This window comes from Providencia sp. PROV116 (assembly GCF_028482485.1).
Lineage (GTDB): Bacteria > Pseudomonadota > Gammaproteobacteria > Enterobacterales > Enterobacteriaceae > Providencia > Providencia rettgeri.
Genome location: NZ_JAMPQO010000006.1, coordinates 1 through 57,671, shown reverse-complemented (window position 1 = coordinate 57,671; position 57,671 = coordinate 1). Strand labels below are relative to the sequence as shown.

Annotated in this window: 37 protein-coding genes (1 of these 37 running past the window's edge); 12 read left to right on the top strand and 25 right to left on the bottom strand. The window is 39.3% G+C overall.

Annotated features, from left to right (window positions below; genetic code table 11):
* Nucleotides 1–1,538 carry the 3' portion of a YccS family putative transporter gene (gene yccS, locus PSE72_RS05790; RefSeq protein WP_147281948.1) on the top strand. Its footprint begins 613 nt before the window's first position, so only the last 1,538 of its 2,151 coding nucleotides appear in the window; its start codon lies off the left edge, out of view; it ends in the stop codon at nucleotides 1,536–1,538.
* 103 nt (nucleotides 1,539–1,641) lie between these two features.
* Here yccS and PSE72_RS05785 read toward each other — a convergent pair whose 3' ends face one another.
* On the bottom strand, nucleotides 1,642–2,256 hold the full coding sequence (locus PSE72_RS05785) for a TfoX/Sxy family DNA transformation protein (protein ID WP_115167622.1): 615 nt from the start codon (nucleotides 2,254–2,256) through the stop codon (nucleotides 1,642–1,644).
* A gap of 231 nt (nucleotides 2,257–2,487) precedes the next feature.
* Between PSE72_RS05785 and sulA the strand changes: the two genes are divergently transcribed.
* Together sulA and ompA are read left to right on the top strand one after the other, a co-directional pair.
* Nucleotides 2,488–3,009, top strand: coding sequence for an SOS-induced cell division inhibitor SulA (gene sulA, locus PSE72_RS05780; RefSeq protein ID WP_115167623.1), 522 nt, complete (start codon nucleotides 2,488–2,490; stop codon nucleotides 3,007–3,009).
* Nucleotides 3,010–3,364: 355 nt separating this feature from the next.
* Entirely contained in the window at nucleotides 3,365–4,453 is a 1,089-nt protein-coding gene (ompA, locus tag PSE72_RS05775) for a porin OmpA (protein WP_109911065.1), read from the top strand.
* Nucleotides 4,454–4,730: 277 nt separating this feature from the next.
* On the opposite strand, the gene matP is transcribed toward ompA, so the two are convergent.
* Nucleotides 4,731–5,198, bottom strand: coding sequence for a macrodomain Ter protein MatP (gene matP, locus PSE72_RS05770; RefSeq protein WP_004909648.1), 468 nt, complete (start codon nucleotides 5,196–5,198; stop codon nucleotides 4,731–4,733).
* A 173-nt stretch (nucleotides 5,199–5,371) separates the two neighbouring features.
* Between matP and PSE72_RS05765 the strand changes: the two genes are divergently transcribed.
* The 3 genes from PSE72_RS05765 to fabA all read left to right on the top strand — a co-directional run bounded on the left by PSE72_RS05765 (nucleotide 5,372) and on the right by fabA (nucleotide 8,108).
* On the top strand, nucleotides 5,372–5,548 hold the full coding sequence (locus PSE72_RS05765) for a GhoT/OrtT family toxin (protein ID WP_004909646.1): 177 nt from the start codon (nucleotides 5,372–5,374) through the stop codon (nucleotides 5,546–5,548).
* Between the two features lie 208 nt (nucleotides 5,549–5,756).
* Nucleotides 5,757–7,493, top strand: coding sequence for an AAA family ATPase (locus tag PSE72_RS05760; RefSeq protein ID WP_115167624.1), 1,737 nt, complete (start codon nucleotides 5,757–5,759; stop codon nucleotides 7,491–7,493).
* A 96-nt stretch (nucleotides 7,494–7,589) separates the two neighbouring features.
* Nucleotides 7,590–8,108 carry a bifunctional 3-hydroxydecanoyl-ACP dehydratase/trans-2-decenoyl-ACP isomerase gene (gene fabA / locus PSE72_RS05755; RefSeq protein ID WP_115167625.1) on the top strand — a complete coding sequence of 173 codons (519 nt, stop codon included), beginning with the start codon at nucleotides 7,590–7,592 and terminating at the stop codon, nucleotides 8,106–8,108.
* A 129-nt stretch (nucleotides 8,109–8,237) separates the two neighbouring features.
* Here the strand turns inward: fabA and rmf are convergent, their stop codons facing one another.
* The 6 genes from rmf to rlmKL form a co-directional block, all read right to left on the bottom strand.
* The gene (rmf, locus tag PSE72_RS05750) at nucleotides 8,238–8,408 is read right to left on the bottom strand and encodes a ribosome modulation factor (RefSeq protein WP_109911062.1); all 171 of its coding nucleotides are present in this window, start codon (nucleotides 8,406–8,408) and stop codon (nucleotides 8,238–8,240) included.
* A 358-nt stretch (nucleotides 8,409–8,766) separates the two neighbouring features.
* The gene (gene pqiC, locus PSE72_RS05745; protein WP_109911061.1) at nucleotides 8,767–9,321 is read right to left on the bottom strand and encodes a membrane integrity-associated transporter subunit PqiC; all 555 of its coding nucleotides are present in this window, start codon (nucleotides 9,319–9,321) and stop codon (nucleotides 8,767–8,769) included.
* Nucleotides 9,321–10,970, bottom strand: coding sequence for an intermembrane transport protein PqiB (gene pqiB, locus PSE72_RS05740; RefSeq protein ID WP_115167626.1), 1,650 nt, complete (start codon nucleotides 10,968–10,970; stop codon nucleotides 9,321–9,323). Before pqiB ends, pqiC begins: the two co-directional genes overlap by 1 nt.
* The gene (gene pqiA, locus PSE72_RS05735; RefSeq protein ID WP_004909631.1) at nucleotides 10,967–12,241 is read right to left on the bottom strand and encodes a membrane integrity-associated transporter subunit PqiA; all 1,275 of its coding nucleotides are present in this window, start codon (nucleotides 12,239–12,241) and stop codon (nucleotides 10,967–10,969) included. Before pqiA ends, pqiB begins: the two co-directional genes overlap by 4 nt.
* A 30-nt stretch (nucleotides 12,242–12,271) precedes the next feature.
* Nucleotides 12,272–14,179 carry an ABC transporter ATP-binding protein gene (locus PSE72_RS05730; RefSeq protein WP_115167627.1) on the bottom strand — a complete coding sequence of 636 codons (1,908 nt, stop codon included), beginning with the start codon at nucleotides 14,177–14,179 and terminating at the stop codon, nucleotides 12,272–12,274.
* 11 nt (nucleotides 14,180–14,190) lie between these two features.
* Nucleotides 14,191–16,299 (bottom strand): bifunctional 23S rRNA (guanine(2069)-N(7))-methyltransferase RlmK/23S rRNA (guanine(2445)-N(2))-methyltransferase RlmL, encoded by a 2,109-nt coding sequence (gene rlmKL, locus PSE72_RS05725; protein WP_109911057.1) that lies wholly within the window; start codon nucleotides 16,297–16,299, stop codon nucleotides 14,191–14,193.
* A 98-nt stretch (nucleotides 16,300–16,397) separates the two neighbouring features.
* Here rlmKL and PSE72_RS05720 point away from each other — a divergent pair, with 98 nt between their 5' ends.
* Entirely contained in the window at nucleotides 16,398–17,513 is a 1,116-nt protein-coding gene (locus PSE72_RS05720) for a YcbX family protein (RefSeq protein ID WP_004909625.1), read from the top strand.
* A 131-nt stretch (nucleotides 17,514–17,644) separates the two neighbouring features.
* Here the strand turns inward: PSE72_RS05720 and PSE72_RS05715 are convergent, their stop codons facing one another.
* The 3 genes from PSE72_RS05715 to pepN form a co-directional block, all read right to left on the bottom strand.
* Nucleotides 17,645–18,190 carry a cell division protein ZapC gene (locus PSE72_RS05715; protein ID WP_004909622.1) on the bottom strand — a complete coding sequence of 182 codons (546 nt, stop codon included), beginning with the start codon at nucleotides 18,188–18,190 and terminating at the stop codon, nucleotides 17,645–17,647.
* A 269-nt stretch (nucleotides 18,191–18,459) separates the two neighbouring features.
* Nucleotides 18,460–19,470: a quinone-dependent dihydroorotate dehydrogenase gene (gene pyrD, locus PSE72_RS05710; RefSeq protein WP_115167628.1), complete on the bottom strand. Its 1,011-nt coding sequence runs from the start codon at nucleotides 19,468–19,470 to the stop codon at nucleotides 18,460–18,462.
* Nucleotides 19,471–19,798: 328 nt separating this feature from the next.
* Entirely contained in the window at nucleotides 19,799–22,417 is a 2,619-nt protein-coding gene (pepN, locus tag PSE72_RS05705) for an aminopeptidase N (protein ID WP_217007770.1), read from the bottom strand.
* A gap of 521 nt (nucleotides 22,418–22,938) precedes the next feature.
* Here pepN and pncB point away from each other — a divergent pair.
* The 4 genes from pncB to PSE72_RS05685 all read left to right on the top strand — a co-directional run bounded on the left by pncB (nucleotide 22,939) and on the right by PSE72_RS05685 (nucleotide 29,327).
* Nucleotides 22,939–24,153, top strand: coding sequence for a nicotinate phosphoribosyltransferase (gene pncB, locus PSE72_RS05700; protein WP_004909615.1), 1,215 nt, complete (start codon nucleotides 22,939–22,941; stop codon nucleotides 24,151–24,153).
* A 488-nt stretch (nucleotides 24,154–24,641) separates the two neighbouring features.
* Complete coding sequence (gene asnS / locus PSE72_RS05695) at nucleotides 24,642–26,042, top strand: asparagine--tRNA ligase (protein ID WP_115167629.1); 1,401 nt, start codon at nucleotides 24,642–24,644, stop codon at nucleotides 26,040–26,042.
* A 571-nt stretch (nucleotides 26,043–26,613) separates the two neighbouring features.
* Nucleotides 26,614–27,720: a porin gene (locus tag PSE72_RS05690; protein ID WP_115168311.1), complete on the top strand. Its 1,107-nt coding sequence runs from the start codon at nucleotides 26,614–26,616 to the stop codon at nucleotides 27,718–27,720.
* 416 nt (nucleotides 27,721–28,136) lie between these two features.
* Complete coding sequence (locus PSE72_RS05685) at nucleotides 28,137–29,327, top strand: amino acid aminotransferase (protein ID WP_115167630.1); 1,191 nt, start codon at nucleotides 28,137–28,139, stop codon at nucleotides 29,325–29,327.
* Between the two features lie 102 nt (nucleotides 29,328–29,429).
* On the opposite strand, the gene PSE72_RS05680 is transcribed toward PSE72_RS05685, so the two are convergent.
* From PSE72_RS05680 to cmoM, 8 genes are all read right to left on the bottom strand, one after another.
* Nucleotides 29,430–38,000, bottom strand: coding sequence for an anthrax toxin-like adenylyl cyclase domain-containing protein (locus PSE72_RS05680; protein WP_272690921.1), 8,571 nt, complete (start codon nucleotides 37,998–38,000; stop codon nucleotides 29,430–29,432).
* 159 nt (nucleotides 38,001–38,159) lie between these two features.
* On the bottom strand, nucleotides 38,160–38,807 hold the full coding sequence (locus PSE72_RS05675) for an MBL fold metallo-hydrolase (protein ID WP_115167635.1): 648 nt from the start codon (nucleotides 38,805–38,807) through the stop codon (nucleotides 38,160–38,162).
* 39 nt (nucleotides 38,808–38,846) lie between these two features.
* Nucleotides 38,847–39,395, bottom strand: a complete 549-nt coding sequence (locus tag PSE72_RS05670; protein ID WP_004256173.1) for a YcbK family protein — start codon at nucleotides 39,393–39,395, stop codon at nucleotides 38,847–38,849.
* Nucleotides 39,396–39,775: 380 nt separating this feature from the next.
* The gene (gene ldtD, locus PSE72_RS05665; RefSeq protein WP_115167636.1) at nucleotides 39,776–41,518 is read right to left on the bottom strand and encodes a L,D-transpeptidase; all 1,743 of its coding nucleotides are present in this window, start codon (nucleotides 41,516–41,518) and stop codon (nucleotides 39,776–39,778) included.
* A 425-nt stretch (nucleotides 41,519–41,943) separates the two neighbouring features.
* A complete protein-coding gene (gene mukB, locus PSE72_RS05660) occupies nucleotides 41,944–46,386 on the bottom strand; it encodes a chromosome partition protein MukB (protein WP_115167637.1) in 4,443 nt (1,480 codons plus the stop codon).
* On the bottom strand, nucleotides 46,386–47,111 hold the full coding sequence (mukE, locus tag PSE72_RS05655; protein ID WP_004909591.1) for a chromosome partition protein MukE: 726 nt from the start codon (nucleotides 47,109–47,111) through the stop codon (nucleotides 46,386–46,388). The genes mukB and mukE overlap by 1 nt, the downstream gene beginning before the upstream one ends.
* A complete protein-coding gene (mukF, locus tag PSE72_RS05650) occupies nucleotides 47,092–48,417 on the bottom strand; it encodes a chromosome partition protein MukF (protein ID WP_198641309.1) in 1,326 nt (441 codons plus the stop codon). The genes mukE and mukF overlap by 20 nt, the downstream gene beginning before the upstream one ends.
* Nucleotides 48,414–49,202: a tRNA uridine 5-oxyacetic acid(34) methyltransferase CmoM gene (gene cmoM / locus PSE72_RS05645; protein ID WP_004909582.1), complete on the bottom strand. Its 789-nt coding sequence runs from the start codon at nucleotides 49,200–49,202 to the stop codon at nucleotides 48,414–48,416. The genes mukF and cmoM overlap by 4 nt, the downstream gene beginning before the upstream one ends.
* Nucleotides 49,203–49,557: 355 nt before the next feature.
* Between cmoM and elyC the strand changes: the two genes are divergently transcribed.
* On the top strand, nucleotides 49,558–50,385 hold the full coding sequence (gene elyC, locus PSE72_RS05640; RefSeq protein ID WP_115167638.1) for an envelope biogenesis factor ElyC: 828 nt from the start codon (nucleotides 49,558–49,560) through the stop codon (nucleotides 50,383–50,385).
* A gap of 72 nt (nucleotides 50,386–50,457) precedes the next feature.
* Here elyC and kdsB read toward each other — a convergent pair whose 3' ends face one another.
* The 6 genes from kdsB to PSE72_RS05610 form a co-directional block, all read right to left on the bottom strand.
* Entirely contained in the window at nucleotides 50,458–51,219 is a 762-nt protein-coding gene (kdsB, locus tag PSE72_RS05635; RefSeq protein ID WP_217007771.1) for a 3-deoxy-manno-octulosonate cytidylyltransferase, read from the bottom strand.
* A 5-nt stretch (nucleotides 51,220–51,224) separates the two neighbouring features.
* On the bottom strand, nucleotides 51,225–51,404 hold the full coding sequence (locus PSE72_RS05630; protein WP_115167639.1) for a Trm112 family protein: 180 nt from the start codon (nucleotides 51,402–51,404) through the stop codon (nucleotides 51,225–51,227).
* A gap of 138 nt (nucleotides 51,405–51,542) precedes the next feature.
* The gene (locus PSE72_RS05625; protein ID WP_004909576.1) at nucleotides 51,543–51,758 is read right to left on the bottom strand and encodes a cold-shock protein; all 216 of its coding nucleotides are present in this window, start codon (nucleotides 51,756–51,758) and stop codon (nucleotides 51,543–51,545) included.
* Between the two features lie 399 nt (nucleotides 51,759–52,157).
* On the bottom strand, nucleotides 52,158–53,156 hold the full coding sequence (gene lpxK / locus PSE72_RS05620) for a tetraacyldisaccharide 4'-kinase (protein WP_198641311.1): 999 nt from the start codon (nucleotides 53,154–53,156) through the stop codon (nucleotides 52,158–52,160).
* Nucleotides 53,153–54,898 carry a lipid A ABC transporter ATP-binding protein/permease MsbA gene (gene msbA / locus PSE72_RS05615; RefSeq protein WP_115167641.1) on the bottom strand — a complete coding sequence of 582 codons (1,746 nt, stop codon included), beginning with the start codon at nucleotides 54,896–54,898 and terminating at the stop codon, nucleotides 53,153–53,155. The genes lpxK and msbA overlap by 4 nt, the downstream gene beginning before the upstream one ends.
* A 36-nt stretch (nucleotides 54,899–54,934) precedes the next feature.
* Entirely contained in the window at nucleotides 54,935–57,337 is a 2,403-nt protein-coding gene (locus tag PSE72_RS05610) for a DNA internalization-related competence protein ComEC/Rec2 (RefSeq protein ID WP_272690920.1), read from the bottom strand.
* Nucleotides 57,338–57,671 lie beyond the last annotated feature (334 nt).

The window sequence follows — 57,671 nt, the reverse complement described above, 5'->3', positions numbered from 1 at the left end:
ATTTAGCATTAGTAAACAGCCACTTGGTTAGCACCATGAACCAAGCAAAAATTGCATTATTGAGTCGATTAAAAGGGGATCGGGGACAAAAAGGTACACGAAATTCGCTACAATATTATTTTGTTGCTCAAGACATTCACGAACGAGCAAGTTCATCCCACATACAATATCAACAGCTTAGCCGCACTTTACGTCACTGTGATATTTTATTTCGTTTTCAACGCCTATTAACCATGCAAGCGAGAGCCTGCCAACAAGTTGCTCAATCTGTTTTATGGCGTAAACAATACCAACATAATCCTCGTTTTGAACGTACCTTCGCTTACATTGAAAAATCGCTACAGCTACTAAAACAGCAATCGCCTGAACTTCATGAAATTAAAGCCCTGTATAACCTACTTAAAAACTTAAAAGGAATTGATGTTCAGCTTAAAGGCTTGAGCCTTGAGCAAAGTGCATGGCAGCAAAATAATAAACAGATAGAGCAGTTATCTGATGAATCGTTATCAGGTATTAGTGATATTATTTCGCGGGTTAAGCACCATTTAACGCCAAAATCATCTTTATTTCGTCATGCAGTAAGAATGTCAATTCTCCTTTGTACTGGCTATATTATTATCCAACTATTTGATATGGAAAGAGGATATTGGATATTACTCACTAGCTTATTTGTATGCCAACCTAACTACAGCGCCACTAAACGCCGCTTAGCCCTTCGCATAATAGGAACTATTGTTGGTATTCTCATTGGTTTACCTTTGCTGAATTTAATCCCCTCAATGGAAGGGCAACTTACGCTAATCGTTATTTCTGGCTTACTGTTTTTTATGTTTCGCAGTAGCCAATATGCCCAAGCAACATTATTTATCACACTTCTTGTTTTGTTTTGTTTTAATCTATTGGGCGAAGGGTTTGATGTTGCACTTCCACGGATCATTGACACATTAATAGGTTGTTTTATCGCATTACTTGCCGTCAGCTTTATTTGGCCAGATTGGAAATTCCGCCAACTCCCCCAAATCATTCAAAAAACCATGGATAGCAACTGCCGTTATTTAGATGCTATTTTACAGCAATACTACCAAGGTAAAGACAACCGCCTTGAGTATCGAGTTGCTCGTAGAGATGCACACAATAATGATGCAGAGTTTGCATCGATTGTTTCCAATATGGCTTCTGACCCTAAGTCTTATCGAATCACCCAAGAACAAGCATTTCGCCTTCTTTGCTTAAACCATACTTTACTCAGTTATATTTCAGCATTAGGTGCACATCGTGAAAAAATGCAAAATGAAAGTAATCTTTCATTACTCAACGACGCTATTTGCTATGTTGAATCGTCCTTGCAAATCACAACCATTGACCCATTAGTTATTGATGAAAAGTCAGATAAACTTCGCCATAGTCTATTACACCGCATAGATGATATTTCAACAAGTGATGACGAAAAAACGTTGCTTATCATGGAGCAAACTAAGTTATTACTTGAACTAATCCCTGAGATACAGCAAATCATTCGTACTATCAGTGCGACATAAATATACCGATGAGCGGGTATTAAAATTCTCAATACCCACTCATCTTCATATAGCGTATATGTAATATTGATTATATTAATAGTAAAAGTCGTTTTCAGTGAGTTTAGGCTGACGTCAACTCAAAGCTATTATACCAAGCAATTAGCTCTTGTTTGATATCCTTAGGCAAAACAGCACTATGACACCCTTCTATTGCAGCTGCTAAGCCAATTAGTAGCTTGATACTGGGGTTATTCCTACCATGTTTTTTTAGCTTCATAAAACAAGCCTTTGCGCCCATCATGCGCAAATCATCAACATGAGCCACACCAATTTTCCCTAGAGCACGCTCAACTGACATATTCATATTGGGTAAATCCTTTATACGCATGGTCATTGATTGCTTTTGTTTTAATTCCTCGATAGCTGAACGGTACGCCAACGCAATATATTGGAGAAACAAAACTTCGTCATACCAAACTTGTTCCGAAAGTTGATAGTACCGCATTTCCAATGGAATCCCTTTTTTACTATAAACTAACCGATTAAACCCTAACGCTTCAAAGTGGCTCCTCGCCACTAAACAACCACGCAAATAAAAACAACCATCAAGTACCAGCCCCACAATTGCATCATCGACTAGTAAACAAAATCCACCAAAATGATTTTTACGTTTTAATGCGCCAAATTGACTTAACAAACCGGATAAATAAAAAATTTTTTCTTCTTCTAACAACATTACCAAACTCCTTTTTGGGTATGCTCAATTTTCATCCTTTAGAAAATTAATTTTATAATTTCTTTTTTTACAGATAATTACGCGTAACCAATTTTGAGAGTTTCCATAAAAAATGCCAAGAAGAATGCGGAGAAAAACAACAAAGTTGCGAAGCGCTTTGAAAAAATAGTCTTGATATTGGATGGATATACAGTTACTGTATGTTCATACAGCATTGTAACGAGGTAAATTATGAGCATCTATTCTTGGAACAACTCAACAGAACATTCTCTTAATAATTACGCACAATCAATCCCTGCTACAGGGCTTACCAATAGCTCTATGCAACAAGGTATGGTGAGCGAACTTGTTTACGATGAAAAACACCCTATTATGGATTATATTTTATTACCAATGCTTCGTCAGTTTGGGGTTCAATCGCGCTGGTTACTTTGGCTAAGTCCAAATAAAAGGCTAAGTAAACACTGGTTAGAACAATCAGGTATACCTACTCATAAAGTTATGCAATTAAATCATATGGAAGATATCACTACGATTGATGCCATGGAAAAAGCACTAAGAAGTGGTAATTATAGTGTGGTTCTAGGGTGGCTACCGGAAATAAGCGAGCAAGATTTTGTTCGCTTACAATGTGCAGCTCAAGAAGGTCGTTCTATCGGTTTAATTATGCGTCCACAGGGAACATATAATATTGTTAGTACACATGCAGGACAGCCAAACCACTTAAAAATTCACTCAAATCATTATCACTAGCTAAGATTAAGAATTTTCTTACTAAATTTAACCTTTAGAAATATTTATCTCTAAAGTTAAATTAAAAGTATTGTAGATCAATCAGATAGATAAAAAATAATCATTACGAAAAATATACATATCTCTCTGATTTATACACTAAAAAAATACTTTTTTTAACGATTATTGCTCACTCTACTTGTATCTTTTTAAGTTCGTTGTAGACTTTAGCTTGTTCGGCTTATGGCATTATTTTTTTACTTTTATTATTTTTTTGTAGATAATGTCTGCGAAACCTAGCAAGTAAATTAAACCAATGGCATATAATAAGGCTCAGCGAAGCCAAGCCAATATTGGATGATAACGAGGCGTAAAAATGAAAAAAACAGCTATCGCAGTAGCAGTGGCAGTAGCAGCTTTTGCAACCGTTGCACAAGCAGCTCCAAAAGATAACACTTGGTATACCGGTGCTAAATTAGGTTGGTCTCACTATGAAGATACTAGCCTGAACCCAGCAAAAACTGGTACAGACTATGCAGGTTGGGGCACTGTTGGTAACAGCACTGACCGTGACACAATCGGTGCAGGTGCCTACGCTGGTTACCAATATAACCAATACTTAGGCTTTGAGCTAGGCTACGATTGGTTCGGTAAAATGAAATACAAAGGCGCTGGTAACAGCGGTGACCTGAAATCTATGGGTGTTTCATTAACTACCAAATTAAGCTATCCAATCATTGATGACTTAGACGTTTACACTCGTTTAGGTGGTATGGTTTACCGTACTGAAGCTAAAGCTCACCAAAATGGCGAACGTTTCAAAGAAACTGACACTGGCGTTGCACCTGTATACGCATTGGGTCTTGAGTACGCAATCACTCCAGAGTGGGCGACTCGTTTAGACTACCAATGGGTTAGCAACTTAGGTGACAAAGACAATATCGGTACTCGTCCAGACAACGGTATGTTGAGTGTTGGTGTTGCTTACCGTTTCGGTCAAGCTGATGCTCCAGTTGTTGCTCCAGCTCCAGTTGTAGCTCCAGCTCCAGTTGTTGAAAACAAACGTTTTACACTGCGTTCAGACGTTCTGTTTAATTTCAACAAAGCAAGCCTGAAACCAGAAGGTCAAGAAGCTCTGAATGAGCTGTACAACGAACTTAGCAGCATCGACCCAACTCAAGGTCGCGTACTGGTAGTTGGTTTCACTGACCGTATCGGTTCACAAAACTACAACCTGCCACTGTCACAAAAACGTGCTCAGTCTGTAGTTGACTACTTAGTTGCTAAAGGCGTTCCAGCTAGCGCAATCGCTGCAGAAGGTCGTGGTAAAGAAGATCCAGTAACTGGTAACAAATGTGACGATGTTAAAGGCCGTGCTGCTCTGATCGAGTGTTTAGCGCCAGACCGTCGCGTTGAAATCGAAATCCAAGGTACAACTGAAGTTGTAACTCAACCAGGTGCTTAATTCTTAGCCCTAGTTTGAATTTCGAACTGAACATAAAAACCCCAATTAATATTGGGGTTTTTTTTTACTATTAGAATAATAGGAACGATATAACGATATAACGATATAACGATATAACGATATAACGATATAACGATATAACGATATAACGATATAACGATATAACGATATAACGATATAACGATATAACGATATAAAAATTCACTTTAAAATAAATATCTCGTAATAAAAGCATACTACTTGAATACATACAACAGTAATGAGCCGCGGACCTTTGTTAATTATCCTTTTCCTTTGACGTCCCGAGGATCGCTTGCAAATCTTGCTTTAATGAGCTCATCTGACTCTCATATTTATCTTTATGTTCCGCATCTTCAATCAACTGAATAATAGTTTCAGACAACGTTTTATTACGCTTCACTGCAAGATTAGACAAACGCTGCCACACCGAAAAATTTAAATCTATTGATTTCTTACGTGTATGGGGATGCTCTGCATTAAAATGACGTTTACGCCTCGCTCGAATACTCTGTTTCATTCGATTATCAAGCTCAGGATTCATATGCAAAGTGATCCACTTTAGTACATCAATCGGTCTATTTTCCATTTTTAGCAGCAAGTCTATCGCTTCTTTTTCTGCGCTTCTTTCTATATAACGGGTAATAGCTTCACCACCTCTTGCTTTATTGACGAGGTATTCCCATTTCCAGCCACATTCAAGATTTTCAAGCTGCTGATATTTCATAATTTTTCCTGAAGAAAATTGAACCTATCTTTATATTAGCAAGATTATAAACAAAATACTCAAGCAGATATTCGATTTAGTAGAATATTCACTTTTTCAGTAAAGAAGACAACCTACCCTTGTGAAAATAGTGTACAATCTGCCCCTATCTGTTAACAAATTAATAAAACTGCATGTCCACATTTGAATACATACTCGTCATCTATGGGATTGGCGGAGTATGCGCAATGCTATTTACCTTACTCGTTACAAAAGACCCGAACTGTTTTATGCGTTTATTGAGCGCCATACTTATTGGCTTAACTTGGCCAATGACACTACCTATTGTGTTTATGTTTTCGTTATTCTAGTCGATAATTCAACAATTATTGCTGCAAGATTGCCTATCAAAGGCTAATATATCAGGCTTGCCCATTGGGTAATGAATTAGCCTGAATTTTGTTTATAAAACAAACAATATTATTTAGCAAATTTATTAAATAAACCTTGTTCAGGCATATACGCCCAGCTTATTGGCAGGCATTTTATTTATAACCCTATTAATAGCAGATAATTATAGTGATCAGTCAAGAACTAACATGGCAAGGCCTAATTCCTAACTTATCGTCATTTCAGACGAAATTTGTATCTTCAGAAACGTTGACTCCTGCAATTTTATCAGACATTCAGCCTAGGCTGTCTGATGGCATACAACATTTTGTTGATGAATTTGCCCAAACACGCTTTATGTTTATCAAGTCTGATGAAAGTGAGGCATATCTTAGCCTTTATGCTAATGCAATTACCCCCTTGCTAGCAGAGATCAACACCATTGATGGTGATTATCAGTTATCTGAAGATAACCGACTTTTTCAGTGGAAAAATGGTGTTAAAAGCCGCTTTTCTTCTCGTGAAAAAATCGCGTACCGTAATTGGATAGAACCTGAACAATTATTCGGCTATGTCACCCCGTCCTTGAATTTAGTACCTGGCTTACTTCATCAAATCAATGGCGGTGTATTAGTTATCGCAGCTAGTGCATTAATTAACCAACCTTTAATGTGGGCTCGCTTAAAAAATATGGTTAACCGTCAACAATTTGAATGGTTGCCTTATTCTGAAAATCAACCTTTACCAATTGAAATTGAGCCACAGCCCTTAGAACTTAAAGTTATTATTGTTGGTGATCGACTCGCTTTAGAAGAATTTGAATTTACAGCACCGGAGTTATTTAGCTGCGCTATTTATGGCGAATATGAGCCTGTTATGTTCTTCGAGGATGAAGAGCAATTGGCCTTATGGATGCGTTACATAAAATCCATTATTGATTCGAATAAATTACCGAATATTTCGCCTGATGGTTGGCTTCCCTTTATCCAACAAGCTGTACGTTACTGTGAAGATAAATTTAATCTTCCTCTTGATATTCTTTGGTTAGTTCGATCTCTTGTCGATGCCAGCCATTACCATGTTAACCATTTGCTTACTCAAGAGTCATTTAATCGAGCAAACGAAAATCGCCAATGGCGCCACAGTTTTCTTGCTGAACGTACTCAAGATGATATTTTACAAGAACAAATCTTTGTTAAAACCGAAGGCGAAGTCATCGGGCAAGTTAATGGTTTGTCTGTTTTGCAATACCCGGGGCACCCAGATGCCATTGGCGAACCTTCGCGAATCACCTGTGTTGCGCATTTAGGTGATGGTGAATTTACAGATGTAGAACGTAAAGCCGAGCTAGGCGGTAATATTCATGCCAAAGGCATGATGATTATGCAAGCCTATTTAAATTACGAGCTTAAATTAGAACAACCTCAGCCCTTCTCCGCCTCTATCGTCTTTGAGCAATCCTATGGTGAAGTTGATGGTGATAGCGCATCGCTCGCAGAGCTGTGTGCTTTAATTAGTGCATTAGCTCTACAACCTATTGATCAGCAAATTGCCATCACCGGTGCGGTTGACCAATTTGGTTATGTCCAACCTATTGGTGGGGTAAATGAGAAAATTGAAGGCTTCTTCGATATCTGTGAAAAACGAGGATTAACAGGCAACCAAGGTGTCATCATCCCAATGGCAAATGTGCGCCATTTATGCACCAAGTCTGCTGTCGTTGAAGCAGTACAAGAAGGCCAGTTCCATATTTGGCCTGTTGAACATGTTGCTCAAGCCATTACTTTACTCACTAAGCAGCCTTACTTTGAACAACAAGCTGAAGAGGAAAATGTACACCTGTTAGCTTTAATTCAAGAACGTATCAATCAGGCCAATTCACCAGATAAGACTAGACTTCCTTGGTTCTTAAAATGGATAAGTTAAGTAAAGATTGCGTAAAAAATAGCAGATCGGAGTTGTTCAGCGTACAAGTGTACGCTATCCTGTAGCCCTACACATAATAAAGGCTATCTTAAGAACATGGTTGAAAAACGCGGATCCTACACAAAAGATGATTTAATTGCTTCTGGTAAAGGCGAGTTATTTGGAGAAAATGGTCCTCCATTGCCATCAGGAAACATGTTGATGATGGATCGTATCGTCAGTATGACTGAAGATGGCGGTACATTTAATAAAGGTTATGTGGAAGCTGAACTGGATATTAATCCAGACCTTTGGTTCTTTAGCTGCCACTTTACAAATGATCCTGTCATGCCAGGCTGTTTAGGCCTAGATGCAATGTGGCAGTTAGTTGGCTTCTACCTTGGCTGGCTCGGCGGTGAAGGTAAAGGGCGTGCGTTAGGCGTTGGCGAAGTTAAATTTACTGGCCAAGTTCTCCCTACCGCGAAAAAAGTCACTTACCGTATCAGCTTTAAACGCGTGATCAACCGTAAACTGATTATGGGTTTAGCAGACGGTGAAGTATTAGTTGATGGTAAGTTAATTTATACTGCAACAGACTTAAAAGTGGGTCTTTTTAAAGACACCAGCGCATTCTAAGCTTTGAAATGCAAACCTCCGCAATGGCGGAGGTTCTTAAATTGATTGATCTCTTTAACTTAAAAACCCAAAAATACGCAAAAAAATCAGTACAGGCTATTTAACCTAAAGGATCAAAGAATATGGGGATTATACTACCGCTACGGTTCGGTCCTCCATCGCCTTTCGCCAACCACCTAGCCAATGCGACCGAGCATCTACTGCTTGATATGGGCACATCTCTTTAGAACGCCCCGCTAAACCTGCTTGATAACCTCTTGATAAAGCTCTTTCTAAACGGTCTCGCTTCTGTCTTTTCATGCCTTACTTCCCTCATCATTTAAATGGAAAAGAAAACAGCACCTACTATTTTTTAATAGGTACTCTATAGAAATAGCGCCCGTTGATAAAAAAATCAAGTAAAGATTTTCATATATTTGTCATAAATAGCATAAGTGTGACTTGTATGTGACAATTAGCATAACTCATTGATTTAAATTAAAAATAAAAACATTCTTTTATTTATCATAATATTAGCGAATAAAAGAAGTTATTGTTCACTAATATATAAATTAAAAGAATATCTATATTTGATAAAAATAATAATGCACCTGAAATATATAAAACTACATATATTCAAGGTGCATTTAATATAATTTACTTAAATAGTTGCCAATAACTAGTATTTATCTATTTCTTTCGCAATACTCTCAGCCACTTGCTGCCACCCCATCGATAACGTACGGACTAACTCTGGATAGCCATCTTCATTTTGATCTAACTGTACATCAAAATTACGGCGGATCACGTTGTTATCATGAGAGTAAGTCCAGAAACCTTGCACTAATACTTTCCCGTCATACCGCCCATTAAAGGCCGTTAAAGTGATATCAAGTGTATCCGGTGAGTTCTGTAATGGCTGCAACGATACCAATTTTTCAGGTAATGCTGCAGATAATTCACTCACCATCGACTGCCCAAGTTGTTGCTCTAATGGGCTAGCCCATAAGTGGGTACTTGCATTGGTATAACTGACATCTGTCGTTTGGTAGGTAATACCATTTGATGTCAGTACATCCGATAACATAATACGCTGCAACCATACTTGGCCTTTATCCATCACCTCGGCAGATTGTATCTGAGGAGTTTTCATTGGCAATTGGTAGTACTTTTTCTCTGGGGTACTACTACAAGCCGCCAATAACAAAACAAATATCGATAATAAATATCTCATTATTTTTTCACTCCTTTAGGCTCAACATCCTTCGTGGGTTCAGCTTCAAAAACTAGTGCATTACTCTTATTATTCAAGGTACGTAAAAGTGGCTGAACTTCTCTCAATACTTGGTCTAAACGCTGCATGTTATCCACCATTTTATTATAAGCTGGTGAACCAGGTTGGAAACCTTGCATTGCTCGGTTCATTTCTTGCAGCGTTTTTTGCAAGTCATGAGGTAAATTCTGGAACTCTTTACTCGCCATCACTTTGTTAAGCTGTGCTAACATAGCATTAGCTTCTTTAACAACTTTCTGCCCTTCTGCCAATGTTTGTGTGGTTTGATTAAGCATCGGTTCAATTGGCATATTGTTAATTTTATCTAACACTGCAATGACTTTTTGTTGAATTTGCGCTAACCCTGCACTGGTTGTTGGGATAATTTTATAGCCAGCAACCACCATTGGGCCTTTATAAGGCTCTGCATTTTGCACAAAATCCAAGTCAACAAATAATGCGCCAGTTAGTAAATTTCCTGATTTTAATGATGCTCTCAAGCCATCTTTCAATGCTAAATTTAATTCATTTTTTAAATTAAAATTCTTGCCAACATCTTTAGAGAAACGTTCTGGCTCAATATGAATCAAAACAGGAATTCTAAAGTCATTATCCAGAGATTGGTCTAAACCTTCCGTATAAAAAGGCACTTGTGCAACAGTACCTAAACGAATACCCCGGAACTCGACCGGCGCGCCTGGTTGCAAGCCTCGCACTGAGTCGGAGAAAAATAAGACAAAATCTTGATACTGTGTATACAAAGAGTTTTGAATACTGCTTTGGTTGTCAAACAGTTGGAATTCCGTATTTTCCTTCACATTCACACCTGGAACCCACCCCGTTGGAACATCAAAACTCACACCACCGGTAAGCAGTGTAGCAATTGAGCCCATTTCAACGTGAACACCTTGGGATGACATATCAAAAGCAATACCACTGTCTTTCCAGAAACGTACATTTGAACTAATCAATTTATCATACGGCGCATTGATAAATAATTGGTAGCGCATATCACGCTTATCCATATCAAAGTTGCTAGTTTCAACAGAACCGACTCGGTAACCACGGAATAATACAGGGTCACCCGGGTTTAATTGCCCTGCCTTATCACTCACCAGTACCACACGAATGCCCTTAGCATCTGGTGATGCAAGAGGAGGGGTATCTAACAGAGTGAACTCGAAATGCTCTTTTGCCGCTAACCCCGGTTGAAGCTCAATATAAGCACCTGAAAGTAATGTGCCCAGCCCAGTGACGCCATCACGCCCGATTGTTGGTTTTACAATCCAAAATGCGGAATCGGTACGTAGCAACTCTTTCATTTCATTGTTCAAGCGCGCTTTAATGATCACTCGACTAAAATTATCATCGAGTGTCACGCTTTCCACAACGCCAATATCAACGCTGCGACTTTTAATTTTCGTTTTACCCGCTTCTATTCCTTCAGCATTGTAAGTGATTAATGTCACTTCTGGGCCTTGGTTGCTAAAGTGGTAAAATAAGACCCAAGCACCAAGCAAGAGCGTCACTATTGGGATCACCCATACAGGCGACCAACTTTTTAGCTTGCTAATTTTGGCATTGGCCTGTGGTGTTTCTTTATCAGTCACCCGATGACTCCTTCTTGTTCAACAGTATTTACTGCATTTTTTCTTTCACAGCGGTCCCATGTTAATCTAGGGTCAAAGGTCATCGCTGCAAACATTGTGAGAATAACAACCACACCAAAGAAAATAATCCCCATCGCAGGGACAATATTCATCAATTGCCCCATTTGAACCAAAGAGGCTAAAATAGTGATAACAAACACATCTATCATTGACCAGCGGCCGACATATTCCACCAGCTCATAAATAAAGTGCATACGATGCGGGTCGCGATTACCGTACCCTTTAGAATCTAGGCAAAGCCACGCAATTCCTATCATTTTCAATGTAGGTACCATGATACTGGCCACAAAAATCACCATGGCAACAGGATATGACCCGTCTTCCCACAACAAAATCACACCATCAATAATCGTCGAATTTAATGCCGTTCCCAATGTATTAGTAGTCATCATTGGCAACACATTAGCAGGGATATACAACATAATTGATGTGACTAAAAGCGCCAAAGTCCATTGTAAACTTTGGTTTTTTCGTACACTACCATGGGAGTGACAACGTGGACATTTTGATTGTTCGGCAGGTAAAATCGCCGTACACACTAGGCATAAACGTACATCTTGCTTAATACCTGTCTGGCCCACGATTAACCGCCTATCTAGCTTCGGAGCCGCTTCAATTCGGTTCCACAGCCAATGGCGATCTAAGCATTGAAAAGCCCTTACTTGTAGCATGCAATACGCGCAATAAGGTAAAAAGCTTAACCCGATGCCAATATCACCGTAAGCTATCAATTTAACAAAACTGACTAAGACCCCCGCTAAAAAAATCTCAGCCATACACCACGCTTTCATTTGGAACAAAATGCGGGTTATCACCACTTTGATACTTTTAGGAATATGAACTTGTAACCCTAAAAGAATAATTGTGATCATGCAAAATGCAGGAATAATCAATGAAAAAAATAGAAAAAAGAGTGCCAGACCGCTATAACGTGTGGTTGCTATAATTTCAATTATTTGAAATAACGAAATTTCATTTTCAATCCCTGCGGCCCCCATCTTAACAAAGGGGAATAAGCAGGCAACAAACAGCATAATTAATGCACTGAAGGCATATGCTGCTGGCTGCTTATACGGATATCGCCACTTTGAGACCAATGTGGTCTCGCAGCGTGGACACGTTGCCTTGCTCCCTTGCTCCAATTCAGGGACTGCAACCAACATGTCACACTGAGGACAAAGCACATGTTCATGAGACTCATGGTTGCACAAAGTGTATTTGCTCCTTTAATTAAAACGTAATTAGCCGTTTTTCAGCAATTCAAGCTCTTGCCAACGGTCAAACGCTTGCTCTAACTCAGCTTCTTTTGCCGCTAACTGACTCAGCGTTTTTTCTGTTACATCATGTGGTTGGTTGAAAAAATCAGCATCACCAACTTGAGCTTGCAGCGCTTCAATTTCACTTTCAAGTTGTTCCAATTTTGCTGGTAATTGTTCCAATTCACGTAATAAATTGTAACTGAGCTTATTTGAACGTTTTACCGTTTCTTTCGATTTCGTCTGCTTATCTTGGCTAGCCACTTTACTCGTTTGTTCTGCTTTCAAACTCACGGTTTGTGCTTTTTGCTGTTGAGCATCGTAATACCCACCAGCAAAACGGTTAATAACCCCATTACCTTCGAAGATCCAGCACTCTGTCACGCTGTTATCGACAAATTCTCGGTCATGGCTAACCAGTAAAACCGTTCCTTGGTAACCATCAACTAATTCTTCAAGTAACTCTAAAGTTTCGACATCAAGGTCGTTAGTCGGTTCATCGAGGATCAATAAGTTACTTGGTTTTAGGAATAAACGCGCGAGCAGTAACCGGTTACGCTCACCGCCTGAAAGTGCTCGAACAGGTGTCATCGCACGTTTTGGTGGGAACATAAAATCTTGCAAATAGCCTAGAACATGGCGTGGCTTACCATTTACCATGACTTCTTGTTTGCCTTCTGCCAAGTTATCCATCACGGTTTTATCTGGGTCTAATGCCGCACGATGCTGGTCGAAATAAGCAACTTCCAACTTAGTACCACAATGCACTCGTCCGCTGTCTGCTTGTAAATCCCCTAGCATTAAGCGCAACAATGTTGTTTTACCACAACCATTTGGCCCAACTAAAGCGATTTTATCACCACGTAATACTTGAGCTGAAAAATCTTTTACCAGTACTTTATTATCAATCTGGTAATTCACATTTTCCATTTCAAATACAATTTTACCAGAACGAGCTGCTTCACCGACTTGCATTTTCGCTGTGCCCATCACTTCACGACGCTCTGAACGCTCTACGCGTAGCGCTTTCAGTGCACGAACACGCCCTTCATTACGAGTACGACGCGCTTTAATACCTTGGCGGATCCACGTCTCTTCTTGGGCTAATTTACGGTCGAATTCTGCATTTTGCATCTCTTCAACACGCAAAGCTTCTTCTTTGTTCACCAAGTAGTCATCATAATTACCCGGCCAAGAAGACAATTGCCCACGGTCTAAATCAATAATACGGGTTGCCATATTGCGGATAAATGAACGGTCATGGGAAATAAATACGATACTACCTTGGAAATCTTTTAAGAAATTTTCCAGCCAAAGAATTGTTTCAATATCTAAGTGGTTGGTTGGCTCATCTAAAAATAATACTCTCGGGTTACTCACTAACGCACGGCCCAAAGCCGCTTTACGTAACCAACCACCTGATAATGAAGACAGTTCTGCATCCGCAGGTAAACCGAGTTTTTTCAGGACATCACTGATACGAGAGTCTAATAACCATAAATTACGGCTATCCAACACCTCTTGCAATTCAGCTAATTTATTTAAATTTTTCTCGCTCGGGTCAGTTTCGACCTCTTTCGCAACATGGTGATAATCTTTGAGGTACTGAGCTTGTTCTGCAACGCCTTCAGCCACAAAATCAAAAATAGTGCCTTCAATATTACGCGGTGGATCTTGCTGTAAGCGAGCAACAATCAAGTCTTGCTCGTAAATTAATTGGCCATCATCCAACGGCTGCTCTTTCGTTAACACTCGCATTAATGTCGATTTACCCGCACCATTGCGACCAACTAAACACACACGTTCGTTATCTTCGATATGAATTTCGGTATTATCCAGTAATGGGGCATCACTAAAGGAAAGGTATGCACCCGACAAATTAATTAAAGCCATTGATTCTATCCTTACTCTGCGTGGCTAATTAACCAGCAGTTATGTATTTGACGGTTACGAGCAAAATCTTCTGACAGTGTTTTAGCTGTGATTTCTTGTGCTTGTAATCCTAATTCTTTAATTGCTTCAAGATCCATTTTGAAACCGCGTTTGTTATTAGAAAACATCACGGTTCCACCACGGCGCAATAACCGTTTTAGATGGGTAATCAATTGGATATGATCCCGTTGTACATCAAATGTACCATCCATGCGTTTTGAATTTGAAAATGTTGGCGGATCAATAAAGATCAAATCAAATTGTTCCCGGCTATTTGCCAACCAGCTCAAGCAATCCGCCTGAATTAAACGATGCTGACGACCTGTTAGCCCATTCGCTTGTAGGTTTTTTTCAGCCCACTCAAGATAAGTACGTGACATATCGACGGAAGTGGTGCTTTTCGCGCCACCAAGCCCTGCATGCACAGTGGCAGTACCGGTATAACAGAACAAGTTTAGGAAATCCGCATCTTTACTCATTTGGCCTAACATTTTACGGGCAATACGATGGTCAAGGAATAACCCCGTATCTAGATAGTCCGTCAAATTCACCAACATTTTTGCATTGTATTCTTGTACTAAAAAGAAATCGTCTTTTTGGGCTAATTTCTCATATTGCTGCTTACCTTTTTGGCGCTGGCGTGTTTTTAACACTAGCTGATTCGATGTCAGTTCTAGCACATTCATTGTTGCGGTGATCACATCAAATAAGCGTTGACGAGCTTTACGTTCATCAACGGTTTTTGGTGGTGCATATTCTTGAATCACCACTTTATCGCCATAAATATCAACCGCAACATTGTATTCCGGTAAATCCGCATCATAAACACGGTAACTATCAATACCTTGTTGTTTTGCCCATTTACTTAATTTCTTGATATTTTTACGTAAACGATTTGCAAAATCAGGTGAAATTTCCGCGATAGTTTCTGACGGTGTAGCCGCTAATTGATAATTCTTTTGAACGCAATCTAAAGGACCATTCTTGGCCTTAAATTCACGCTCTGAACGCAGTTGCAAACAGCTAAGTAACTCAGGAGAAGCACTAAAAATCGATAAACGCCACCCAGGGAAGCGGGCCTTCACGATACGCCCTAATTGGCTATGTAGCGCAATTAAAGCAGGCTCACTTTCTAAACGCTCACCATAAGGCGGGTTACTGATAATTGTTCCTATCGTATCGGTGTTAACTGGGTTTTCCAATGCTGCGGCATCACCTTGCTTAAAGGTGATTAAGTCTTGTAACCCTGCACGGCGCGCGTTCGCACGAGCCATTTCAAGTACACGCTTATCAATATCAAAACCATAAAAACGTGATGTCGTCTCTTTCAAACCTTGGCGGAAACGAACTTGCGCTTCTGTGGTTAATTCACGCCAAAGTTCCGCGTTAAATTTCGACCATGCATAAAAGCCCCAATGAGTACGGTGTAATCCCGGGGCTTTATCTGTTGCCATCATTGCAGCTTCAATTAACAGTGTTCCTGAACCGCACATCGGATCGACCAATGGTGTACCTTGTTGCCAACCAGAACGGTTAATAATTGCTGCTGCCAGTGTCTCTTTTAAGGGCGCTTGGCCTGCCAAATCACGGTAGCCACGTATATGTAGCGAGTCACCACTTAAATCGAGTGCCACACTGGCTCTTTCTTTATTAAGGTAGACGTTGATACGAATATCTGCTTGCTGGCGAGCGACATCAGGGCGCTGGTCTAGCTTGCGTACGAAGCTGTCTACGATAGCATCTTTAACTTTCAATGCACCGTATTGGCTGTTGCGAATTTCTTCGTTAGTCCCTGTAAAATGAACAACAAAGGTATCATTGACGGAGAAAATCTCACTCCAGTCGATAGCTTGTACACCAAGATACAAATCTAAGTCACTGTAGACGTCAAAATCATTCAGTGGCAATAAAATACGCGATGCCAGCCGACTCCACAGTAGGCTTTGGTACATAACACGTTCGTCGGCCTGAAAATAGACACCCCCCTGGGCCACTTTGCATTGGCTAGCGCCAAGCGATTCTAATTCCGTTTTCAGTAGTTCTTCAAGGCCGCGAGCTGTGCTGGCAAACAGAGAATTCATAGTATTTATTACCAATTTGGATGAAAAATTGTTGCGCATTATAGCTAATCTTATGCAGTTGTCATAAAGTTGCTACGCACAATTATAAGGATTAAAAAATGATAACGCTTTCGCGCCTTTATACACACCCAGTTAAATCTATGCGAGGAGTTCGTTTATCCCACGCCTTCGCTGATATTAGCGGTTTGACTTTTGATCGTAATTTTATGGTAACCACGCTGGAAGGTAAATTTATTACGGCGAGAAAATATCCACAAATGTTACTTTTTACACCGGTAATGCTCAATAATGGTCTTCACTTGCGAGCACCAAATGGCGAAAGTGCAACAGTATTGTATCAGGACTTTGATGAGAAACAGAGCCCTACTGAAGTTTGGGGCAATCATTTTCACGCACTTATTGCCCCTGAAGCGATAAATAGTTGGTTAACTAGCTTTTTTGACGAACCTGTACAACTACGCTGGCTTAGTCCTCAGCTTTCTCGCCGCGTCAAAGAATACCAAGATGTACCGATGTCTTTTGCTGACGGCTATCCCTTTTTACTGATCAACGAAGCTTCTGTCCAAGAACTGCAACGTCGCTGCCCTGCCAGTATTAAATTAGAACAGTTTCGTGGCAACTTAATTATTACTGGCGCCAAGCCGTTTGAAGAAGATACATGGAAAACTATTCAAATTGGTGATGTCGTCTTTACATTAGATAGGCCATGTAGCCGATGCATTTTAACGACTGTTAGCCCAGAAAAAGGGATTAAACATCCCCACAGTGAACCACTTGCAACACTACAAACCTTCCGTTCAGATGAAACCGGCGATGTCGATTTTGGCCAAAATGTGATTATCAAAAATACAGGTGTTATTCGTGTTGGTGATACCCTGACGGTATTAGAAACTAAACCTGCAAAACAATATTTAGTTCAAGAGCGGGAAAATGACCTAGCAGCTAATAAATTAAATACTCAAGCCAATAATGTCAGTTTAGTTTTTGAAGAAACAGAATATACAGGTGATAACCAAAATGTGATCCTTGAACAATTAGAATCCCATGGTTTAACTATCCCTTATTCGTGTCGAGCAGGTATTTGTGGTCGCTGTAAAATTAAGCTTATTTCTGGGGAAGTCACTCCATTAAAACAAAGTGCCATCAAAGAAAACGGTTACATACTCGCCTGCAGCTGTATCCCAAAAACAGCGGTTAAATTAGCGTTTAACTAAGTGTTGGTTTTGCTTTTTAACACCATCAGGGGAGTAATTCTCAGATGGTGTTAAACACTCATAACTAGATTAATTAAATTAGCAAAGAAATCCATTTATTTAACTATTTTCACTAGATCTTTGCCGATCATTTAAATAGCATTACCATATAATTGACGTTTAACTTTAGATGAATATTCAAGCATGCGATCGTTCATGATCTTAATTGGATCACAAAACCGTAAAGTTCGATCGGGTAATTCTAAGATTGGTTCTGCTAATAAACATAAACTCGCAGATGGGCCAGCTTCAGCAATAATAAATGTGAAGTACTGGTTTGTATTTTCTAAACACACTTGAATTATTTGCCCCTGCTTAGGTTCATTAATATAGTGAAATGAAGAAAAATACCAACTCTTTGGCATCTGTGGTTTTAAAAAACGAAAAGCAACTAAGCTATTTAAGACTAATTCAGCTCTTTCTTCTTGAGTAATATTTAATCTTTTAGCCTGCTCATCGAATAAATAATATTCACCTGCATCTTCGATACTAAATGGCATCTCATTACGAGCAAAGACCGTTAGCATCTTAGCAGGAAAACATGAACGAAATATCATGCCGTTGGCGAGATCTAACATCACCCTATTATGGTCATGATCAAAATACCAACGCCAATGATCATCAGGTTTAATATTCATAAACGACCCTTTAGCGATTTACCGGTAAATATAGCAGAAATGATCTCTATAATGATCCTTTCTAAATTTACTCTAGAGCTTATTTTTATATGCTAAAAATTGGATCTACTAAATAAGATACGTTAGAAATATCCGGATAATATTGTTATCTAAATAGCAAATCTACTGAAAATTGAGTTCAATTTGATACAAAAATAGCCACTATTAGCAATATAGTTTAAAAGGGGGAATAAATAAACCCCCTTGACAGGTAAATTTACAATTTATTACTAGATATGATTAACAATATCTTTAATTAATTTTGGCCCATGGTAAATAAAACCAGAATAAATTTGAATTAAAGAGGCACCCGCTTCCATTTTTTCACGTGCTGCGGTAAGGGAATCAATTCCACCCACTCCAATTATTGGCAGTTTTCCATTTAATTCACGCGAAATAAGCTTAATAACTTGTGTGCTTTTTAATTGTACAGGACGACCACTTAATCCACCCGCTTCATTGCAATGATTTATCCCTTGAACCAAAGAACGATCTAACGTGGTATTCGTTGCAATAACACCATCGATATTATGTCTAACTAGGCTATCTGAAACTTGGATAATTTCCTCTTCAGATAAATCAGGCGCAACCTTTACAGCAACAGGCACATATTTTTGGTGCTGTAATTGTAATTCCAGTTGTTTTGCTTTTATGCTACTTAATAAATCATCCAGTGCTTCGCCATATTGTAATGTACGTAACCCTGGCGTATTTGGTGAGGAGATATTAATAGCAATATAACCTGCATGAGCATAGACCTTATCCATGCAAATTAAATAATCATCTTTACCTTGTTCAACAGGCGTATCTTTATTTTTACCTATATTGATTCCAATGACCCCACCGTAATTCGATTTCTTGACGTTCTCGACAAGGTTATCGACACCTTTATTATTAAAGCCCATCCGGTTAATTAAACCTTCAGCTTCTACAAGTCGAAATAACCGCGGTTTGTCATTACCAGATTGGGGACGAGGAGTTACTGTACCAATTTCTATAAACCCAAAACCCATTGCGCCAAATGCATCAATACATTCACCATCTTTATCTAAACCCGCAGCAAGCCCTAGTGGGTTTTTGAAGGAAAGCCCCATACATTGAACGGGCTTAGTGGCAACTGATTGGCGAATAAGACATTGGAAAGGGGAATGATTCAAACGTTGAAGCTGGCGAAAAGTCAATTCATGCGCTTTTTCGGGGTCGAACTGGAATAGTGCCTTGCGGGCAAGGTGATATAGCATATCCAATAACCTATTTTTACTAGTACGTTTCAATAGAGTAGACATCATGTCGCACGCTAAAACCCCGCCAAATACAATTTGCCGAGCTTTCATTCATACATGCGATTTTTTCGTCGGATAAAACGCGCTACAGATTACCCTATCTTATTGCCCTTTTACCACGAAAAAATCAATAAAAATGCATTTGTCTGGGTTTTCGAGGGAAAAACAACCATTTTATGAGAGTTATCTCTCATTTAATATTCCACTTTTGTCATAAACAATAATAAGCCGCTAAATTAAATTTTAGCGGCTTATTAAAACCAATAATTGGCTAGCTATATATAAACTAGCTTTCTAACGCTTTGGTTATTTTTTCAAATAGATCACCAGAAAGGTTATCAAGCGCTTTTAACTGCTCAAGCACTTTGCGCATCTGTGCTTGGCGCTTTGCATCATAACGTTTTAAACGGATCAACGGCTCAATCAGCCTTGATGCTACCTGTGGATTACGCGTATTCAGATCGACTAAAATTTCATACAAGAATTGGTAACCACTGCTATCTTCTGCATGGAAATTAACTGGATTCCCTGCAGTGAAGGCACCAACAAGTGAGCGAACACGGTTAGGATTGCTCATACTAAATGAACGGTGATTCAATAATTCACGTACATTGGTAAGGGCTTCTTTCGCTGGATTTGCGCCTTGTAATGTAAACCACTTATCCATAACTAACCCGTCATGGTGCCAACGCTCATCAAAGTCTGCCATTAACTGCTCTTTACAAGCTAACTGTGATTCATTTGCTGCGGTCAATGCAGCCAGCGAATCCGTCATGTTATCGGCAGATTGGTATTGTTCCAGCACTAATTTGTTCGCCAGCTCGCTATCGTCACCCGCGGCTAAGTATTGCAGGCAAATGTTACGCAATGAGCGTTTAGCAATATCTTGGTGATCAACACGATAGCCATCAATATTAATGGAACGATAAACAGAGAGAAGTTCATCATGCATTTCTACCGCTAATTGATGATGGATAAAGTTCACCACTTCATGGATTGCGACAGGGTCGATAACCGTAAATAATTCGGCAAGCTCATTTTCGGAAGGTAATGTTAATATCAATGCGACTAACGCAGGATCAATCGAATCACTTAATAATACCCCACGGAAAGCATCAACCACCGACTCAGGCAAAACTAATGCCTCTCCGTTTTGATAATGAGCCACGTTAATTTTTACATAATTATTAATTAGTTGCTGCGCGGCATCCCAACGAGCAAATTCATTGCTTGCATGCTGCATCAAGAAAGCTAATTGCTCATCCGTGTAGTTGTAATCTAATTTTACAGGGGCTGAAAACTCACGTAATAAGGATGGAACTGGACGACTTGTCACCTCATCAAATACAAACGTTTGAGTTTCTTGCGTAATGTTTAGCACTGAATTTACAACACTACCATCACGTTTTAGCGTAATAATTCCACCTTGCTCATCATAGAGCTCAATATCCAATGGGATATGCAATGGTTTCTTTTCAGCTTGATCTGCTGTAGGTGGCGTCATTTGGCTAACATGTAGGGTATATTGCTGTTTTTCTGGTGAATATTCATCACGTACAGTTAAAACTGGTGTCCCTGATTGGCTATACCAACGACGAAATAGTGATAAATCAACATTTGATGCATCTTCCATCGCCTGCACAAAATCGTCACAGGTTGCCGCACTGCCATCATGGCGATGAACATAAAGTTGTATTCCCGCTTGGAACATTTCCTCACCGAGCAGTGTATGGATCATGCGAATAACTTCAGAACCTTTTTCATACACCGTTAAGGTATAGAAATTGTTCATTTCAATGACTTTGTCAGGACGGATCGGGTGCGCCATTGGGCTTGCATCCTCAGCAAACTGGGCTGAACGCATCACTTTGACATTGTTAATACGGTTAACTGAGCGGGAGCCTAAATCAGAGCTAAATTCTTGATCGCGAAAAACGGTTAACCCTTCTTTTAGGCTTAATTGAAACCAGTCACGACAAGTAATGCGGTTTCCTGTCCAATTATGGAAATATTCATGGCCAATCACAGATTCGATATTCAGATAATCTTTATCCGTCGCGGTTTCGCTTTTAGCTAAAACATATTTAGAGTTAAAGACATTCAGCCCTTTATTTTCCATTGCTCCCATGTTGAAGAAATCAACGGCAACAATCATATAGATATCAAGGTCATACTCTAAACCAAAGCGTTCTTCATCCCATTTCATTGCATTTTTAAGAGACTGCATTGCCCAAGGAGCACGGTCTAAATTACCTTTATCAACAAAAAGTTCTAACGCAACTTCACGGCCACTACGAGTCACAAAGGTGTCTTTTAAAACGTCAAAATCGCCTGCTACTAAGGCAAATAAATAACTTGGTTTTGGGAATGGGTCTTCCCACTTAACCCAATGGCGACCGTCTTCTAACTCACCTTCTGCGATACGGTTACCATTTGACAGTAAATAAGGATAACGTGATTTATCTGCTGTAATTGTAGTGGTATAGCGAGCCAGCACATCTGGTCGGTCTTGGTAATAGGTAATATGGCGAAAACCTTCCGCTTCACATTGTGTGCATAGCGCCTCACCTGAAACATATAGCCCTTCTAGCGCTGTATTTTTTTCAGGACTAATTTCATTCACAATCCGCAGTGTGAATGATTCAGGTAATGACTCAATAATCAATTTACCTTCAGATTCTTTATAGTTTTGCCACGCTTTGCCATCGACTTCGAGGCTGACTAACGATAAATCTTCGCCATTGAGTTCAAGCGTTGAAGATTGCGGATTAAGGCGTTTTACCTTGCTTACTGCGGTAACCACTGTCTTCACTGGGTCAAGATTAAAATCGAGGTCAATTTCTGTAATTGTGTAATCAGGTGCTTGATAATCCTGACGATATTTCGCTTGTCTTAACTGGGTCATAAGTAACCTTTTAATTCGTTATATTCAATATCGTACTTCTTTAATACTTATACAATACTATAAGCCACAATAATGTGAATGGATTTGAGAAACATTTTCATCAAAAAATGTTATCTATTTTTATGGCTATGTTAGCTTTGTATGTCTCACCCTACTTAACTTTGTTAAAAATTCGTTTGTTTGTTGGTGCTATAGCACTATTAAATATTTTATGGCGTGTTAGTATCTTTTCGTGATTAATGCTTTTGTCTGTTTCTATGGGCAGAATATACATAAAACGTATTTATTTGATTTCATAGTAATACAGAAAGGCAATACGCGAATTTAGGTTGCCGTGCTCCTTGAAAACAAGAGATAGAATAACACTTCTATCTTTTGCTAAAGTGGGTATACTTTTGCAACTTTAACGATTTAGCTAACGACTATTGCTGCTTTTATCTCATTGTGACTTTTTGGAAAACAAGAGTAAAAATGAATAGCATTAGTGGTAAAGATAAGCTCCGCGAGGATGTCTGCGTGCCATGAATTTAGACGCTACACCAATTATTACATCACTGCTTGATACCGATGCTTACAAGCTTCATATGCAGCAGGCCGTTTTCCACCGTTACCACCAGGTACCGGTTGTCGCTGAGTTCCGCTGTCGTAGCAGTGAGATCTTAGGTGCTTACGCCGATGAAATTAGGCAACAAATTCAGTTAATGGCTAAATTGTCACTTTCTGATGATGAGCTGAATTTTCTCCGCCGCTTACCTTTCTTCCAAGAAGACTATCTTATGTGGTTAAAGTCATTCCGCTTTAACCCAGAACAAGTCGTTGTCAGCACCACAAATGAAGGTCAGTTAGCGATCCGCATCAGTGGGCCTTGGCGTGAAGTGATTATGTGGGAGGTACCGCTCCTTGCATTGGTCAGTGAAATCATCCAAAAAGATAGGCACCCAAACATTCATCCTGATGATGCTGTTCAGCAACTCAAAAAGCTGCTAAATGTTTTCTATCAGCAAGCCGATGAACACCAACTTGATTTGTCTAACTTTAAGCTCATGGACTTTGGCACGCGCCGCCGTTTCTCCTACGACGTACAATCCGCCATTGTTTCAATGCTTAAACAAGAGTTTCCTTATCTTGTTGGGACGAGCAATTACAAACTTGCACACGAATTAGATTTATCCCCTGTTGGCACACAAGCCCATGAGTGGTTCCAAGCCCATCAACAAATCAGCCCTGAGTTAGCAAATAGCCAACGTGAGGCATTGCAGAGCTGGCTTGATGAATACCCTAATCACCTAGGTGTGGCATTAACTGACTGTATCACCATGGATGCCTTTTTGCGTGATTTTGATGCTAACTTTGCGAACCGCTACCAAGGGTTGCGTCATGACTCAGGGGACCCGATCGAATGGGGTGAAAAAGCCATCGCTCATTACCAAAAATTGGGTATTGACCCGATGAGCAAAACGTTAGTGTTCTCTGACAGCTTAGACTTACAAAAAGCACTTGAGTTATATCGTTATTTTCATCAGCGGATTAACCTTGTTTTTGGTATCGGTACTCGTCTAACCTGCAATATTCCACATGTAACCCCGTTGAATATTGTGATTAAGCTCGTCGAGTGCAATGGTAAGCCTGTCGCTAAGCTCTCAGATAGCCCAGGCAAAACCATTTGTGAAGATGATGAGTTCGTCAACCAACTCAGAAAAGCGTTTGACCTACCTAAAATGGAAAAAGCCAGCTAATTAAGTCGCTTTTCCCTAGCTCTGAGTAAGAATTTGCACTTTTCTTGCCCAGAGCTTCAAAACCCCCTTTTTCTTTTATTCACTTACTATTACTATAGCTTTTAAGCTCAATAACCATGCTTCGCTTCAACAGAAATGTTTTATCGCGATTTTTTACTTGTTTCCTAACAAATGGCAAGTAACATAGAGCTTTGGCCCCTGAAAAATGGGTTTAACATTGAAGAAGCCTTATTAATCTGCTTCATCCGCCATTCGCATAATAACAATGTTGTTGTGCCTTTGAACTCGGTGTTGAATATTCCTATTACGAAAGTTGGAATACACCCTAAATAATTCGAGTTGTAGGAAGGCGGCTAGCAAATTGAGCCCTAGGAGCATACATAAGTATGTGACTAGGGTCAGTTTGTGAAGCCAACACACCTACAGCTCGAAGTATGACGGGTTGCAGATGCATAAGATTAACCATTATATAGAAGAGAGTGAATTATATGATAGTAGCGCCTGTAGTCGACGTACTGCAAGGCCGAGTGGCGGTAGGCACAGAAGTCACCGTTCAAGGCTGGGTACGTACAAGGAGAGATTCAAATGCTGGTTTTTCTTTCCTCGCCGTTTATGACGGTTCTTGCTTTAATCCGTTACAGGCTATCATTAATAATAATTTACCTAATTATAATGACGAAGTCCTGCATCTCACAACGGGTTGTTCGGTTGAAGTTACGGGTACCGTAAAAGAATCCCCAGGCCAAGGTCAATCATTTGAACTTGAAGCCACAAACGTTAAAGTGGTTGGTTGGGTTGAAGACCCTGACACCTACCCAATGGCAGCAAAACGCCACAGCGTTGAGTTCTTACGTGAAGCAGCCCACTTGCGCCCGCGCACTAACTTAATTGGTGCCGTTGCGCGTGTGCGCCACACTTTAGCGCAAGCTATCCACCGTTTCTTTGATGAACAAGGCTACTTCTGGGTTTCAACTCCAGTGATCACTGCGTCAGACACCGAAGGCGCGGGTGAAATGTTCCGTGTTTCCACGTTGGATTACAACAACCTGCCACGTAATGACAAAGGTGAAGTTGACTTTAGCGAAGATTTCTTTGGCCGCGAAGCTTTCTTGACTGTTTCAGGCCAACTGAACGGTGAAGCCTACGCAACCGCAATTAGCAAAGTCTACACTTTCGGCCCAACCTTCCGTGCTGAAAACTCAAATACTAGCCGTCACTTAGCTGAATTCTGGATGGTCGAACCTGAAGTGGCTTTTGCTTCTTTAGATGATGTCGCAGGCCTTGCAGAAAAAATGCTGAAATTCGCCTTCAAAGCTGCCCTTGAAGAACGCCGTGATGACTTAGAATTCTTTGCACAACGTGTTGATAAAGACGTTATCAACCGCTTAGAAAGCTTTGTTAACTCAGACTTTGCACAAGTTGATTACACGGATGCCATTAAAATCCTAGAAACTTGTGGTCAAAAATTCGAAAACCCAGTTTATTGGGGCGTCGATATGTCGTCTGAGCATGAGCGTTACCTTGCTGAGCAACACTTTAAAGCCCCTGTGGTTGTGAAAAACTACCCGAAAGACATCAAAGCGTTCTATATGCGCCTTAATGAAGATGGCAAAACCGTTGCTGCGATGGACGTATTAGCACCGGGTATTGGCGAAATCATCGGTGGATCACAGCGTGAAGAACGTCTTGATATGCTCGATGCCCGCCTTGAAGAAATGGGCATGAATAAAGAAGATTACTGGTGGTACCGTGATCTGCGCCGTTATGGCACCGTTCCTCACTCAGGTTTCGGCCTTGGTTTTGAGCGTTTAGTGGCTTATGTCACTGGTGTGGGTAACGTACGTGAAGTGATTCCATTCCCACGTACCCCAAGAAATGCAGCGTTCTAATAACGGCTTTTCTGTATTAACACCCTAATTTACGGGCCAGCTGATGTTGGCCCGTTACTTTTCAGCCCTAATATACTTTCGCTGTACAACTATCTCATCTTGTTACATCGAATTGCAGCTACATGATAACCAGATCACAATTTTTACGTTATCACCTTATTATTCTCCGTAAACAGCCAGCAATCTGCTGGTGCTAAGAATAATCTGCTTTTTAATCTCGCTATTCTCTTTTTACTAGTGATAAATAACCGCTTTACACTCGCTAAACTGCTCAAAAAAAACTCAATTCGTCTTTTGAAAAAGTTCCCTAATTTTTGTAATATTTTTTAAACTGGTAAGATGAGTGGTTATTTATTGTTCTATTTTTTACATTTTGAAACATCTAGTTACCATTTGTTTCAGAATCTTTGATTTTGTAGCACTTTGAGGGTAGATAATTTTATTTAGCAATGGAACACTGGTCGCCGACATAGACGACACTAATCTCTCACAAATAGTTCCAATTATTTTTTGCGAATTATTTTTGGCAGTGGCAGGTGTCCGAATAACACCAATGAGGGTAATAATAATGATGAAACGCAATATTCTTGCAATGGTTATCCCAGCTCTGTTAGCTGCTGGTGCAGCAAACGCAGCTGAAGTATACAACAAAGACGGCAACAAATTAGACGTTTATGGTAAAGTTGACGTTCGTCACTACCTCGCTGACGGTAGCAGCAAAGATGCTCCAAGCCAAGACGGTGATGATTCACGCGTTCGTTTAGGTGTTAAAGGTGATACTCAAATCACTGACCAACTGACTGGTTTTGGTCGTTTCGAGTGGGAAACTAAAACTAACAAAGCTGAAAACGAAGGCGAAAACAAAAACCGTTTAGCATATGCTGGTTTACGTTTTGCTGATTTCGGTTCAATCGACTACGGCCGTAACTACGGTGTGGTTTATGACACGAACGCATGGACCGACGTATTCCCATTATGGGGTGCGGACACTATGGCTCAAGCAGACAACTTCATGACTAGCCGTAACCGTAACCTGTTAACTTACCGTAACAACAACGCGTTCGGTTATGTTGATGGCCTGAGCTTTGCTCTGCAATATCAAGGTAAAAACGGCGACAGCAACCTGTCTTCTGCTGGTATTAAGAAAGACAACGGTGACGGTTTCGGTTTCTCAACTGCTTATGACTTAGGTTGGGGCGTAACTCTGGGTGGTGGTTACTCTAACTCTTCCCGTACTCCAGAACAGCAAAAAATGGCTGACACTGGTGGTAAAAAAGCTGAAGCTTGGAACGTGGGTGGTAAATTCGACGCTAACAATGTTTACTTAGCGGCTATGTACGGTCAAACTAAAAACATGACTCGTTACGGTGCAGGCGGTGACTTTGAGTCAGGTGTTGCTAACAAAACTGAAAACGTAGAGTTAGTTGCACAGTACCTGTTCGATTTCGGTCTGAAACCATCTTTAGGTTATAACCAATCTAAAGGTAAAGACTTAGGCGCATACGGTAACAAAGATTTAGTTAAATATATCTCTGTAGGTTCTTACTACTACTTCAACAAAAACATGTCTGCAGTTGTTGATTATAAAATCAACCTGTTAGATAAAAATGAATTCACCAAAGCGTACGGTATCAGCACTGATAACGTTGTTGGTTTAGGTTTAGTTTACCAATTCTAATTATCAGTTAACTGATAAGTTAGAAAACGGTAACATGTTTTTGTAAGCAGCGCTTCGGCGCTGCTTTTTTATTTCTCTTTTTCATCTCTAGCATAAATTCCTCCTCCACGAAAACACCAGAATTATCAATAAGACAGACTGATTCACCATCTTTATAGATATTTATGGTCAGATTACATGCAATTCCTACCTAGTTCACAAGATCTCGCCAATTTTTGGTAAAACGGTTGGCAAAAAGCCTTTATCACGTTACCCTGAGAACTCGACTCGTTCGACTAAACCCGTTTTCAGCTACACCCGCGAGTTTCGTATGGTCTGGGCAGATTACAAGCAAGGATAGCCAACCGCATTCTCACTTATGCCTTCATACCTTAGGAACTGTGTGGGTACCACTACAGAGCTTTGGAATCGACAACATGTTTGAAAAAATTACTTCTGCCCCTGCTGACCCAATCTTAGGTCTTGCTGATAGTTTCCGTGCTGATCCCCGCGATAATAAAATTAACTTAGGTATTGGCGTCTATAAAGACGAATCAGGGAAAACCCCTGTGCTTGATACCGTTAAAAAAGCAGAAAAATACCTGCTGGATAACGAAAACACCAAAAACTATCTTGCGATTAGCGGAATGCCAGAATTTGGCCGTGTAACACAAGAACTGTTATTCGGTGCACAACATGAAATTGTCACCTCAAAACGTGCACGTACAGCGCAAGCACCTGGCGGTACAGGCGCACTGCGTATCGCCGCTGACTTTATTGCCAAACAAACCAATGCAAAACGTGTTTGGATCAGCAACCCAACTTGGCCTAATCACAAAAACATCTTTGAAGCTGCTGGCTTAGAAGTACTGACTTACAATTACTATGATGCCGCAAAGCATGGTATGGATTTCGATGGCATGCTAAATAGCCTATCATCCGCTGCTGCAGGTGATGTGATTGTACTGCATGGTTGCTGCCATAACCCAACGGGTATTGACCCAACCGCTGAGCAATGGACAAAACTCGCCGCATTATGTGCGGAAAAAGGCTTATTACCTGTTTTTGACTTTGCTTACCAAGGTTTTGCAAAAGGCTTAGATGAAGATGCCGAAGGCCTGCGTATTTTCACCAAAAACAACCCTGAAATGATTGTTGCGAGCTCATTCTCTAAAAACTTCGGTTTATACAATGAGCGTGTCGGCGCTTGTACCATCATTGCTAAAGACAGTGACAACGCAGAGCGCGCATTCAGCCAAGCGAAAGCGGTTATTCGCGCAAACTACTCAAACCCACCAGCACACGGCGCCGCAGTGGTAACAACCATCCTTTCTGATGACGTGTTAAAAGCTGAGTGGATCCAAGAGTTAACCGCAATGCGTGAACGTATTAAACGCATGCGCCAACTGTTAGTGAAAACATTGGAAGAAAAAGGCGCTAAACAAGACTTTAGCTTCATTATCAACCAAAATGGGATGTTCTCCTTCAGTGGCCTAACAAAAGAGCAGGTAGAGCGTCTACGTAGCGAATTTGGTATCTATGCAGTAAGCTCTGGCCGTATTAACGTGGCAGGATTAACACTGGAAAACATGGTTCCATTGTGTGACGCTATCGTGAAAGTGCTGTAATTATTCGGATGCATTAAAAATTAAGCATTGAAAATGTTAAAACAGCGTATTTAATATCATGCCAGTCAGTAACGCTACTGACTGGCATTTTTTATAAAGCAACTATTTAAGATGGCTAAGGAAGCGCTCCGTTATTTGTACCGCTCCCCAATTCTTCTGGTAATTATCATTAGTGATACTAAGGTCGAGATTTCGCTCATAATCAATTCGCTCCTCAACAAGTAGCTGAATCAAACGGTCAACGGTTTTTTCTACATTTTCTTCTGATAATTGCTTGTAACCATTGAAATGACGTACCTGCATGACATTATTCATTGAACCAGTATGGTTGTTATGAGAAAGCGTTACTAGCCTGCCACTTTTGGATCGGTATGTCGTTTCAGCAACCTTTGCTGATAATGGCTTATAGCCCACATCTTCAAGCTCAAAGTCAACTAACACGACTTTATTTTTCCCCTCCAAATCAGTGATCTTCACATCACCTTTACCATGACCGTTGACAATATAGAGGTCATCACCTTGAGTTCCCGCTAATTGGTCTTTTCCATCTAAAGAGATTAGTACATCTTGATGCATCCCTTGTGCCAATAAAATATCATCACCTTGCCCGCCATACAGTACATTTTCACCACCAAGGGTTATCAGCGTATCGTTACCACTATCACCTTTGATAATACGACCATATTGGGTCATATCCATGACGCTATCATTGCCAGCTAAAGTATCAATAAGCCAATTATTTTTAGGGTTATCCTGCTGTAATACAATGCCATCACCTCTCAACGGTAGGTTTAAAGGTCTCAATCTCCCATTGACTAATATACCATTTAATATGTCTGAAAGTTCATAAATAGGTTTCCAAATGGAAAATTCCCCTGATTGTTTGGCTTTATAGAGTTTTTCAGAGAGATAATTAACGAGTAGAGTCATCCCGTCATCCGTGGAGGAGTTAAATCTTTCGTCCAACCGTTTATAGTGGTGAATATTGAAGTTTCCCTTACCATCATCATTAGAAACCTTAATTTGGACAAGCTTGTCAGCTGATGATTTATAAAACTGGTAGTCTGTATTACTCTTTTCAGTTGGCTGATGTTTAAAATTGATTAAATGAATATGGTTATTCCCAATCTGGTCTTTAATATATACCTTACCCGGCTGGTTACCATCGATGATATAGTGGTCATCTCCTTCGCCTCCCATTAGCGTATCGTTTCCCTGACTTGATAGCAGCAAATCATCCCCAGACCCACCACTAATAGAGTTATCTCCCGTACCACCATATAAGAGATTATTTCCACCGATGACTTTAATATTATCATTGCCATCCCCCCCCAGCAGAACATAGCTTTCTGAGCCTTTATTGATAATAGTGTCATCACCACTTTGCCCATGAATGACATGCTTTTCAGATAGATACCCTATCGGCAATATAATTTCATCGTCGCTCGTGCTGCTTTCTTTAACTGGGTTTACTGGTGATAAGCGGTTTGCCTGTAAATTGACTTTAAATAAGTTGCTATGCTTATCTTGGATTAAAACAACATTAGAGATCTTATTACCTACGTTGCTAAATTTAATAGCCAATTTTTTTTGCCCAAATTTATCTACGCTGTATAGCTGCCCATCATCCATATACAGTAAATAACCATTCTCTGTAGGTAACAATAGGCACAGGCTGTCTTTATCTGTAAAACTGTCATTTACTTTAGAGAAATCAAACTCAACCTCACCATACTCCTCTTTGCCTTGCACAATTTGATAGGTATCTATTCCATGGCTAACTTCAATATGGCTACCTGATTTTATCAGGGGTAATACATTATTTTCATTATTTCCACGGTAGGTTAACTGCTCAGCATAGCCTGTTGGAATAAACCGTCCCCATGTAGGCTTTTTATAATCACGAGATTGGTTTATCGTTATGATCCCCGCAGATTCATCTATTTTGACGGATTTTCCGTTTGTAGAGGGGAGTTGATCGCTTTCTTGTACATAAGTTAAGCTGAAATACTGGTTAGGATGTTTTTCATCTATCACTGTTGTCATCACCCAACCATCAAGAGTTTGTAGCTGATATCCATGATGTGGTGCCTTCAAAGCCGCGTCTTGCACATTTTCGAGGACAATGGTGACTTCACTTTCCACATGTTGAAAAAAATGTCCATCTATACTACTTTTTGGCTGTTTGAGTGTTAAAACCAAGTTGTTGCCGTCTATTTGAACATGCTTTATTTCATCTAGAAAATATTCTAAAGTGACTCTGCTTTGTAAATAATTAAATTCTTTAATAACCACCTTTGCCTGAAACTGATGGCTACCTTCTGTATAGCTAGGGTTAAGATACTTTCGCGTTTTAACCGCTTTCTCTTTTCTATCAAAATAATGCTCTGTAAGGTATAAGTCATCAACATGTTCAAGCCACTCATAACGGCGAATATGATAGTTGTCATTTCCATCACCACCAGCTGCAATTCCTTGCGTTAAAATGAGTTTATCATCCCCTCCTTTACCCTCTAAGATATCCTTACCTAGTCCACCATCCAGTATGTTTGCAGTGTCATTCCCCTGTAAATGATCATTGCTATTCCCCCTGACCATCACACTTTCCATATTTTGCAAATGCGCAACGGGAATAAAAGGATGATCCCCTTCTCTTTGGTAATGCAGCCTATTTTCGTTTAAGTCTACAGACACTCGGTAGCCATCGGGTAGGTTATCAATAATGACGATATCCTGCCCTCCTTGGCCGTCAAGGTACTTAGTCGGCTTGTTATCTTCTCGCGATGTTAACGAGGCTAAACAGCTATCTCGGATAAAAAATAGATCGCTCTCATCTCCTCCCGCAAAGTATTTCTCACCTGATAACACCTGAAAGGCATTTTTCTGTGCTTTTTTACCAATGACAACATCATTACCATTCGCTGTATTCCAGCTGGTTCCTTCGCTATTAGTATTTTCAATATATAACGCTGTCCGCTGGCTGTTATTCACTATATGCTCACTAAAAGCACGTTCGTTTTCTCTGAGCATATGTTGCCCTAAGACGCCAAACTCCGTTTTTTTCGAATAAAAACTAATTTGTTCCGGGTTAGAATTTATTAACTGATATTGCAGGGGTAATGATAATTCATTATCTAAAATTTGATGTCGTGCTTTAAATGCCTCAAATAACGGGCTCTTATAAGCAGAATTTAAAGAGTAACGCTCGTGAGTGGCGATACTTCCGGTATTTTTAAGGTCAAATACCGCTTTCTCTTTTGATTGAAGGCGAAAATTATAGCGAATAGACCAGCCCATTTTTTCATATAAAACCTTTAAATTTTTAAACCACGCGGTGGTTCCGACAATTTTATTTTTTAAAATAAAATCAATCTCATCAGCCGTAAATGTGGGAGCCCCTTTACGTACAAACCGCACAGAAGTATCCCCCGCCCCCATATAGAGATTGCCCAGCTTACCGTAGAAATAATTACCATAATTATCAACTAAATAATATTTCGGCTCATTTTCATAAGTCGGCTTTTCAATAATACTGAGGTGATGAGCAAATCCTGCCTGTAGAATATTATTTTCAAATAAAGCTAGATCCATATGCCAATCTTGCTCTTTGAACGCATTAATATAATGCTGTATATTCATCTCTTGCTGGCTACGTAAGGTTGGGTCTAAACCTAAAGCACCGCGGATCCCTTCTTCTAATTCACGATCCCAATCAATATCAATAACTTGTTTGATGTTTTCAACCGCACGAACGCCGCTATAAATCCAGCCTCCTACCAGTAAGATCCCACCAATAACTAGCCCAGCGACTGGAATTGTAGAAGACCCCACTAAGATACCAATAACGGTGACCCCATTGATCACCGCACTCGCAATAGAGAAAGAAGCATTCACAATAAGGTCTTGGCGCTGTTTAGGGTCTGTTACACTGTCCAGTTTAGATAAGCTATCGTAAGCTTGATAGATATCAATTCCCATCCCCACCAAATTGAAAATCACCACCGTCCCCGTGGCGATCCTCGCGCGGACTAACGAAGTCGCACCCTTACCTGATGCGATATTTAATAGCATTGGTTGCACTATCATATCGCCATAATTAAATAGAGCAGACGCAGCAAGTAAATAAAACTGTTTTTCTAGCTCTTTAATTTCTTCGTCACTAAGATCTGGGTTATCTAATTTGTCCAAAATTGCATACGCGCTGATCAGGCTTTGGATAGCACCGGTTGCACCCATTAGTTGACCAGCACGATTTGCTATGCGCTGAAGTTGAGGAAGCTTATGACCTGCTTGACGAACCTTAGCTAAAGTGGAAGGCGCTATAGTCTCCTGTTGAGCATCAACATTATTCGCTAAATATTTAAACTGTCTTTTCAATACCCCCGATTCAGCAAAATTAACTTGGCGCTCGACTAGCTGATGGATATCTGCTGATTTTAATTGCTCATGGAACACTTTAATGAAAGCGAGATCTTCTTTTCCACCTTCCATCAGTGTGAAATACATCGCTAGTTTATCAGGAGAAAAACGGATTTTATTATGTAAATCAATGGATTTTAGGTCGCCTAGAGAAATCGGTTTTCCTTTAATAGTTGCACCTAATTGTTGTAATTTGGCAAAAGCAATTTTTTCACCATTGAGCGTGACCCAGCGGTTTTTTGGTAGTGTAAATTCAGCTTGGTCAATAATTGTTTGTCGTTGGTTACGCATAGAAGACAATACGGTTTTAAAACCTGTCGAATCCAAGTCAATGAACTGGAAGTCTGCTCTAAATTCGCCATCAGAAAGTTGGAGGTTTTCACTAAAATAATGCTTAATTTGCCGTTGGAATTGCTGTTGAGCTTGCTGAGAAGATCTGTTTTTTACACTTAACTGAATCCCTTGAGGATCAAATAAGCTGATTTCATAACCTCCATTACGTTGCACATGAGTGACGGTGTAAGTTACCGATTTCCCCTTTAAGAATATTATTACGTTATTCGTATCTGTAACTGCTGAAAACAGATTTCCTATCGGTTGATCCGCTATTGATATTCCATTTTTGTGAACTTCAATATTAATATATTGGCTATACTGTTCCATCTTTTTCAACAGTGATCTTTCTGCTGATGTCGATGTATTTTTCACTATAGCTTGCTCTATTTGCGATTTACGTTCAATAAAGTCTCGTGCTAAATGACCGTCTGCTAAATAAAATTCAATCGCGTATGTCCCCCCCAACGTTTGATCCATACCTCGGCTTTGAGAGCCAGAACGAATAACCCCATGGTTCAGTAACTCAACCTTATTACCATACATTAATTGTTGGTTAAATTGTGCCAATCGCTGTGCTTGGCTCTGTTCATAAAAATAAAACGCTTCTGTAAAAGAATATTTTTTGAATGGTGCATTTTCCCCAATAAAATTAGCTGAAGATAGTTCACTAAACTCATTTAACCTATTGTTAAATGAAATCAGTTTATGATTATCAGTCACTAACTCTAAAATTTTACCTTTATCTATTCTATCCCCAGCAGGAAATAGTTTCATTAATATATTCTGCGAACGCTCACTTAAGTGATTTAATATTGATAAATCATTTTTTATCGCGATCAATAATGTCTGAATATCACTCGCTTGTTGTTGATAACTACTTGATATTGAGGGTTCTAAGAGCAACTCTAGTGATAATATATTCGTTTCAGCGTTTTGACTTAGATATTCATTTAGTTTTCGGTTAACTAACGGGTCTGATACTGCAATTTTTAATTTTTTAATATCTATATTTCCATTTCCATCTGAAAAATACGTCAATAAATAAGCGTGATCTGTCTTATTGATATCTTGAATAGAAATTTCTTTTAACGATATTTTTTCTAGTAATACAGTTAGCTGGTGGTGTGGCTGCCACTCTAATTTGGCAAACGGTTTACCGAAATTATTTTCAATATTATCAATGTATCCACTTTGAGTTTCTTTACTTTCAATAAAATTTCGCACAGCGATAGGAATACTTTTCTTACGCTGTATCTCTCTACTTGCATTAATATAGCTATCCGATATTTTTCTTTTTGGATTAAAGTATTCAGCATATTCCCCTTCACGCCAGTTAGCATTGAGAGGAGCACGATATCCCTCATTGATTAATAACTGTTGAAAATTTGAAAGGCTTTCAACATCATTAATAATAACCGCACCCGATGAATTCATTTGGAAATATGTATCTATCGACTGACGTGTTCCTGATAATTTATTTTTTCCTTTTAATTTATCCGGTAAGAAAAAAGTAATCGGAAAGTTATCTTTCATCACACTTCCAGGATTGGCATCATCAGCCCCATGATGTACTAACTCTAATCCAATGGGGCGCTCTAATTTTTTATTTAACTCTTGATTAATCTCCTTGATTTTTGCATTCGTAATACCATTATCTTTCCCCTCTCTTTTATTATATTCAGCTTCATTGTGATAAAGCTTTTTCTGTTCATTTGTGAGTTCATCATAGTTAACACTCGCTTTCCACTCTTGCCATGAAGGCATTTCTGACACTTTAACGTAATGCTCTAGCTCAGAAACTGGATAGATAACACTAAAGAGATCATAATCTGCTGTCATAGCTTTCCCCGTTTTAGGGTCACCGACTACCAGGAAAGGAGCTGTTTTATGACCAGACTGATAAAAGACTTGCCATAACTTAGTTTCTCCTCGTGTTATATTATTCAGAATAAAACTATGTGGTACATTATCCACTTTGGCAGTTGTTCTTCTTATATGGTCCCCCCTGCCTATATCCTCCAATGAAGTCACAGCCCCATATTTAAGTAGCTCATTCATACGCTCATGAGTTACTTCAAGTATTACCGGCTTTGCATGCCCTTGCTCAATAGACTGCGTTATATAACCATTATATTTTTCTTGCTCATCCCGGCCTGATTTTTTAGCAAACTGCTGCAAAATAGGAATAAAGCCACTATGAGGCCCCCAATCTGAACTTTTACCTTTAATCGTGAGCCCTTTACTGCCATATAAGCCAGAAGCGATTAAACTTGTCGATTTATAATCAATAGGTCGCATACCTATAATAACATTATAGTCATTAGCAACTTGCGTAATGGCTCGTTGATGATTTTCTGGGATCCCTGTAATAGCCTTAGGTTCATTACTGGATAACGGTTTTAAATGCAAGTTGGTACGAATATAATCCCTTGCAATGTTTTGGTTATTATGGCTTTTATTGATATTTTCAAAGGTCTTGATGTCGAAATTTTTATTTATCGAATATATTTTATATCCATCTTGAGAGATAAAAACATCTTTTTTAATTTTTGCTATAGTTTCAGGATTATTAATTATCCGTGTATAAAGGTCTTGTCCATCTAAAATATCCGTATATGCTATAAACTCTGTGCTCCCTGTGACAACCTTAATTTTTAATAAACAATTTTCCGGATTAAATTCTTTATATATTATTTTACACTTACTCCCCTTCTTCTGATAAGTGATTCCCCTCTCAGCTAAAAGTACATTTTCAGTTATTTTTAAACTGGTATTATTTATTTTTTTAAAATCAATCCCACTATTTCCATTTTTTACAAACTCACTAACAGCTATATTATAATCATTCTCAAAAATAGGTATTTTGCTTTCTTTAGCAATTTTCTTAATATGACTATCTAAATAAGAAAAAAAATCGACCTGTTTGTTAATCATCGCAACACCATAATTAGGGTCAAAGAATTTATATTCCCATGATTTATTTTTATTGTTATACTTTGCGCTAACAACAACTGCGTGGTTACCTAAAATCAATTGATAATAGAGTGGTGTTTTATTTTTAGCTGTATGGCCAATAACGACGTCCTTAAACCTCTTGACTGTCGTTCCCTTTAATGTATTGAATGAATAATTCTGATGTATATTATTTCCTTGAACACCTCGTTTTTTATTTATTAATTCTAACTTTAAATAATTATCTCTATTAACACTTTCAGATATCGAATCAATAAAAAAATTTGCATCAGAGACGGAGTATTTATTTCCTAATACCTCCCCACCCCGAATAAATCTATCTTTTAATTTTAAAAATATAGGGTCAGAACTAATAATCTCTCCTTCCTTTGTATTAAAGAAATCTTCTCCTACATATAGTGCATTGATATATTCTTTAAGTTTTATTTTTTGAGATTCATAAAGATACTGATAATACACTTTATCTTTTTTATTTTCATTTACTGCTTTATTAAAATTTTTATCAATTATATCATTAAGATAATCACGAAAAACTCTATTATTAATTTCATCATAGGCTAGGCTATCAAAATAAGTTTCATTCCTTAATGAGTTATTATGAATTTCCTGAATTTTAATAAAACCATAAATATAGTCATTCAATAAAACTTGGGCGTGCATTTTCAAAGCATCATACTTTACTTTATCTATTGCAGATAAACCCTCGCTATCAAAATTAATAATATCATATAAATAATTCAATTGCTGAATGTAATCAGCACCTTTATTGTTTATTTCATAGATTAAAAACTCATTTGTCAACCCATAACAATAACCTGGTGATTGACTATGATTGATACCATACTCAGTCATCATATTGATAAAAAATGTTTTGTTTTTAGGAGCATTAATATAATTATATAAATTATATTGCATGAAATTAATAGTTTGGTCATTTTCTTTCATCTAGTAATTATCCATAATTATTATTTAAAATAGAAAAATAGCAAAACCAATACTTTCATTCCATAAGTAATATAAAATTAGGAGTAAATTTAACTACACTCATAAAAATAAAAATGCCTCAATAATGAGGCATCAATGGATAATATGAATAGTTTTTAATTACCAAACTGGTTGTTCATCTTGCAAGAAAGGGTTTGTTTTTCGTTCAAAACCGAGATTAGACATCGGCCCGTGACCTGGTATAAATTGAAAATCATCACCAAGAGGTAATACTTTATTTTTAATAGAGGAGATTAAGTCTTGGTAGTTACCGCGAGGAAAATCACTTCGCCCGACTCCCCCTTTAAACAATACATCACCCATTGAAATTAATTTATCAGCATGATTCACAAAAATAATATGGCCAGGTGTATGACCGGGGCAATGCAACACGTCAAATGTGATATTGCCACAAGTTACTTTATCCCCTTCTTCTAACCAGTAATCTGGCGTAAAATCAGGGCATTCGCCAATGTAAAACATCGCATTTTGCTCTGCAAGGTTTTCAATCCAAAAAGCGTCTTCTTTTTGTGGGCCATAAATAGGCACTGAAAAGTGCTTAGAGAGGATAGCTGATGCACCGATATGATCAGAATGGCCATGAGTTAACAGGATTTTAGTTAACTTCAACCCAAGGTTTTCAATAGTAGAAATTAGTTTTTCCGCTTCTCCGCCGGGATCAACAACAACTGCATCTAACGTATTTTCATCCCAAATAACTTGGCAGTTTTGCATAAACGGTGTTACTGGGATAATAGTATATTTCATCGAGCAATTACTCCGTAATCTATGTCACCTATGCACAGATTACCACGTTCTTGCTGGTCCTGTATCGATATGTATAAAATTGCTTCGAGGATAATAACCAACGCCACCCGCTTTCATTTTCAATGCGGCTTTACGGATATTGCTCAACTGTAAACCTTCAATATGGAAATCCATTGCCTGCCCGCGTGTGTGGTAGCTTTTTTTCGCCACACCAGAGCTTTTACTGCGTAATTTATTATTAGTCTCTAGAGAACGATAACCAGAAATAAGCTGCACAGGTTTATTTGTTCCCATCATCATTTGTAATAAATAGATTTGATCAAACAGTTTGGGGTCGATGGTTTTCACTTTGTCACAACGGTAGTCACGGAAAAAATGATTTAAACGTGCTAGTTCAGACTTATTGTAGCGGCGCCCATCAAAAAATTCAGTTTTTAACGATTCGCCTGTATTAATATTTTGAAAACGTAAAATACGTGGTCGAGGGGTCGTCATTGCAGCAAATACATGGCTTGGTAATAAACTAAGGCCAATCGTTGCGGCCCCAATACCTAACCATTTTCTGCGGGATTGATCAATTATATCCATAGGTGATAGCTCAGACTCTAATAAATTCAGTATTAATCGATAAAATTTTGGCAACCTATTGAGTCTAGCAAATCATGCCTAGCTTTAATGTATAATAATGTAAAGATATGCATACTTCACAGAAATTTTATTGCAATTTTCGTCAAAAAGAGAGTTTTGTCACTCAAACCGCTCGAAACATGCAATTTAAAACACAAATTATGCTGCCTTTTTCAAAGGTGAATAAAATGGTAATGGCTGAATAGCCATAAAACAATAGAATAAACAGGATAAAAACGGATTTTAGTGGAATTTTGCTGAATGGAAATGTACAGCAAAGAATATTCAGACAGTTAATTTAAATATCTAAGGGGAGAAAAACCCCCCTTTTAAATAAACAATTAGTGTAAAATCTTTTTCAATATTGGCAAATATTTATCTGCATTATTAATAGAATTATCATACTGATAAATATCGGCTCGATATTGTGGTTGCTGGTCTTTATCTACCCAAGCAGTTTGATAGTACAGAAAAACTGGGATCCTATCGGGTATATTCACATACCGTGTTGCGCCTTCTTTCAATGCACCATCAATTCGTTTTTGTTCCCAACCGGCATCACCTAACAAAATACTGGCTAATTCGCTTGCTTTATTCACTCGCACACATCCAGAGCTTATTGCACGTGCATTACGATTAAATAAACTATGGTTTGGTGTATCGTGTAAATAAATCGCATCTGAACTCGGCATATTAAACTTGTAGCGCCCTAATGAATTGGTAGGGCCAGGTGCTTGTCGAATGCGATATGGGAAATTCGCTGGGGTGATATTTTCCCAATCTATCGCATAAGGATCAATTTCGTACGAATCGGAGCCCCAACCTGAATACACTGTATACCCTTTACGGCTAAAATAACTTGGATCTTGCTTTCCTTTTGGTGCGATATCTTTACGAGCCATACTGGTTGGCACGCTCCAAGGCGGATTAATAACCACGTTATTTAGTGCACTACTCATGATCGGTGTTTTGCGATCAGCACGACCAACAATCACTTTAGAATCTAAAATCACTTCATCATTTAAATAGAAATCTAAAGAATAGCCAGGAATATTGACTAAAATTCCGGTACCACTACTTGCAGGAATAATACGCAAGCGCTGAATATTAAGTGCCATTAAACCCGCTTTCTGCTTAGGCTGCATATTTAGCCAAACACGCGTACCTTTTCCTACCACACCATCTGCTTCTAAACCATATTGTAATTGAAATTTTTTTACAGCCTCGACGAGTTCTTGGTCATAAACTTTCGACACAGCGCTCGCTGGTGTTTCTGTTGGTTCGACTGTTTGTTCAACCGCCTGTTCTGCGACTTGAGCCATTGTCTCAGGAGGTTCAATTTCTTCGGTTACACTTCCACCTTCAAGTAACCCTTCACGTTGTAAGATTTGACGTAACATAACCACATCATCGCTAGACTGCCCTGGCTTTAATGTTTTCGTTCCCACAATTTCCAAATTATCTTCAGGCATCGCCAATAATTTCAACATTTCCTTGCGCATTGGCACATACATTGGATGATTTGGCGCCTGTGATTTTACCCAACTACTTAGGTTATTAGACTCAACTGCATCTAGCCATGGTTTCATTTGAGCCGTCGTGGGCGCAATAATTTTATATGGCCGATTCGTGTATAACCAATACTGCCCACTCGCTTCTATCGAAGATAAATACTGTAAATAACCAAGCATGGCATCAGACAAAATAGCGTCACGGCCCAACTCATTTAATTGGTTATTTTCCAATATCGCCAACCATTCCCCGAATTGCGGCTGAACGCCAGCAAGAGATAATTCTGCCAATTGCTGTTGAAATTGGCTAATTGCTGTTTCATCTTGCCACAATAGCTGCATTTGCCTATCAGCATATAGTTTTGCTAATTGCGTAGAAAAAATGGGTTTCACATCCGCAGGAAGCGACTGTGTTATTTTGGCTAAACTTTCTGTTGGTTTAACTGAAGCTATCGTTTGAACTTCAGAAACACTTTGCTGCGTATTTTCTTCGTTTGAAAATGCAGGAAATTGTAACGCCATCAACCCGCATATTACTGAGACTTGCAGAGCTCGCACTCTTCTCTTCGCCATACATCCACCTTAATTTACTACATGGATAACAATATTTTTATTATAATTACAATTTTATTGTATTTGATTTTAGCAGTAATGTTATAGGAATAGACTAATTTTCCTTTTTTCAGATTATATGCAGTTACGTTAACAATTAGTGAGAAAAAGAATTATTTTCATCATAGATGAATTCAAACATTTATTGGTGCTTTAAACATACTTTAAACATAGATGAAATTTATTTTAATTAAAAGCTTTAACTAATGCTTTCTTCGCCACTTAATTCCATATATAAAAAGTGGTTTTTATCATGAGGAAAATATGTTTTCGAATTTTATTCAAATTAATGAGTAATTTTGTAAAATCGCTTTTATACTATTTCTTAAATATAAAAGCCGGTATTTAGTAATAAATACCGGCTTTTATTTCATTTATAAAAACTATTACTGCAATGTTGGTGCTTGTACATTCAGGTTTTCTTGCCCGAATCCCTTTAGGCCAACAACATGCACATGCTCATGTGTGCCAATCACTTTACGAACTAATTTATACGTCGTACCTTTCTCTGGGCTAATATTTTCTGGTGCTGCAATGATCAATTGCATTTCAAGCCTATCGCACAGCTCAAATAACGTCGCAATAGATTTAGCATCTAATCGCGCAGCTTCATCTAAGAATAATAAACGACAAGGAATAATATCTTTCGCACGTAAACGACGAGACTCTTCTTCCCAGCTCTGTACGACCATCACTAAGATCGACATCCCAGTACCAATCGCTTCACCCGTTGATAACGCCCCACTTTCCGCTTTTAGCCAGCCATCTGAACCTCTGTTCACCTCGACGTCTAACTCTAAGTAATTACGGTAATCAAGTAGTTCTTCACCTATCGTTTGTGGCAACCGCTGCCCAACATCCACTTGTGGGTTAAGACGTTGATACAATTTCGCCATCGCTTCAGAGAATGTTAACCGTTGGCTGGTGAACAAGTCTTGATGCATTTCACTTTCTTCAGAAAGCACACTAAGTAACAATGCATGGCTTTCACGAATATTCACATTGAGGCGAACCCCTTTAACCTGGCCAAACGCCACCGCTTGCAGCCCTTGGTTTAGCATACGAATACGATTCTGCTCGCGCTGAATGGTTTTGCGAATAATATTCGCCACACTTTTTGAACTGATCGCCAATTTTTGCTCACGCGCTGTTAGCTCTTCTGTTAAACGCGCCAGTTCAATCTCCATTTGCTCGATTGCATCAATCGGGTCATCTGTACGAATAATATCTTGGCGAATACGTTCACGTAGGTGTTGGTATACCGCGATAAAGAATTTTATCTTCCGCTCAGGGTGTTTTGGATCTTCAGATAAACGCAGTACATCACGTAAATGTTCGTTATCCGCAACTGCCAAACGCAGCGCACCCAAGGCTTTATCTGACATCGAACGTAAGCTATCACCGTCAGTATAGGCCAGCTCACGGCGATGTAGACGACGCTCAACGCCATTGTCTTTCACCAAGCGCATGACCGCACACCAACCTGCTTTTGCCGTCACGACCTGCTCACGCAGCATATAGTAGTCTTTTTCTAACTTACGAAGACGCTTCTGTAAGTTATCCATTTCAGCTTCACATAATGTCAGCTGTTTTTCTAACTGGTTAATACGACTACGATTTTCCATGACCCGCTGGTGCAATTCATCGCGTCGGATGCGAGCACGTTCTTGAGCATCAGGATCTGCTTTTACGCCAATCTCTTGCATTTCAACTTCGAGTTCTTTCAACATCTCTTGTTTGGTATCGAAAGAACTGCGTAAGGAAGCGAGAACTTGATGGAACTGTGCACTTTGTGCTTGGTGCTGACGCAATTGTTCACGAGCACGTGTACGTTCAGTTTCTGCCTGCTCTAAGCGCTGGCGTAGTTTTTCATTCAAGTCCGCATTTTCATTCACCATCCCCGTTGAATCACTGTAACTAAAGTGAGCACGGCGCTGAACGACTTCGACTAATGCAAAAGCTTGTTGTTTAGCATTTTGTTGGCTGTGTTTTGCTGCCTCATAATCTTTACGTAATTGCTCATGTTGTTCAGGGTCACTGAGCAAGACGGTCACAATCGGTTCTAATTTTTCTAACGCATGACCATGCTTATTCAGAAAATGCGCTGCTTCTTCCGCTTCCGTTAGCTCTTCGCTTATCTCTTCGACTCTATCCACCAATGTTTCATCGAGTAATAACCCCATCTGAGGTAATAAGCGATTAAGAGCCGCAAGGCTTTCTTTGCCTTGTGCAAATTGTTGACGTTGTTGCTGAGTTTGCTCTTCAAACTGTGCCAAAGCACGTTCAATTTCCGAACGTTTCTGATTAAGCGTACGAATTTCAGCTTCAGGATCCTCTTCAAAGGCCACCGAAATATGTTGACCAATAAACCGACTGAATGCTTGGTGTGAACGCTGAATTTTCTGTACGTCAAATGACAGGTTCGCGTAACGCTCAGCAAGCTCGTCACGTTCAGCAGTTAACGACTCTAAATGACTTTCACGAGCTGCACGACCAAACAAAGGCAATTCAGGATAACGAGAGTAACGCCATTGACGCTCAGACGAACGGACTAATACCGCACTTTCAAATTCTTGTGCATCAAAAACGCTGTCATCGAACGATTGAGGATCCCCTTCAATAAAATAAACATCATCAGGGCAATCTTGTAATGTTTCGAGCTGGCTACGGACCACAGATAAGTCTTGAACCACAATACCATGACGAGCAGGGCCATATAATGCAGAAAAATAAGCCGCATCTTCAATGGTAATATCATCATAAATTTCAGATAACAAAACACCATTAAAGCGCTCTGCCAACGCTAACATGCGGCCATCTTCCGCACCGCTTGGCTGGCTTAGCCGCTCAATTTGCTTTTCGAGATCTTTACGTTGCGCAGCAACTTCATCTCGTTCAACCGTTATTTCTCTTTCTTGTTCAAGGAGTTGCTGCATAAACTCAGTCACAGCAGTACTTGACTCAAACGTTTCATGGGATTGCTCATTAAGCTGTGTTAGCGCTTCTTGGGCCATAATCCATGCAGGGGCTTTAGATGAAAGTTGGCTAATACGCTGGCGAATTTGTTCCAGTTCTTGGCGCATTTGCATTCGTCTTTCGCCACTCTCATTCACACCAATACTGAGCTCTTCTTGTTGCGCTTCCAGCTCAGCCATCAGTGCATCAAGCTCATCTGGCTCATAGCTTTGGCCATGACGTTTACAGAATTCCGCCAACATACGTTCTGCATTTTGCTGGCTATTCAAACGCTGTTGTAATTCAGAGAGTTGCATACGTAACGGTTGCACTCGCTCCGCTAAATGCTGTTGAGATGACCAATCACGTAATAATGTACGCGCTTGTTGGTATGCATCACTGCGGCTAACTTCCCCTATCATATTTTTAACTAATTGATAGGCTTGTTCAAATTGGCTATGAGCAGCATCCGCCACACTCATTTTTTGCTCAAGCGCTAATAACGCTTGAGTTGCTTGTTGCTCACGCGCTTCGAAGGTATCTAACCATTCATCTGCATTATCAATGGATAATTCAGGAAGTTGACACAATTCACGAGCACGCGTTAAAGCATGCAACGCTTGTTGGTACTGAATAGCGCGTGTTTGTTGTACATCCAAAGCTTGTTGGTAATCGGCGAGTTGATTTTTTAGTTCGTCAACTTCAATTTCAGCGGCTTCAGCTCGTGCTTCATATTCTTCTTGAGTTTCAGTCGCTTCAGCAACGACTTCACTTTGTTCTTCAAGGCGATAAGTTAGCTCTTCGATATCCGCCTGATACCGGTCAATTTTCTCTTGTTGACGCAGCGCGGCTTGCACTAAATTCAAATGGTCACTGGCTGCTTGGTAGTCCGCTTCTAATTCTGTAGAAGCCCCATTCTGCTCATTCAACTCACGCGCCATTTCGACACTGCGGACTTGTTCAATTCGCAATTGTTTACGGCTAGCTAATAACTCATTGCGCGCAGCTAGTGCTGCATCAAGGTGAATGCGTCTTTCATTGGAATGGCGCATATAATCCGCAGAAACATAATCAGTCGCCTGGCTAATTAAATGTTTGAATAAGTCGCGGTCTGATTGAGTGACACGAATGGCTTCTAATGTTAAACGGTTTTCACGCAAAGCCGCTTCCATATCTTGGAATGCTTTACGTACCCCACTGTTTTCTGGCAATAAATAATCACGTAATGAGCGGGTGATTGCGCTAGAAATACCGCCATATAGTGACGCTTCAATCAGTCGATAATATTTACTTCGATCACTCGCGGAGCGTAAACGTTTAGGTAAAACCCCTAATTCAAACAGGGTCGAATGGTAATCGGTAATTGAGCTAAACTGCTTAAATAAAACGCCTTCCTGTTCCTCAAGACGTTCTTTTAGTTCATTGAGTGGAATGACTTTGGCTTGTCGCCCATCGATAACTTCCGTCAATATTTCCGTTGGAACTGTCGCCAATGGAATGCCTTGTACCATAAATGGCTTAATATCAACTTTCTTATCGCGCCCAGCGACTTGCTGTAAACGCACACCCACCATGACACGCTGATGCTTCGAGTTTAATACATCCAAAATAGCGTAGCAGACACCTGGGCGTAATTTCCCGTGTAAGCCTTTATCCCGCGAACCAGATGTCGCACCGGCTTCCGTTGTGTTACGGAAGTGAAGTAAGGTTAAATCGGGGATCATTGCGGTAATAAACGCCGCCATTGTGGTTGATTTACCCGCACCATTACCACCCGATAACGTGGTCACTAATTCATCAAGGTCAAAGGTTCGGGCAAAAAAACCGTTCCAATTCACCAGCGTCAGTGAGCGAAATTTTCCGCGTTCAATCATTATTCTTCATCCTCATCACTTTCTGCCGGTTCTTGACTCTCTTCGCCATCCTCTTCATCACCATCTTTTAGTGATAATTCACCGTCAAGAGAGATAGCTTCACCATCACGGATCATCCGTAACTGTGCATCTTGTGGGTTATCACCACTGCGTACATCGGCACCAAAACGGAATACAGATTCGCTAATAATAAATTTACTTGAATCATTTTGCAGAAAATGCACCATTCCCAAACGGCGTAAGCGATTGAGTGATGTTCTTAATTTTTCCTGCAATTTTTGTTTATCTAGGTCAGAACCTGTCGAACGTTGATTAACAAATTTAAGTAATTTGCTTTCATCCGCTAATGATAACAATTCTTCAAATAACTCTTGTGAGGTAAAAATACCTTGGTTACTCAAGCGTTCAGGGCTGAGATAGAGATAACAAAGAATTTTGCCGACCATCATATCTAATTCAGATAACACGGAGCGAGGTATTAAAGTTGTTGAGCGCGGACGTAAATAGAAGAAACCTTCAGGGGCGCGAATTAGCTCTACGTTATATCGTGCATAAAATTGTTCTAATGCTTCCTGAAAATCCATTAAAAATGCGTGATTATCAAGGTCATCAACACTAATATGGCGACCTGAACGCAATTGGCTGTCTAGCTCTGGAAAAATCGGGTTAGCTAATGCTTGAGCCAGTTTAACTGGCATAAATTGTTCAATATTTGTCGATGACATGTGCCTGTACCTTGGCTCCGTGATCATTAATAGCTTGCCATTCTGCCGGTAATCCCGCCAAATCAGCCTCTGCGATACCTAATTTAACAGCTTGGTCGATAATAATTCGAGCAACATCAAAATGACGTTTTTGTGGATATTGCAGTAAGTAGTCATGCAACACACGACCCACATCGAGCGGCCGTTGCTCTGCTTTATAAATAGCTAACTCAACCTCCATTAGCTCAGCAAGCTTGTCATTTAATTCACTAAACTCTTCAAATTCAAGCTCTGGGGGTAGTTCACCCATGACTTCTTCATCATGCAACGCAAGCTCTTCATCACGCATATCGAATAATCGATCTGCATTGGCGTAAGTGAGTGCCCAAGGGCTATCAAGGTAATGCTGAACAGATTGACGTAACCGCTGAGAAAAAATTCTATTTTTGTCCATATCGATGGCCGTACGGATAAACTTATGAACATGACGATCATAACCAATCCATAAATCGATAGATTGTTGACCCCAGCTAACGATACGGTCTAATTTATTTTGCAGGTCAAAAACCAGCCTATCCACTAAATCCGAGAATGCTGGCGCATTCATATTGGCTTCTTGAATACGTAATAAATTCGCTTGCAGTTTATCCCCTGCGGCTTCTAAGGTGTCTTGCAATTCGCGCAATGTACCTGATGTTTCTGAGAGTAATTGCTCACAGTTAGCGATAGCCGCCTGCCAGTCTTGATTTAATAATGCCGCAATATCTTCTTTTACTGAATTTTGTTGTTCATCCATAATGCGTTGTGATAAATCAATACTGTCAAAAATTTCAGCAACTGAATATTTTAGTGGAGCAAACACATAACGATGCCAATAAAATTCATCGCCCCCTTCTTCAGCGGCTTCAGCTGCACGTTGTAGTTCTCCTGCAACAATAGAAAGCTGCATGGATAGTCTCAATGTTGAGAATTCTCGCTGACGAATATAATAATCGCTGATACCAATCCCCAAAGGGGTTAGGCGGTAAATTGCATTACCTTCAACAATGTCACTAGCAAAACGGTTAAATATCTTCTGGCGAACCATATCATTGATAGCATTATTGGCTCTTACCGCCAAAGATTCAGTCGTCTGTTCAAACCCTTTGCAAACCTCACGAAAGGCATCAATCAGCTCCCCTTCACTCATTTCACCATTGACTCTTTCACTGTTTAATACCGCTACCGCCAGCAAAAATGCTAAACGTTCAGCAGGAAGTGAAATTGAAAAATCATTTTTTCGTGCCCAAGACACAAGTTCAGGGACGGTCTGGGAAAAATCACTCATAAATCGTCCTTTTGTATTTGTTTGCGTGCCATGACATGAATATAACGCCCCATGCTAATATAGGGTTCTTCACGGCAATACTGCTGTTCTAATGCCAACAATGCCGGAAAATCTTTCTGCTGTAACTGCCGACTTTGTAAATAGTCATGGAATACCCTGACACCACTTTTACCGATAATTTGCATATTACACTCACCCAACCAAGCATCAACTTGATGAGGAAAAAGCGGTTTTTGTGGTGATAACGAGCGTTTACGACGACGTTGAATATGTGGCGTTGCAAGATGAAAATTTCCCAAAATTGCGTTACGCATCACCAAGCCATTTGCATTATAGAACATGACAGAAAATACGCCTTCAGGTCTAATTATATCTACCAGTTGTTCAATTGCATATTTTTGATCGCTAATCCATTCAAGTACTGCATGAAATAAAACAAGGTCAACCGGTTCATCAATATACTGAGCTATGTCTTGCGCTGCACAATGAATAAAACGCATGTTATCGCTTATGCCTTGTTCCTTGGCGAGTTCACCGGCGCGCTCCAACATCTCTTCGGATAAATCGCAAAGTATCACTTGATGTCCCATTTCGGCTAGTTTGCGTGAAAAATGCCCTTCTCCCCCGCCTGCATCAAGTATTTTTAGGGTTTTCCCTTCAAATTGGCTGCACAATAATTGAGTTAAATCTTGCCAAACTACCGCTTCTCGTATTTTTCCTTTTGTCGTTCCGTAGATATTTTTTGCAAATTTATCGACAATATCATCAAAGTTGCGGTCTGCCATGTGCTATCCGGTTGCCTATCATCTATTATTTAAAGCGGTTTATGCGCCAATTTGTCGCGAAAAAACGTAAAATGGTTGATTACACCCTGATACTGGGAAAATTAATGCTAACCAGAAATATTCTCACATTGTATTGCACTTATCACATACAATGCGAAGCGACAGTTAAAGCAGGAATTATAACAGATAATCGCTATATTTTTGCATAGTACTTTATTGTACTCAGCAAATTTCAATTTAGTGCTATTAAACACTAATTTGTTATTTTTACGCCAATTTAGCTGCTTTATTGCGTTTTTTTTCTGTAAACACCACCACAACGATTGTTCGATAACCCTTAAGAATAGGCTTAGTTATGTTATTTCTCTTAAAAAAATATATTGGTTCGCTATTGATGCCATTACCATTATTGCTCATCGTCGGGTTTATCGGGTTACTTTTGCTTTGGTTCACGCGCTGGCAACGTTGTGGGAAAGCATTTGCTACCCTAAGTTTAGTTTTAATAACCCTATTAGGGTTACAGCCTATTTCAGATACTTTGCTTGCTCCTGCAGAAAAGCAATTTAATAAACGCTATGAACTTATCACTGAAACTCCACCTCAAGAGGTACGTTACATTGTTGTACTCGGAGGCGGTTTTACATATAACCCTGATTGGAGTCCAAGTTCTAACCTATTGAATAATAGCTTACCTAGAGTGACTGAAGGCGTCCGCCTTTATCTAAAACACCCCGGCAGTAAACTCATTTTCACTGGTGGTAAAGCAAGTAGCCCTATCAGCAGTGCCGAAGTTGCCGCACAAGTCGCTCAATCCTTGGGGGTTCCCGCACAGGATACGATCCCACTCACTGAACCCAAAGATACACAAGAAGAAGCTTATGAAGTTGAAAAAATTATTGGAAAATCATCTTTTTTATTAGTAACTTCTGCTAACCATTTACCTCGAGCGATGACTATGTTTACTCAACGGGGAATGAACCCTTTCCCAGCCCCTGCAAATCAGTTAGTTATCACGAGTGAAATCAATCCATGGGAGAAATATATCCCTTCCTCGTATTACTTCGGTCATAGTGAACGTGCTTGGTATGAATTTCTTGGTACGCTTTGGTGGCATTTAAAACCCAATAATACACAAACGTTAGAAGAGCAGCTTGCCACGCCTGAAGTTATTACCGCAGAATAGTAACAAAAAAGGTGTAATCTATTGAGATTACACCTTTCGTTTAGCTAAATCGCATGTTGGCTATTTCAGTTATTAGGGACATGCTAACGACTGAATAAATTGCTTTCTAACTAGTTCAAGATCTTCAGGGGTATCAACACCAGCACCTGGCGCAGTTTTCGCAACATCCACATGAATTTTCTCTCCATACCAAAGCACTCTAAGTTGCTCTAACATTTCGATTTTTTCTAATGGGCTTGCTTCCCACTTAATATAACGGCGAATAAACCCTGCACGATAAGCGTATATACCAATATGACGTAAAAAGGTATCAGCTATTGTGTCTTGGCTTTTCGCAAAGTTGTCTCTATCCCAAGGAATGGTTGCCCGAGAAAAATACAATGCATAACCTTCGTGATCAGTAACAACCTTCACCGCATTTGGGTTAAATGCTTCATGGGCATCATAAATAGGCACAGCTAGTGTCCCCATTTCAGCTTTGCTCCCCCGAAGGTTATGAGCAACTTGGCTAATAATCTCAGGTGGAATTAAAGGTTCATCACCTTGTACATTCACGATGATTTCATTGTCAGAGAAAGCGTAAGTATCAATAACTTCAGCCAATCTTTCAGTTCCAGATTGATGATCTGGATCCGTCATACAAGCTTCACCACCTGCTTCAATCACCGCTTTAGCAACATCAGAGTGATCTGTCGCAACTATCACTCGACTCGCCCCCGATTTAATAGCTTGCTCCATCACTCGAACAACCATCGGCTTGCCATGGATATCGGCCAAAGGTTTACCAGGTAGACGTGTTGATGCATAACGAGCAGGAATAATAACCGTAAACATGATGATTACTGGCCTTCATCTAATGAAATAGGGCGCGCTTCATTTTCTAGCAATACAGGAATGCCATCACGAATTGGATAGGCTAGATGATCAAACTTACAGATAAGTTCAAGGTTTTCTTTGTTATAACTCAATTTGCCGTGGCATACAGGACAGGCAACGATTTCAAGTAAACGGTGATCCATGTTTTCTCCCGAATGGATTTTAACTCACTTGGAGTCAGGATATCACATGCAGATATCACCGTTAACTTTAATCTTCCTGAATAAGATCTCCTGCTGGAGATGAGAGGATAAAGCAGGAGAAATTGTTCTGTTTATTATTTAATAAGCAATAACGTCAGCTGCCGTTACGCCATCCGAATTACGAGTAACAGAGAACTCAACGTTTTGACCTTCGAATAATGATTTGATTTTTTTATTAGCAATTGACTTTGTTGTCACAAATACATCATCACCACCATTGAATGGGGAAATAAAACCGTAACCTTCTTTTGCGTCAAACCATTTAACTCGACCCATATGTAATTGAAAATTCATATTAAAACTCCTTTTGTTCTGAGAACAATATTTTTATCTTTGTATCATTACTCTTTCTTGCTTCCCATTTATAAATTGCCGATCTATTAATACATCAAAGAGTAATTAAACTTTACCAATTCATGCGCACAAATCATTGTGCATATTTTATAACGCTCATAAATGTAGATTTCAGACACCGCAAATCTACTGAGAAGTTAACAGTCTATTTTGACATTATGATGACAAAACGCAGTGACAGCGACTTTACAGTATAGATTGTGCGAGGATATGAAGACTAACTAAAGAACGGAGCGTGAAATTTAAGCTAGTATGAAATCCAATTATCAATGTATTGCATCTAGATACATAATAAGTGGATCTATATCACATTGGCGATATTATTATCACAGAGGAACGTTATAGACAAGTTTTTTTGTTATTTGTAATAAGTTTTTTTATTCCACTTAAGATTTTTTCAGCGTCTGTCGGCTGTAATTGTGCTTGGACAGGCAGGAACCACCAATTCGGTTGTGCAAAAGCACGACATTTCACCGCATCCTTTTCGGTCATTAATAAGTTTTGCTCATTTTTAACTAACCGCGAAAGCTGTTTTAATTCATATGACTGATGGTCAGCAAAAGCATAAGTGTTAATGACATCTACACCTTTGTTTTCTAATGAGGTAAAAAAACGAGGTGGATGACCAATACCTGCCATTGCGATAACCGCAGGTAATTGTGTAACCGCTCGTTTTTCACCACTAACAAGGTTACAAGCAACATCACCTTCAAGGGCCATTAAGGCTTCATTTTCTTGAGCTTCACCGCCGTTAACAACGACAGCATTAACACTCTTCAAACGCCCAGCCCTTTCGCGCATAGGCCCTGCAGGCAACCACCAACCATTACCAAACCGACGTTGGCCATCAATAACGACAATTTCGTAGTCACGTTGCAATGCATAATGTTGCAGCCCATCATCAGTAATAATCACATCTAATGGAAATTTCTCTAGTAAGGCTTTAACTGCATCACTACGCTTGGGGGCAACCGCTACAGGAGATTTAGTACGATGAAAAATTAATACGGGCTCATCCCCTGCAACTTCAGTTGTCGTTGTTTCATCGAGTATCAGCGGGTACTTTTCAGATTTACCACCATAACCTCGAGAAACAACCCCTACACGGTAGCCTTCTTTAGTAAGTGATTCCACTAACCAGATAACAACAGGGGTTTTACCATTTCCCCCCGCTGTCAGGTTTCCAACGACTACTACTGGAATTGGGGCTTTCCATGAACGTTTTAGCCCGATTTTATAAACCATATCTCTAATTACCGTTACTAACCCATAAAGGAAAGATAACGGCAGTAATAAGAGATACAGACATGATTTACCAGACCAAATACGTTCTATCATTGTTTAAATTGAATACTATGTAATTGTGAATATGCACCATCTTGAGCTAATAGCGATGCATGGTTACCACGTTCAATGATTCGTCCATCTTGTACAACTAATATTTCATCCGCATTTTCTATCGTCGATAACCGGTGGGCAATGACCAAAGATGTTCTATTTTTCTGTAACTCGTCGAGAGCTGCTTGAATAGCACGTTCAGACTCTGTATCTAGTGCTGATGTCGCCTCATCAAGAATAAGAATTGGAGCGTCACGTAGAAGTGCTCGAGCAATTGCTATTCTTTGACGTTGTCCGCCAGAAAGCATAACACCATTTTCCCCAATAACAGTATCTAGACCTTTTTCAAGTTTAGCAATGAAATCCATTGCATAGGCCATTTCTGCAGCTTTCTCTATTTGCTCACGGCTGTAACTACCATCTGTTGCGTAGGCAATATTATTCGCTATTGTATCGTTAAATAGATAAACATGCTGAGAAACTAACGCGACTTGGCTACGTAATGAAGACAATGTGTATTCACGGATGTCATGGCCATCAATTTGAATAGACCCTTCGTCAATGTCATAAAAACGTGTAATCAAATTTGCAATTGTAGATTTACCTGAGCCCGATCGCCCAACTAGAGCAACTGATTTTCCTGCTGGCAAAGTAAACGAGACATCGTCTAATGCAGGATGCTCTTTGGTTGCATAGGTAAAGGTGACATGCTCAAATTTAACATCACCTTTAACTTCTTTAAGTTCTTTAGTTCCGTTATCTTTCTCTTGTTCAGAATCTAAGATAGCAAATAAAGTTTGGCAAGCCGCCATTCCACGTTGGAATTGAGAGTTAACGTTCGTTAATGATTTTAACGGACGCATCAATGCAAACATTGATGAGAATACAACAGCAATTGTACCCGATGTTAATTCATCACGAATTTCAGGAAAACTCGCAGCATATAGGACAAATGCTAATGCAAATGATGCAATTAACTGAACAATAGGGTCTGAAATTGCTGAAGCTGTTACCATTTTCATATTTTGACGGCGCATATTGTTACTGACTTTATTAAAACGTTCAGTCTCAACTTTCTGCCCACCAAAAATTAAAACTTCTTTATGGCCTTTTAACATTTGTTCAGCACTAGCCGTCACATGCCCCATACCCGTTTGCATATTTTTACTGATCTTACGAAAACGTTTGGAGACAATACGAATAGTGACGGATACAACGGGGGCGATCACGATTAAAATAAGGGAGAGTTGCCAGCTATAATAAAACATCATCGCAAACAGCCCGATGATATAAGCACTTTCCCGAATAATTGTAATTAATGCCCCAGAAGAAGAGGATGCAACTTGTTCTGAGTCATAGGTAATCCTAGATAACAGTGTTCCTGTCGATTGCTGGTCAAAAAAACTAACCGGCATTCCCATCATATGACCAAATAATTTACGGCGCATGTTCATCACGACTTTACCTGCAACCCACGAAACACAATAGGTTGAAACAAAGCTAGACCCACCACGAACAATCATTAATCCTAACACCGCGAGCGGAAGCCATTTTAAAACGTCATTATCTGCCTTATCAAAGCCTTCATCCAATAAAGGTTTTAATAAAGAAATCATAAACGCGTCACCTGCTGCGTTTATGATAAGTGCTATTGCTGCAACGATTAAACCCGCTTTAAAAGGCGCTATTATTGGCCACAAGCGACGAAAAGTTTGTTTTGTCGAAAGGTCTTTATCATTCATACTTTTAATTACCAGACTTAATGTAAGCGCACTATTCTACTCGGGAAATAGCGGTAAGCCAAACCACAGATGATACCAGCGGGGCTGAATTTCATAGCGATAACGCGAAATCTGAATTTTTTCCTTTTTAAACCATAAAGTTAACTGCCCATCTTCTGCTGTATTTAACCATTTAATGTTACTATTTTTATATCTAAAATAGACTTTTGGCGATGGAATTTTCCATGCACTATACCTTGCTGATGATACTACCACCATTGAAGGTTGAACATTTCTTAACAATAAATCTGTTGATGAAGTGCTGCTTCCATGATGTGGAGCGAAAAGAAGAGTCGAACGTAATCGATTCTTGTACATTTCAACAAGTGATTTCTCCCCTTGTTTTTCGATATCTCCTGTTAATAAAATTTTATGGTAGCCATCCGTTAATTGAATGACACAAGAATCATTGTTATGCGATATTGGCGCTAACTTTTCAGGCCATAATACTTCAAAAGTTAATATTCCCCACCGCCATTTTTGACCTTTAAAACATGGAAGGTGAGCCATATTTTTTATCTTATTAAGTTTATTATTTTTTTTCCTGTATGCCGAAGTGTTTTGTGGCCCAAAACTACTTCTTACACTTAGCCATGGATATTGCTGGATTAAATAATTAGCCCCTCCAGTGTGATCTAAATGATTATGGCTTAAAATTACTCCAATTGGGGTTATATCATGATATTTAAGGAAAGGAATAATTTGACGCTGTGCATTGCTATCCCCTTTCCATACATTACCTGTATCATAGAGTAATGCCACATTATTTTGTTCTATCACAACTGCCAAACCGTGTCCGATATCTAATACCGTCATTCTCCAGCCTTCTTTGAATTCTTTACCACTTCCCCTTTCTAAGAAAATCAAAATAACCACACAACTAACAAGCCCGAAATAACGCTTATACCACTTAAATAAAACGACAATGATACTTAGCCAACATATTAAGAATAAATAATAGGAGACATTGAAGAATTCTGACCAAAAAGTACTTAAATAAGGTAATGGTTTTAGTCCTAAGGCTATAACGCTATCTATCACATATAAAAGCGACTGCTGAACTACTTCTATTGGCACTAAAAATACGACAAAAATAGCAGGAACAACACACCAAGAAACGAGCGGGACAAACCAAAGGTTAGCCACTAAACCCATTATGTTAATACCATTAAATATGATAAGTTGCATTGGAATAAGTAATACTAGTAAGCCAATTTGTAAGTGTATTAATCCTATAATTTTTCCCTGAACACCTTTAGCTAAATGATATGGTAGTGGAAATATCGATAACCAATAAAGAATGGCTAGAACAGCGAAACTAGACAACCAAAAACTATCTGACAAAATCGCCAATGGATCAAATAATAATATTCCCGCTATACTCCAAAGAGCCCATTGCCAAACAAAATACCTTGCTGGTTTATTTTTAATATATATCCATAATAGTAAGGCAAATAATGCTCGAGTCGCAGGGATAGCAAACCCCGAGATCCACGCATAAAAAACAGCTAAGCCCAAACCTATTACTGTTGGTAGTATTTCATTGATATATTTTATTGGTAAAAAATATTGAATTCCTCGAGTAATAAAAATGCCAAACAAGTAAGCTAAGCCAATATGCAAACCTGATATGGCCATTAAATGTGTTAAGCCCGTTTTCTGTAGTAAATAGGCTTGATCTGCGGCTAATAAACTTCTATCACCAAACATTAACCCATAAATAACTCCTTTATTAGACAATGGATTAATTAGTTCCATATAGTTATAAATGATTTTTTGCCTTACAGAACACCTCATTTGTAATGGTTTTACTTTTTGGCTTTTCAAAACCCCTATAATTCTATTAGCTAAATAGTAGCGTTGTAGATTAAATCCACCTTCATTTAGTGAGCTGTGTAATGGCCTTACTTTACCATTGATTCGCCAAGATTGCCCTGCGCAAACAGATTCTTTTGTTTTCCATGTAGCATATAAAGGCGGAAAAACAATACGGTTGTTAATTTTTTCAATACGTACTTTGATTTTTTGCTCTTTGTTATTCAAGGGAATACCGACAACAACCACATCAATATCGTTATTTTTTTTAGACAGGTGATTAATATGATTAATGATGTTAATTCCATGCCAATTGCCCCATAGAAAAAATACAATAATTAGTGCTAAAAATTTGCCTAACTTGCCAAATAGAAAAAATATTATTAATAACGTAAGAAATAAAAAAACAAATAACAATTCACTCAACATTATAATTTTAGGTATAAATAAAAGCGGTAACGAACCAAAAATCAAGGCAATGGAAACCATTGTCATCGAAATAGGTAAACTTTCATTAAAGATTGAATTATATTTTTTGAGTGAATTATTTAGCCATCTTATTATGTAGATGATATTTTCTATCAACTTTTGTATCCCTACATAGCATTTATTCGCTTTAGTTTATTTATTTCTATTATTTTTTTAAAGTTTCCTTCTTTTATTTTACGTAGCGCTTTCCAATATATTTTTCACCTACAAAAAAGTACATATTCGTTTGCGAGGAGCTTCGCAAAATATGGATATACCACTCAATATGGTTTTGAATTGGTTTTAATATCTTTTATAAATATAGAGAGGTGTTGGTGTTGGTGTTGGTGTTGGTGTTGGTGTTGGTGTTGGTGTTGGTGTTGGTGTTGGTGTTGGTGTTGGTGTTGGTGTTGGTGTTGGTGTTGGTGTTGGTGTTGGTGTTGGTTAGATA

Coding starts and splice junctions, on each gene's coding strand:
- PSE72_RS05785 (WP_115167622.1), bottom strand. CDS start 2,256: ATGTTGTTAGAAGAAGAAAAAATTTTTTATTTATCCGGTTTGTTAAGT.
- sulA (WP_115167623.1), top strand. CDS start 2,488: ATGAGCATCTATTCTTGGAACAACTCAACAGAACATTCTCTTAATAAT.
- ompA (WP_109911065.1), top strand. CDS start 3,365: ATGAAAAAAACAGCTATCGCAGTAGCAGTGGCAGTAGCAGCTTTTGCA.
- matP (WP_004909648.1), bottom strand. CDS start 5,198: ATGAAATATCAGCAGCTTGAAAATCTTGAATGTGGCTGGAAATGGGAA.
- PSE72_RS05765 (WP_004909646.1), top strand. CDS start 5,372: ATGTCCACATTTGAATACATACTCGTCATCTATGGGATTGGCGGAGTA.
- fabA (WP_115167625.1), top strand. CDS start 7,590: ATGGTTGAAAAACGCGGATCCTACACAAAAGATGATTTAATTGCTTCT.
- rmf (WP_109911062.1), bottom strand. CDS start 8,408: ATGAAAAGACAGAAGCGAGACCGTTTAGAAAGAGCTTTATCAAGAGGT.
- pqiC (WP_109911061.1), bottom strand. CDS start 9,321: ATGAGATATTTATTATCGATATTTGTTTTGTTATTGGCGGCTTGTAGT.
- PSE72_RS05730 (WP_115167627.1), bottom strand. CDS start 14,179: ATGGCTTTAATTAATTTGTCGGGTGCATACCTTTCCTTTAGTGATGCC.
- rlmKL (WP_109911057.1), bottom strand. CDS start 16,299: ATGAATTCTCTGTTTGCCAGCACAGCTCGCGGCCTTGAAGAACTACTG.
- PSE72_RS05720 (WP_004909625.1), top strand. CDS start 16,398: ATGATAACGCTTTCGCGCCTTTATACACACCCAGTTAAATCTATGCGA.
- PSE72_RS05715 (WP_004909622.1), bottom strand. CDS start 18,190: ATGAATATTAAACCTGATGATCATTGGCGTTGGTATTTTGATCATGAC.
- pyrD (WP_115167628.1), bottom strand. CDS start 19,470: ATGCTATATCACCTTGCCCGCAAGGCACTATTCCAGTTCGACCCCGAA.
- pepN (WP_217007770.1), bottom strand. CDS start 22,417: ATGACCCAGTTAAGACAAGCGAAATATCGTCAGGATTATCAAGCACCT.
- pncB (WP_004909615.1), top strand. CDS start 22,939: ATGAATTTAGACGCTACACCAATTATTACATCACTGCTTGATACCGAT.
- asnS (WP_115167629.1), top strand. CDS start 24,642: ATGATAGTAGCGCCTGTAGTCGACGTACTGCAAGGCCGAGTGGCGGTA.
- PSE72_RS05690 (WP_115168311.1), top strand. CDS start 26,614: ATGAAACGCAATATTCTTGCAATGGTTATCCCAGCTCTGTTAGCTGCT.
- PSE72_RS05685 (WP_115167630.1), top strand. CDS start 28,137: ATGTTTGAAAAAATTACTTCTGCCCCTGCTGACCCAATCTTAGGTCTT.
- PSE72_RS05680 (WP_272690921.1), bottom strand. CDS start 38,000: ATGAAAGAAAATGACCAAACTATTAATTTCATGCAATATAATTTATAT.
- PSE72_RS05675 (WP_115167635.1), bottom strand. CDS start 38,807: ATGAAATATACTATTATCCCAGTAACACCGTTTATGCAAAACTGCCAA.
- PSE72_RS05670 (WP_004256173.1), bottom strand. CDS start 39,395: ATGGATATAATTGATCAATCCCGCAGAAAATGGTTAGGTATTGGGGCC.
- ldtD (WP_115167636.1), bottom strand. CDS start 41,518: ATGGCGAAGAGAAGAGTGCGAGCTCTGCAAGTCTCAGTAATATGCGGG.
- mukB (WP_115167637.1), bottom strand. CDS start 46,386: ATGATTGAACGCGGAAAATTTCGCTCACTGACGCTGGTGAATTGGAAC.
- mukE (WP_004909591.1), bottom strand. CDS start 47,111: ATGTCATCGACAAATATTGAACAATTTATGCCAGTTAAACTGGCTCAA.
- mukF (WP_198641309.1), bottom strand. CDS start 48,417: ATGAGTGATTTTTCCCAGACCGTCCCTGAACTTGTGTCTTGGGCACGA.
- cmoM (WP_004909582.1), bottom strand. CDS start 49,202: ATGGCAGACCGCAACTTTGATGATATTGTCGATAAATTTGCAAAAAAT.
- elyC (WP_115167638.1), top strand. CDS start 49,558: ATGTTATTTCTCTTAAAAAAATATATTGGTTCGCTATTGATGCCATTA.
- kdsB (WP_217007771.1), bottom strand. CDS start 51,219: ATGTTTACGGTTATTATTCCTGCTCGTTATGCATCAACACGTCTACCT.
- PSE72_RS05630 (WP_115167639.1), bottom strand. CDS start 51,404: ATGGATCACCGTTTACTTGAAATCGTTGCCTGTCCTGTATGCCACGGC.
- PSE72_RS05625 (WP_004909576.1), bottom strand. CDS start 51,758: ATGAATTTTCAATTACATATGGGTCGAGTTAAATGGTTTGACGCAAAA.
- lpxK (WP_198641311.1), bottom strand. CDS start 53,156: ATGATAGAACGTATTTGGTCTGGTAAATCATGTCTGTATCTCTTATTA.
- msbA (WP_115167641.1), bottom strand. CDS start 54,898: ATGAATGATAAAGACCTTTCGACAAAACAAACTTTTCGTCGCTTGTGG.